The following is a 57,671-nucleotide window of genomic DNA, read 5'->3' on the forward strand; positions in this document are numbered from 1 at the left end:
ATACTAGCCCAAAGTGGAAGCTACGCTATGAGTCAGGCAAATGCTGTACAACAAAATATATTAAGACTACTACAGTAGCTTAAATTTACTCGCAATGCTTAGTCATTGCGAGGGTTTATTATTAAAAATTATTTATTTTCTAGTAATAATAAACATTATAATGATTAAATTTGTCGTAACTTAGCAATCTCATCACGCAGTGCGGCTGCCTTTTCAAACTCAAGATTTTTAGCAGCTTCCATCATCATAGTTCTTAGCTCCTTGATCATCTTAGCACGCTCATTAGCTGGCATCTTTTCAAGCTTTTTAGCCTTAGTGTAAAGCTCTATAGTATCATCCTCTTTTAAACTATCTTCGATATTGCGACTTGCACTTTTTGGTGTGATACCATTTGCTTTATTATATTCATCTTGGTATTTGCGGCGTGCAGAGGTAATATCAATAGCTTCACGCATTGAACTAGTAATTTTATTAGCAAATAAAATCACCTTGCCATTTACATTTCTAGCAGCTCGCCCCATTGTCTGGATTAAGCTAGTTTTAGAACGCAAGAATCCTTCCTTATCTGCATCCATTACTGCTACTAGACTCACCTCAGGAAGATCTAATCCCTCACGAAGTAAATTTATCCCAACTAAAATATCATAATCCCCACGCCTTAGGCCGCGTATCAGCTCATTTCGCTCCACAGCATCAATATCTGAGTGCATATATTTGATTTTTAATCCAAGCTCTAGATAGTATCTTGTTAACTCTTCGGCCATCTTTTTTGTTAAAGTAGTTATTAGCACTCTTTCGCCTCGTTCTATTACAGCTTTTGCTCTATCATAAAGAACTTCAACTTGATTATCACTACTAATTACCTCAATCTCAGGATCTAGCAGGCCAGTTGGACGTAAAATTTGCTCATATATATGATTGTTTGCTAGCTGAATTTCATACTCATTTGGCGTAGCAGAGACAAAGAGAAATTTCCCTTTTTTGGCTATAAACTCATCAAATTTCAGCGGTCTATTATCTAGTGCGCTAGGCAGTCTAAATCCATACTCTACTAAGATCTCTTTTCTACTTCTATCGCCTGCGTACATTCCACGAAATTGTGGCAAGCTAACATGGCTTTCATCAACTATAATTAGATAATCTTGTCCATTCATTTCAAAATAATCAAACATCGAGTATGGCGTTTCTCCTGCTTTTTGACCGGTAAGATATCTAGCATAGTTTTCTACGCCCTTTGTGCTTCCAGTAGTAGCTAGCATTTCTAGATCAAATTCAATCCGTTGCTTAAGTCGTTGATATTCAACCATTCGCCCCTGATTTTCATAAAATTTAAGTCTTTCATCTAGTTCAGCCTCAATCCCTTTAATCGCTTCTTTTAAGCGATTTTCTCCGACTACAAATTGACTTGTTGCGTATAGAATAAATTTATTTAAATTTTTAGTTTTTTTATTCTCTAGTGCGTTAAAGTGATAAATCTCTTCAATTTCATCACCAAAAAACTCTAGTCTAATAGCTTCATCGCAAAAATATGCCGGATAGATATCTACTACATCACCATTTACACGAAAATCAGCCCTATCAAAGTAGCTATCATTTCTTTTATAACCCATATCAACTAGCTTTAAAAGCAGCTCTTTTTGGCTAATTTGCATACCACGCTCTAAAGTAATAACCATACCTTTGTATTCGGCTGGATTACCTAGACCATAATTTGCTGATACGCTAGCTATCACGATAGTATCATCGTGTTCGAGTAAATTTGCTGTAGCTGATAGTCTTAGGCGCTCTAGTTCATCGTTTATAGCGCTATCTTTTTCTATAAATAAATCTTGTCTTGGGATATATGCCTCAGGCTGATAGTAGTCATAGTAACTTATAAAATACTCCACATGATTGTGTGGGAAAAAGCCTTTAAATTCACTATATAGCTGAGCGGCTAGGGATTTATTGTGTGTCATAATTAGTGTTGGGATATTTAACTGCTTTATTACATTTGCCATGGTAAATGTCTTGCCACTACCTGTTACGCCTAGTAATACGCTATACTTTGCACCATTTTTAAATGCGTTTACAATATTGTTAATGGCGTTTTGCTGGTCTTTGCTAGGTGAAAATTTGCTATTTAAATCGAATTTGTCCATATTATTGCCTTAATTTTTGGTGATTTTATCATTTTTTATTTAACCAAAATTTTAAATTTCTTACACTAAAATTGCTAAAAAATAGCTAAAATTTAGCCCATATTTACAAAAAATATGATAAAATTATTCACTTTAATCACCATAAAATAAGGATTTGTAATGTTAGAAAACGGAAAGGTTTTAAATAATCTAGCTTCAAAAGTAACTGAGCTGATGCTAAAATATGAAGAAGTATGCGAAGCTAATGAGGCTTTAAGAAATGAATTAATTAGCGTTAAAGCACAAAACGAAGCTAAATCAAATCAAATAATGAGACTTGAAGAGGAGCTAAAAAATCAAGACCTAGCTAGCGATGATTTATTAAAGCAAGTTGAGGCTGTGCTTGGTCGATGAGACAAATCTCTTTAAATATAGCTAGTAAAGATTTTAATATTACTCTTGATGATGAATTTGCTGACTATTTTGAGGAGGAGTTACGACACTATTTGGATGATAAAAATCTCCTTACTATCAAGGCTTTGCTTACTGCCTTTATTCAAAAGTGCTATGAAAATTATGAGCAAAAAAATGAGCTAAGCTCGATTCTTGGCAATATAGACAAAGCCCTAACTCATGATAAAAGCATTTAGCTTAATTGAATTAACATTTGTTATTATTATCCTTGGTGTTTTGTTAGCAATAGCAGTGCCAAGGCTATTTTTTAGTAAAGATGATGCAAATTTGCTCAAAATCAAAACCGATATAGCTACAATTCAAGCAAATATTCTCCACCAAAAAACCGCTCTTTTACTTAGTGCTAAAGTGCAAGAACCAGTTTTAAATTCGCAAATTTTAACTGAGTTAAATTTGCACAAGTGGAGTATTGATAATCAAAATTTAGTTTTTGATAATAGCGTGAGATTTAGCTATGATAGCAATGCTACTATAAATTGCCTAAGCCCACAAGAAATTTGCGATAAACTAAAACTATGAACTACTATGAGATTGCCATAATAGGTGCAAATTTAGCTCCGCTTACATATGAGAGTCAGTGCGTGCTAAATGAATTTGAAATAGTTACTATAAAGCTAAGAAATAAAACTCAAAATGGTTGTATAATAAAAGCAGTACCAAAGCCAGATTTTAAAACATTGCCAGTTATTGAGCGGTTAAATTTAACCTTTACACAGCTACAAATTACACTGGCTAAATTTATTAGTTATTACTATACCTGCGAAATTGGTGTTTCATTAGGATTATTTGAACCTTTTAGCCATTATGACAAATCAAAGTGTAGTTTTATCAAAGCGCCAAATTTAAGCCCTCTACAGCTTGAAGCTGCTAAATTTATTAAAAAAAATCCTATTAGTTTGCTTTTTGGCGATACAGGAAGCGGTAAAAGCGAGATATATATTAGCTTAATTCGTGAGTATTTAAACCTGGGTAAGCAAGCATTATTTTTAATGCCTGAAATTTCTCTTACACCACAGATGCAAGAGCGCTTAGAAGCATATTTTGGAGATAGCGTAGGTGTGTGGCACTCTAAAATCACACCTAAAAAAAAGCAAAATTTGCTAAGTGAGTTTAGTCAAGGCAAAATTCGTCTAATTGCAGGCGCACGCTCAGCACTATTTTTGCCTTTTAGTGATTTGGGGTTAATTGTAGTTGATGAAGAACATGATGAGAGTTATAAAAGCAACAACGACCCATACTATAATGCTAAAGATTTAGCTATTTATATTGCAAATAAAATGGGGATAAAATGCATTTTAGGAAGTGCTACACCAAGTCTAAATAGCTATGCTAAATTTCCGAATTTTAGGCTAAAAGGAAGATTTTACGCATCACAAAAAGAGTATATCTATGATCATAGCCCAACAGGATTAAATGAGTTAATTTTAGGTGAGATTTCACAAGCCTTGCAGGCTAAAAAACAGGTAATAATATTTCTACCAACTAGAGCGAATTTTAAATTTCTAATTTGTCAAAAGTGTGGCCAAAGTATGCAGTGCCCATACTGTTCTATTGCCCTAAGCTTACATAAAAAAAATAGGGCAATGAGATGTCATTACTGCGGATTTGCTTGTATGATTCCTAGTGTTTGCGCTCAGTGTAGTAGCGATATGCTAGAGTCTCGTAAAATTGGAACTAGTGAGTTAGTCGCCCAGATTAAAGAGTATTTTCCATTTGCATCTATAGCGAAATTTGACCGTGATGAGATTACTACACAAAAAAAACTAACAACTCTTCTTAAAAATTTTAATGAATATAAAATTGATATAATTGTCGGTACTCAGATGTTAAGCAAAGGGCATGATTATCATAATGTTAGCCTTGCTATCATTATGGGGCTTGATGAGCATTTAGATTATAGTGATTATCAAGCTAGAAGCAAGAGTCTGGCTCTAGCTATGCAAGTAGCGGGGCGTGCGGGGCGTGCCAACTATGGCAGGGTGATTATCCAAGGATTAAAGTGTGAGTTTTTTGCTGAATATATGGATGAATTTGATCGTTTTATTGCTGATGAAATGGCTGTACGAGAGGGGCTATATCCACCATTTATGAGGCTTTTGCGTATTAAAATTGAAGATAAAGATGAATCTAAGGCTGTGAGTAAAATGCAGCAAATTTTAGGCAAGCTAAAGAGTATGGCCGAGCTAGAGATAGTAGGGTATGGTAAGTGCATCATAGAGTTGATAGCATCTAAGCACCGCTATCAGATACTTTTACGATCTGCTACTCATACTCCGCTATTAAAGGCTAGTAAAATTGCTAGAGATTATGGCGCCTTACCTGATATCGATCCGGTGAATTTTAGTTAAATTTAGCTATTATTATAAAACAAAATTGAAAGGCATTGACATAAATTTGGATAAAACCAAGCCTAGAAATCTAGGCTTGAGTAATTATTCGTGTAATTGAGTATTTATAATCTCTTTTTTGCAAGTTTCCATATCAACTTGCATTATTTTAGCTCTAGAGATAAAACCTTCAACGGGATAAGATTTTATACAATAAGTTTTTTGATTTTCTGTATCGATTAAAATTGATCCTACGCTTGTAGTATCGGTTTTAATCTCTATTTCTCTATTTGCTGGAACTTGTGTATAAATATAGGCACCATTGCTCATTAATCCTTCTGTTATATCATTATCATCATCGCTTATTATGACATTATATCTCATACCGCCACGAAAAAACATAGCAGGCCTATATACATAAATTGAAGCATTGCCATCGGTAGGTTGTTCAAATTTATTAAAATAAGCTCCTCTGGCACCGCATCCAGTGAAAATAATTGCCATAATGAAAATAGTTAAAACTGTAAAGCTTTTATTTAAATACATTAAATTCTCCTTTTTCAAATTTAATATTTATCTGCTGTTGTAGATTTTTTTGAATTTCAGGAATACATACTTTTCTGAATTTTGTATAATTACCATAAGAAAATACTGATGCATGTTTATATGTATTACAAAATGAAGTTATATTAATCTCTTTGTTGTTATTAAAAAATTTCAAATCAGCTTTCATTTCTAATGTTAAATTATGTTCAATTGTTATATTTCCTGTTTTTATATTGGTAAAACTATACTTAACGCTAATAGGAGCATCATCTTTTATTATAACATTACTTGGGAGATACTTTTTCATATAAGTTTTATTACTATCAAATTTAGCGTAGATTATATGTTGGTCTTTGCTAGATTCAACTATTTCTGGCAAGATTTCAATTTTTGTTCCACACCCTGCTAAAGTCAAAAACACTCCAGCAAAAATGGAATATTTAAATACCTTAAACATTTTAATCCTTTTTGTAAATTTAGTAAGATGAATTATAAGATATTAAGTCTAAATTTTTAATAAAATTATGAAATAATATCTGAATTTTTATTTAAATACAAATCTGCTAATCTATCATTATGAAATACACAATGCAAGATAAAGCGCGAATACTACGCACAACTACTAGAACACTACAAAGATGGCGAACAACAAAGCCTGAGCTATATGCGATTATCGAGGCTGGATTTAAGCTATACGAGATGATTGAGAGTGAAGAAGAGATAACCAAGGATATCAAAAATATATTAAAAGAATCACTTAAAAATAGATAATTTAATTATATTTACTTTTAATGACAACTTAAAGGGCTTAAAGTGGATAAATACAGAATATCTCTAAGCTACTTTTTTACCCACTTAAGCCAAATATATAGCCAAAGACCAAAGCCAAACATAATGATAGAGAGAATTTGCCCCATACTCAGCCCAAATGCGACAAACCCAATACCAAAATCAGGCTCTCTATAAAATTCACAAATAAATCTCATAATAGGATAAAGCATAGCATAAAGGGCGATTAATTCACCGTTAAATCGTTTATAAATACGGTAAAAATATAAAATAACAAATATCACTAGCCCTTCAAGCGCGGCTTCATAAAGTTGGCTAGGATGACGCAATACGCCTGCACTTACTACACCCCAGCTCACATCAGTAGTACGACCAATTAACTCTTGATTTAAGAAATTTCCAACTCTACCAAAGATATAGCCTAATGGCACACTAATTGCTACAAGGTCAAGATATAAAAGGATATTTTGCTTAAATTTATAGCAAAACAGAAGAGTCGCAATAATAAATCCAACAACAGCACCATGGTAGCTCATTCCACGAATACCTACAAATTCGCCATTTATAAACGGATTAAAAATCTGCCATGGGTGAGTGAGATAGTATAGGGTATTTGGGTCATAAATGATGATATAGCCTAGCCTAGCACCTAAAATTACGCCGATTTCAACCCAGAAAAAGTAGCTATCTAAAAGCGAATTTGAGATTGGTAGTTTGTCTTTTTTAACAAAAAATTTAGCCATCCAAAGCGCTACTAGCAAGGCTAAAACATACATAATTCCATACCAGTGTATATTTAATCCAAATATGCTAAATGCCACTGGATTCATATTTAAATAGATTAAATTCCAGCTATTTAACGTCAATTTTTAACCCCAAATTTGTCTTAAGAGTTTTTATAAAATCCATTATAAATTCTCCCATAGCTTGATAATATGGAGTTTTGGCATTATAACGCAGAAATTTAGCAAATAACACCAAACTAGGCAGGAAAAAATCAACCAAATACATTCCAAGAATTGTATGAGTTTTTTCATTTGTATTATTTTTAAATATAACGCCAAGTAGAGCAAACATATTTGAAACATGGGTAGCACGTAAGTTAGTAAATGGCTTATCAAAGTTAAGCTGTTTATACAAATGCTCTATCTCTTCATCGCTAACTTGCCTAAAAAATTTTAGTGAGCACGCAACTTTAAAATTATCCAAATCTGCGGCAATCTCCTCAGCTTTGCAGTGCATTAAAGCTCTAGCTAGCAGGGCGTTACCCTTTTCATTTTCTAGATTTTGGGTTTTTATCATCCAAGTTGGCTGTAGTTTTTTGATTGCTTCATCAGTGATTGCATTAGCAAAATTACTAGCAAAAACCATACAAATCATAGAGTACGCATCGGCTACTTTCATAATTTTCCTTAAATTTTTTGCTGATTTTAGCTAAATTTTGCTTAAAACTCAGATAGGCTTTTAATGGCATCTACACCATATTTTTTTTGAATTTGCATTATGGCAGTGCTAATTTTGCTATTTTTTGGACTTTGAGTATCAAATAAAGATCGCTGTTGCTGCTTATCAAATCCAGCCGCACAAAGACTTAGATAGTTTATCTCATACTCTTTAAATTTATCTAAGTTTATAAATAGATCTTTAGTAATCTGTTCTAAAAATTTGTGAGTAAAGTTAGCACTAATAGTAGTGCTTATGCTTATTTGCTCTTGTCCTTTATAGCGAAGTTTTAGCTCGATCCTGCTTGGGGTTAAAGCAAGTGAGGCTACTTCAAAATATAGATGTCTACATAGAGTCATTAATCTTTTATTGATATCATCTCTATTTTTAATTGGGGCAAAGCTTCTAGCTATAGCTAGAGATTTTCGTGGCTGATTTTTAATAATTTTGTCTTGATGGATTAAATTTAAAGAGCTATAAAGATTTATGGCATATTTGCCAAGTTTGTCAAATATATGCTTGGCATTTAGAGCATCTTTAATAGTAGTAACTCCATATTTTTGTAAGCTTTTATAAAGAGATTTACCTACTCCTGGAAGCTTGGAAATTTGTAGATTTTCTATCTCTTGGGGACTATTTATTTGATATATTTTGTTAGGTTTTGCTAGATTGGTTGCGAGCTTAGCTAGTAGTTTATTTGGCGCAATTCCTATACTACAAGGTAAATTTAGTTTATTATTTATCTCAAATTTAAGCTTATTAGCAAATACTAAAGGATTAATATCATATTTTGTTCCAGCAAGATCTATAAAATACTCATCAATACTATACTTCTCAATTTCATCAGTATAATTAAGCAATAAATTATAAAGAGAATTTGATAATTTATGATATAGCTCAAAATCTGTTGGAACTATGATTAAATCAGGACAGAGTTTTTTAGCTAAGCTTGAGTGCATAGTGCAGTTAATTCCTATAGCACGAGCTTCATAAGTAGCGCTTAAAATTATGCCATACTCATGATAGTCGCCAAATATATCAAATTTACTTCCACTTGCTACGGCGGCTTTTTTACCAATTAGGCTTTTATCTATTGTTGCAGCTGCACTGATAAAAAATGCATCAAGATCTATGTGAATAAACATAGTCTAAATTCTAGCTAGTTTTAATCTTAAAGAGTTTAAAACTACGCTAATAGAGCTTAGACTCATAGCAAGTGCTGCCCACATCGGTGTAAGATGAATTCCAAAAGATGGCTCTAAAATTCCAGCAGCAATTGGAATACAAATAGTATTATATCCAAACGCCCAAGTTAAATTCTGTTTTATAGTAGTGTTGCTTTTTTTGGCTAGGTTTATGCTTTTTATAACTCCATTTAGGCTATTTTGCATTAAGATTATATCGGCGCTATTTTTGGCTAGATCGCTTCCAGAGTTCATCGCTATAGAGATATCAGCAGCCCTTAAAGCAGCAGCATCGTTGATCCCGTCTGCTATAAATGCGACTTTTCCTGATTTTTTTAAATCTTCTATTATCTCATATTTTTGATGTGGTAAAACCTCGCTATAAACCATATCAATACCAAGTTCTTTGGCTACTAGATTGCTGATTTTATGACTATCTCCGCTTAAAATTACTGGGGTTATATTTTGTGATTTTAGGCTCTTTATAACCTCTTTTGCCTCAGGCTTTATAGTATCGCTAATTGCGATATAACCGCTAAATTTGCCATTAATTGCTACTAAGATAACCCCATAGCCAATATCCATTTTTTGCTCTATTATGGCTTTTTGATTTTTGTCTATGGATATTAAATTTAAATTTAGTAATCTTTCATTGCCTATTAAAACATTATCGCTTTTAATCCCAAGCCCGCTAATATACTCAAATTTACTTTGAAATTTGACATTGATTAGCTCTTTGGCGTAGTTTGTAATCGCATTTGAAACTGGGTGCGAGTTTAGTGCTGAGATATTGGCTACTATGGATAAATCATTTTTATTAAGACTGGTTTCTATTACGCTTATATCTGCTGTTGTGATGGTTCCAGTTTTATCAAATACGGCAAATTTAATATCATTGAATTGCTCTAGGGCAACTGGATTTTTAATCAAAATTGAATGCTTCAAAGCCAGTGATATAGCACAAACTATAGCAATTGGCGTAGCAAGTCCTAAGGCACAAGGACATGAGATAATAAGCACGCAAATAGCACTTAAAATTCCATTAAATTCCATACCAAAACTAGCCCAGATACAAAATGTAGCCACAGAAGTAGCTATTACTAAGGGGATGAAAATATTTGCTACTTTATCAGCTATGCGTGAGATAGATAGCTTTTTACTAGCTGCGTTTTGAATAAGATTTAAAATTTGAGCCAGTAAGGTATCATTTGGACTTTTAGTAACTTTTATTAATATATGGCCATTGCAGTTTAGAGTACCGCTATATACCATCTGACCAGTGCTTTTATAAACTGGCATACTTTCGCCATTTATTGCACTTGTATCTATCTCAGCACCTCCATTTTCTATAATGCCATCACATGGAATTATAGAGCCAGTTTTGACTAAAACTATATCTCCGATTTTAAGACTACTAGCTAAAGTCTCTTTGGTACTCCCATCGCTAGAGATGATAAAAGCCTTGGTTGGGCTTAGGTTTATTAAAGATTTTAGGTAAGATGAAGCAGTGGCTTTGGCTTTATTTTCTAAATATTTGCCAAGCAAGACAAAGGTTATAATCATTGTCGCACCGCTAAAATATAGATAGTTTAGATTTGTTGGAATTTGATTATGAAAAATTGTGGCAAAAATAGAGTAGCAAAATGCGCAAAAAGTACCCAAAAATATTAGTACATTCATATCATAATTACGCTCTTTTAAGCTCTTTAATGCATGAGAGTAAAAACTAGATCCGCAATAAAATATCCCAATACAAGCCAAAGCAATCATAAATGGCATAGGTATAGGATTGGATTTACTCATCTCTGCCCACATAAGAGCTGCGCTAATTATAGAACAGATTATAAATTTATTTTGGTAATTTTTTAATTCTTGATTTTGAGCATTTTCAAGCTCATCTTGATTGTTTGCAATACCAAAACCAAGTTTAATAATTTTATTTTTTAATGCTTCTATATCAGCATTTTGATCATATTCAAATACAGCACAATGAGTGTTAAAATCTACATTTGCAGACTTTATTCCCGGGATTTTTAGTGCTGATTTTTTAATAGAATTTGCACAATTTACACAGCTCATTCCGCTGATTTTTAACTCAATCTTATTCAAGTAAATTCCTAAATTTCTTTAATAACTTCAAAGCCAAGCTCATTTAGCTCATCTATAAATTTAGCCTTAATCTCATCACTATTTATATCTATAGTAAGAATTTTTGGCTCACTTGTTAAATCAATGATAATAGTGCCAAATTCATCTTCAAGAGAATTCTTAATCAAATTTACACAACTTTGGCAATTGATATTTTTAACTTCAAATTTCACGATTTATCCTAAATTTAATTGAGATTTTAAAAATTATATAATTATATAGCTAATTAAAATTTAACGATTTTTTGATATAATTACCGCCTTAGAAAATCCAAAAGGACAAAAATGGGACGAGCATTTGAGTATAGAAGAGCTAGTAAAGAGGCTAGATGGGATAAGATGAGCAAGTTATTCCCAAAATTAGCCAAAGCAATCACAGTAGCGGCCAAAGAGGGCGGAAGCGATCCAGATATGAACCCAAAACTCCGCTCAGCCATAGCTACAGCCAAAGCTCAAAATATGCCAAAAGATAATATTGACGCAGCAATCAAAAGGGCAAGTGGCAAAGATAGTAGCGATATTAAAACGATATTTTATGATGGCAAGGCCGCTCATGGCGTTCAAATCATCGTAGAAGCAGCTACTGATAATGCCACTAGAACGGTGGCCAATGTAAAGGCTATATTTAACAAAAATGGTGGAGAGATTTTGCCTAGTGGTAGCCTTAGCTTTATGTTTAGTCGTAAGGCGGTATTTGAAGTAGAGTTACCAAGTGGTGATCTAGAAGAGTTAGAATTAGAGCTTATAGATTATGGTCTTGAGCTATTAGAACAAGGCGAAGATAGCTTGATGATATATGGTGATTATAAGAGCTTTGGCACACTTAGTGATGGGATTGAGAAGTGTAATCTAACACTTAAAAAAGGTAGCTTACAATACATTCCAAATTCCACAATTTCGCTCAATGATGAAGAGCTTAGCGAGATTGAAAAGCTTTTAGATAAGCTTGATGATGACGATGATATCCAAGCAGTATATACAAATATAGAATAAGGAGAATTAATGGAAGAGTTAAAAATATATGATATAGATGCCAATGAATTATCTAAATATAAATTCGCAGTTATCAAAACAGATAAAGGCGATATGATAGCCGAGCTATATCCAGATGAGACCCCACAAACCGTAGCTAACTTCGTAGAATTAGCTAAATCTGGATTTTATGATGGACTTAATTTTCATAGAGTTATACCAAATTTCGTTATCCAAGGTGGTTGCCCGTACGGTAATGGTGTTGGTGGCCCAGGCTGGAGAATCAAATGCGAATGTGTCGGTCAAAAACGCAAACACAATAGAGGTAGCCTAAGCATGGCGCATGCTGGCAGAGATACAGGCGGTAGCCAATTTTTCGTATGCCATAACCCACAACCACATCTTGATGGTGTCCATACTATATTTGGCGAGTTGATAGATGATGAGAGCAAGAGTGTTTTAGATGCGATTAGACAAGGGGATAAAATCACTACTATAGAGATTAAAGAGAGTTTATAAACTCAATTATATTTATTGCGTGAGTTTTCTCACGCGAAGTTAAAATTCTTTAAATAAATTATTAATATTTACCCATAAACTTAAGCAATATTTAACTACAATGTTTGTATTATAACAAAATCGCAATTTTACTATTTTTAAGGATTTTCATGAAATTCACTACCTTGTTTTATGCTATTTTTGGTGCGATTATTACTATAGTCGTTTTAAATTTAGTCGCTCTACTTGGAGTGATTGGTGTACAAGATGAGCTTATAGAGGCATCTGAGAGAAGATATCAGTCATATATACTAGCTGATGAACTTCGCCAAAGTTCTGATGATTTAACTAGATTAGCTCGTACTTATAGCGTTACAGGTGATAGTCACTATATTGACCAGTATAATACTATATTAGATATTAGAAATGGTAAAGTTCCAAGACCTATGAATTATGAAAGAATTTATTGGGATTTTGTAGCAGCAACAGGCCAAAAGCCTCGCCCAGATAGTAACGAGACAATTGCTTTGACTAAAAAAATGGAAGCGTTAGGCTTTAGTAGAGCCGAGCTAGATAAATTAAAAGAGTCTGAGGCTCGCTCAAATTACTTAGTAGATATCGAAACTAGAGCTATGAATGCGGTAATGGGTAAATTTATGGATAGTAATGGTCAATACACCATCATAGGTCAGCCAGATGTAGGCCTAGCAATTGATTTAACTCATTCTAAAGAATATCACATTGAAAAAGCTAAAATTATGGAGCCAATTGATGAGTTTTTTGCGATGCTTAAGAGCAGAACAGATCAAGAAGTGCAATCTAAAATCGATAAAACTACACTATATTTTGATGCTGTTTTAGGATTATTCATTATTAACATTATTGTGATTGTGCTTGGTTCTATTGTTCTTCGTAAAAAGATAGCTCAAATTGAGCCAGTTAGTGATGGGCTTAGAGGATTTTTTGCTTTCCTTGGACATGAAAAAGATGATTGCAAGACTATAGATATTAACTCAAAAGATGAATTTGGCGTAATAGCTAAAATGATTAATCAAAATATATCAAATTTACGCATTCAAATCGGCTCTGAGCGTAAATTTATTAATGAAACAGTAAAAACTCTAAAAGAGCTATCTCAAGGTAGTTTTAATGTGCGTTTAAATAGCAATTGCGATTCTCCACTAATGAAACAACTACAAGAGACGCTAAACAACATGGCCTTAGCACTTGAAAAAAATATAAATGAGATAGTTAAAATTATAGCCAAATACTCAGAGCATGACTATACTCAAAGAGCCTCAAATGAGAATTTAAAACACTATCTTCTTAAAATGGCTGATGGTGTAAATGAGTTAGGTGATGCTACTGTAGCGATGCTACGCCTATCACAAAAATCCAGCCAAACACTATATGAAGCATCACACAATATGAAAGATGGAATTGATAAATTAAATGAATCATCAAAACTTCAAGCAGCATCTTTACAAGAGAGTGCCGCAGCCGTAGAGGAGTTAAGCAGCTCAATGAATTCTATAAATGAAAGAGCAAATGAGGTTATAAAGCAAAGTGATGATATTAAAAATATTATTATTATCATTAAAGATATAGCTGAACAAACAAATTTACTTGCTCTAAATGCTGCTATAGAAGCTGCTCGTGCTGGTGAACATGGTAGAGGATTTTCAGTTGTGGCCGATGAAGTTAGAACATTAGCTGAAAAAACTGGCAAATCTCTAACTGAAATTGAAGCTAATGTAAATATTTTAACTCAAAGTATTACTGATATGAGTGCTAGCATTAACGAACAAACTGCAGCAATCAATCAAATAAACGAAGCTATGAGTGCTATAGAGAATGGTACAGAACGCAATTATGAAGAAACTACTAAAATAGCTAGTATCTCAAATAATGTTGAAGAGATGAGTGAAGAGATGCTTGCTAATATAAATAAAAATAAATTCTAAATACTAAATTTCGCCGATTATAAAAAAATTGGCGAAATTTTTTAAAATTATTCAAAAAAACCCTTGACAAATAAAATAAAATTAGCTATAATTCCAGCTCACAAGTTAAAGGTGCTGGTGTAGCTCAGCCGGTAGAGCAACTGCCTTGTAAGCAGTAGGTCGGCGGTTCGATTCCGTTCACCAGCTCCATTTATCTTTACAGTGTTTGACCAGATACATATAGCAATCATTATTTTAATTACTTAGGGTGAGATACTCAAGTGGCCAACGAGGGCAGACTGTAAATCTGCTGACTATGTCTTCCGTGGTTCGAATCCACGTCTCACCACCATTGCTATATGCGGGAGTAGCTCAGTTGGCTAGAGCATCAGCCTTCCAAGCTGAGGGTCGCGGGTTCGAGTCCCGTTTCCCGCTCCATTTAAATTTGACTGGGAGCTGTTTTTTTTGAATTTATATTCTATTCTGCAGTTAATCTTAGTCATTTTTTAGTTTTTCGGTGTTTGTATAATTTTAGTATAACTCTGTTTTGCCAAGCTGAAGTTTCCATATCTAGAAACGCTCATATGGCTCAGAGGTAGAGCACTTCCTTGGTAAGGAAGAGGTCGCGGGTTCAAGTCCCGCTATGAGCTCCATAAAAGTAGAAATAAGAAATACAAAAAATACAAACTTTAAGTATAAAAGTTGAATTTTATAACGGAGGATACAATGGCTAAAGAGAAGTTTTCAAGAAATAAGCCACACGTAAATATTGGTACTATCGGTCACGTTGACCATGGTAAAACTACACTAACAGCTGCTATTTCTGCTGTTTTATCAAGAAAAGGTCTTGCAGAGCTTAAAGATTACGATAATATCGATAATGCTCCAGAAGAAAAAGAGAGAGGTATTACAATTGCTACTTCTCATATTGAATATGAAACAACAAATCGCCACTATGCACACGTTGACTGTCCAGGTCACGCCGACTATGTTAAAAATATGATTACTGGTGCTGCTCAAATGGACGGCGCTATCCTAGTTGTTTCTGCAGCTGATGGCCCAATGCCACAAACTCGTGAACATATACTATTATCTCGCCAAGTTGGTGTTCCATATATCGTTGTTTTCATGAACAAAGCTGATATGGTTGATGATGCTGAACTTTTAGAGTTAGTTGAAATGGAAATTCGTGAACTTCTAAGTGAATATGATTTCCCAGGTGATGACACTCCAATTGTTAGCGGTTCTGCTCTTCAAGCGCTTGAAGAAGCTAAAGCTGGTATAGATGGTGAGTGGTCAGCTAAAATTATGGCTCTTATGGATGCAGTTGATAGCTATATTCCAACTCCAGTTCGTGCAACTGATAAAGATTTCTTAATGCCAATTGAAGATGTATTCTCAATTTCTGGTCGTGGTACAGTTGTTACAGGTAGAATTGAAAAAGGTGTTGTGAAAGTTGGTGATACTATTGAAATCGTTGGTATCCGTGATACTCAAACAACAACAGTTACTGGTGTTGAAATGTTTAGAAAAGAGATGGATCAAGGTGAAGCTGGCGATAACGTAGGCGTTCTATTACGTGGTACTAAAAAAGAAGATGTTGAAAGAGGTATGGTTCTATGTAAGCCAAAATCTATCACTCCACATACACAATTTGAAGGTGAAGTATATATCTTAACTAAAGAAGAAGGCGGTCGTCATACTCCATTCTTTAATAACTATAGACCACAATTTTATGTAAGAACAACAGATGTTACTGGTTCAATCACTCTACCAGAAGGTACAGAGATGGTTATGCCTGGCGATAACCTAAAAATAACTGTTGAACTTATTGCTCCAGTTGCGCTAGAAGAGGGTACAAGATTTGCTATCCGTGAGGGTGGTAGAACTGTTGGTTCTGGCGTTGTGTCTAAAATTATTAAGTAATTTAACTTATGGGTGCGAATTTAATTTGCACCCTTTTTAAGGAAAAAATATGGCAAGTGCAAATAGAGTTAAAATTGGTTTAAAGTGTTCTGAATGTAATGATATTAATTACACAACAACCAAAAATAGCAAGATAAAAACTGAAAAGTTAGAGCTTAAAAAATATTGTCCAAGATTAAAAAAACATACAGTTCATAAAGAAGTTAAGCTAAAATAAGCTAACTTCTTAGCTGTATTTATATAGGGCAATAGCTCCAACGGTAGAGCGCCGGATTCCAAATCCGATGGTTGGGGGTTCGAATCCCTCTTGCCCTGCCACAAAAGGTTAGATATGGAAAAGTTTATAAGTTATTTAAAATTATCACGTGCAGAAGTTGGCAAGGTTATATTTCCTACCAAAGAGCAGATTAGAAATGCTTTTATAACAGTTTTTGCTGTTGTGACTATAGTTTCTTTATTTTTGGCTTTGGTTGATTTAATTATGTCATTTTCTGTTTCTAAGCTTGTATAAGGACATATTATGGCACATAAGTGGTATGCTATTCAAACTTATGCAGGTAGTGAGATGAGTGTCAAAAGAGCCATTGAAAATCTAGTAAAAGATCATGGTATTGAAGAGAAACTTTTAGAAGTTATCGTTCCTACTGAAGATGTAATTGAGATTAAAAATGGAAAGCAAAAGATTAATGAAAGAAGCCTATATCCAGGTTATGCTTTCGCTTATTTGGATCTTGATACTGCGCTTTGGCACAAAATTCAGTCTCTTCCTAAGGTTGGCAGATTTATTGGTGAAGCAAAGAAACCTACACCTTTGAGTGATAAAGATATAAATCTTATTTTAGAAAAGGTTAGTAAAAGAGCAGCGCCTAAACCAAAAATTTCATTTGAAACTGGCGAAATTGTTCGTGTTACAGAAGGCCCATTTGCAAACTTTAACGCAACTGTAGAAGAGTATGATATGGTTCATGGTAAACTTCGCTTAAATGTATCAATATTTGGTAGAAGTACACCTGTTGAAATTATGTATTCACAAGTTGAAAAGATAGTCTAAGGAGATAGTTTATGGCTAAAAAAGTTGTAGGTGAAATTAAATTGCAAATTGCAGCTACAAAAGCAAATCCAAGTCCACCAGTTGGTCCTGCTCTAGGTCAAAAAGGTGTAAATATTATGGAATTTTGTAAAGCATTTAATGAAAGAACAAAAGATATGGCTGGTTATAATATTCCAGTTGTTATCACTGTTTATGCAGATAAAAGCTTTACATTTATCACAAAACAACCACCAGCAACTGATCTAATCAAAAAAGCTGCTGGCATCACTAAAGGTGCGGATAATCCGCTTAAAAATAAAGTTGGCAAGTTAACAAAAGCTCAAATTCTTGAGATTGTTGATAAAAAAATAGTTGATATGAATACAAAAGATAGAGAGCAAGCTGCTAAAATTATAGCTGGTTCAGCTCGTTCTATGGGTATAACTGTAGTAGATTAATCCTTACCACTAGGATTTAAAATTAGTGGTAGCACTTTAAAAATGCGGAGAAATTAATGTCAAAAAAAACTACAAAGAGATTTGCAGAACTACTTAAGAAAGTAGATTCAAATAAAATTTATAATTTAGATGAGGCTGTATCTACAGTTAAAACACTTGCTTCAGCAAAATTTGATGAAACAGTTGAAATAGCACTTAAATTAAATGTTGATCCTAGACATGCTGATCAAATGGTTCGTGGTTCGGTAGTTTTACCTGCTGGTACTGGTAAAACTGTAAGAGTAGCAGTAATTGCTAAAGATGCTAAGGCAGATGAAGCTAAAGCAGCTGGTGCTGATATAGTTGGTGCTGAGGATTTTGTTGATGAAATTGCTAAGGGAGTTATCAATTTTGATGTGCTTATTGCTACTCCAAATTTGATGGGCTTAGTTGGTAAAATTGGTCGTCTTTTAGGACCAAAAGGCTTAATGCCAAATCCTAAAACTGGTACAGTAACTATGGATGTTGCTCAGGCTGTTAAAAATGCTAAAGGTGGTCAAGTTAACTTCCGTGTTGATAAACAAGGAAATATTCATGCTGGTCTAGGTAAAGTTAGCTTTACAAAAGAGCAGCTAAATGATAATATCTCTGCCTTTATTAAGATGATAAATAAACATAAACCTGCAGCTGCAAAAGGTAAATATATTAAATCTGCAGCACTATCTTTAACAATGAGTCCATCTATATCTCTTGAAACTCAAGAGCTTATGGATCTTAAATAATTAATATTTTTATCTTAGATTGGAGATAGCCGAGGCGTAAGCTTAATTGAGCGTATTTTCGCTCTCTCTGCTTGAAATCACCGGTCGGAAAGGAGAATGAAAGTGACTAGAAACGAAAAAGCTGAAATTATTTCAAACCTTGAGGCTGAATTTAAAGCTAGCGAAGCTATAGTAGTATGTGACTATAGAGGTTTAAGTGTTAAAAAACTTGAGGCGTTAAGAATTGCTGCTAAAGAGCAAAATGTAAAAGTTCAAGTTATTAAAAACACTTTAGCAAAAATAGCTCTGAATAATTCTGCTAAAGATGGTATGGAGCTTAAAGATACAAATATCTTTGTATGGGGTGAAGACCAACTAGCAGTTACTAAAGTTGTAGCTAAATTTGAAGAAGCTAATAAAGATCTATTTAAAATCAAGACAGCTTATATTGATGGTGAAGTTGCTCCTGTATCTAAAGTTGTTGCATTGTCAAAAATGCCGTCTCGCGACGAACTTATTGCTATGCTACTACAAGTTTGGAATGCGCCAATTCAAAATTTCACTATTGGTTTAAATGCGCTTAAAGAGAAAAAAGAGCAATCTGCTTAATTTAAAAAATAAAATTTAGGAGAATTAAAATGGCAATAACTAAAGAAGATGTATTAGAGTTTATTTCAAATTTATCAGTTCTTGAACTAAGTGAATTAGTAAAAGAATTTGAAGAAAAATTTGGTGTAAGTGCTGCTCCTGTTATGGTAGCTGGTGCTGTAGCTGGCGGAGCTGCTGAAGCTGCTGAAGAAAAAACTGATTTTAACATTGTTCTAGTTGATAGTGGTGCTAAAAAAATAGAAGTAATTAAAGTTGTTCGTGCTTTAACTGGTCTTGGTCTTAAAGAGGCTAAAGATGCTGTTGAAGGTACTCCATCAGTTCTTAAAGAAGGTGCGAGCAAAGAAGAAGCTGAAGCAGCTAAAAAACAACTTGAAGAAGCTGGCGCTAAAGTCGAACTTAAATAATTTACAATTTTGTAGAAGCGAGATTTTCTCGCTTCCAACTCCATTGTCGTTTTTACGATGTTCTTTCAATTAACTATTCTATAGAGGTAGTAAAATGCTAAATAGCCTTTATTCTGGAAATCGTCTTAGGGTAGATTTTTCTAATGTTGCTAAAGAGATTGATGTTCCAAATTTATTACAATTACAAAAAAAGAGTTTTGATCATTTTTTAAATCTTGATAATTCACAAACTGAAAGCGGAATCGAAAAAGTATTTAAATCTATTTTTCCTATTCACGATCCGCAAAATAGACTTTCGCTTGAATATGTCAGTAGTGAAATAGGTAAGCCTAGATACACAATTAGAGAGTGTATGGAAAGAGGTTTGACATATTCTGTAAATTTAAAAATAAAAATTAGATTAATAGTTCATGATAGAGATGAAAAAACAGGTGAAAAAATTGGAGTAAAGGATATCAAAGAACAAGAGATATTTGTTCGTGAAATTCCTTTAATGACCGATAGAATTTCATTTATTATTAATGGTGTTGAAAGAGTTGTAGTCAATCAATTACATAGAAGTCCTGGTGTTATTTTTAAAGAAGAAGAGAGTCCTACGGTTGTAAATAAACTTATTTATACTGCTCAGATTATCCCAGATCGTGGATCTTGGTTATACTTTGAGTATGATACTAAAGATGTATTATATGTCCGTATTAATAAGCGTCGTAAGGTGCCAATTACCATTTTATTTAGGGCTTTAGGATATAAAAAACAAGATATCGTGAAGTTATTTTACCCTATGCAAACTCTAAAAATTCAAAATAATAAATTCTTAGTAGAGTTTAATCCAGATGATTTTACTGGTAGGGTTGATTATGATATTAAAGATGAAGATGGCAATATCTTACATCAAGCTGGTAAGAGATTAACTAGAAAAAAAGCTGATAAATTAATAGAAGATGGCGTTAAATTTATAGAATATCCGCTTGAAACATTGGTAAATAGATATCTCGCTAGTCCTGTTATCGATAAAGATAGTGGCGAGGTTTTATATGATACTCTTACACAACTCGATGAGAATAAGATAGCTAAAATCGCTAATGAGCAAGATAGTATAGAGATAGCAAATGATTTAGCAAATGGAGTCGATGATGCTATTATTAACTCATTTTTGCAAGATTATGAGACTCTTAAACTTCTTAAACAAACAGAAGGCGTAGAAGATGAAAATGATCTAGCTGCAATTAGAATTTATAAAGTTATGCGTCCAGGTGAGCCTGTAGTTAAAGAAGCTGCTCGAAGTTTTGTAAATGATCTATTCTTTAATCCAGAAAGATATGATCTAACCAAGGTTGGTCGTATGAAGATGAATCACAAGCTTGGATTAAATGCGCCTGATTATGTAACAGTATTAACTAATGAAGATATCATTAAAACTGCTAAATATCTAATTAAGGTAAAAAATGGTCAAGGTCATATAGATGATAGAGACCATTTAGGTAATCGCCGTATTCGTTCTATTGGTGAGCTTTTAGCTAATGAGCTTCATTTAGGTTTTGTAAAAATGCAAAAGGCTATTAGGGATAAATTTACAAGCCTAAGCAACAATATCGATGAGATTATGCCATATGATCTTGTAAATCCTAAGATGATTACCACTACTATTATGGAATTCTTTACCGGTGGTCAGCTAAGTCAGTTTATGGATCAAACTAATCCACTTAGTGAAGTTACTCATAAGCGTAGATTATCAGCACTTGGTGAAGGTGGTTTAGTTAAAGAAAGAGCTGGTTTTGAGGTTCGTGACGTTCATCCTACTCATTATGGTAGAATTTGTCCAGTTGAGACCCCAGAAGGTCAAAATATCGGTCTTATAAATACTCTTTCTACATATGCTAAAGTAAATGATTTAGGCTTTGTTGAATCTCCATATCGTAAAGTAGAAAATGGTAGAGTAACAAATGAAATTGTCTATCTTACAGCAACTCAAGAAGAGGGTCATATTATCGCTCCAGCATCTACAATCTTAGATGAGAATGGTATGATTAGCGAGGATTTAATAGAGGTTAGACAAGATGGTGAGATGATACTTGCCAAAAGAGATGATGTAACACTAATTGACCTTTGTAGCGGTATGGTTATGGGGGTAGCTGCTTCATTGATTCCATTTTTAGAGCATGATGATGCTAACCGTGCGCTTATGGGTTCAAATATGCAACGCCAAGCTGTGCCTCTTTTAAAATCAACTGCACCTATTGTAGGTACAGGTATGGAAGCTATTGTAGCACGTGATGCTTGGGAGGCTATTAAAGCAAGACGTGGCGGTGTAATAGAGAAAGTTGATAATAAAAATATATTTATTCTAGGCGAAGATGAAAATGGTCCATATATAGATCAATACACCATGGAAAAAAATATGCGTACCAACCAAAATACGACATTTAGCCAACACCCAATCGTAAAAAAGGGACAAAAAGTAGAAGCTGGTCAGATAATTGCCGATGGTTCTAGTATGGATCAAGGTGAGCTAGCAATTGGTAAAAATGCCTTAATTGCCTTTATGCCGTGGAATGGATATAACTATGAAGATGCTATTGTGATGAGCGAGAGAATGATTCGCACTGATGCCTTTACAAGCGTACATATCTATGAAAAAGAGATTGAGGCTAGAGAGCTTAAAGATGGTGTAGAAGAGATTACTAGAGATATTCCTAATATGAAAGAAGAAGAGATCGAACATCTTGATGAAAGTGGTATCGTAAGAATCGGAACTCATATTAAGCCTGGTATGATTTTAGTAGGTAAAGTATCTCCAAAAGGTGAAGTTAAGCCAACTCCAGAAGAAAGACTTCTAAGAGCAATCTTTGGCGAAAAGGCTGGCCATGTAGTAAATAAATCCCTATACGCTCCAGCAAGCATGGAAGGCGTGGTAATCGATGTTAAAATCTTTACTAAAAAAGGCTATGAAAAAGACTCAAGATCATTTAAAGCCTATGAAGATGAGAAAAATATCTTAGAAAAAGAGCATCACGATAGACTTTTAATGCTTGACCGAGAAGAGATGTTAAGAGTAACTGCTTTACTAGCTAATAACGAACTCCAAAGCGATTTAGAAGTTGGTAAAACTACATATGTAAAAGGTCAAAAGATACAAAAAGAGTATCTTGCCAATATAAATAGATTTACTCTAAATTCATATGTAAAAAGCTTTAGTAAAGATGTACAAAAAAGCTATGAAGATATGAAAGCTTACTTCCAAAATGAGAAGAAAAAATTAAAAGATGAGCATGATGCTAAGCTTGAAATTTTAGAAAAAGATGATATTTTGCCAAGCGGAGTAGTCAAACTTGTCAAAGTATATGTAGCTACTAAGCGTAAGCTAAAAGTTGGAGATAAAATGGCTGGTCGCCATGGTAATAAAGGTATTGTATCAAATATTGTTCCAGATGTAGATATGCCATATCTTCCAAATGGTAGATCAGTAGATATTGTTTTAAATCCACTAGGCGTTCCTAGTCGTATGAATATTGGTCAAATTTTAGAAAGCCACTTAGGTCTTGTAGGTATGAAGCTTGGTGAGCAAATTCAAGAGATTTTTGATAGAAAATCAAAAGAATGGATAATAGAATTAAGAGCTAAAATGATTGAAATAGCTGATGTATCAAGACTAATGGATGCCAAAGCAATATTAGAAAAAATCGATGATGAGAAGCTAATAGAATATGCAAGAGATTGGGCAAGCGGTGTAAGATTTGCTACTCCTATATTTGAAGGGGTTAAGGCTGAAGAATTTAGCAAATTGTTTGAGATGGCAAAGATCGATATGGATGGTAAAACTGAATTATACGATGGTAGAACCGGATCTAAGATGGCTGAGCGTGTAAATGTCGGTTGTATGTATATGCTAAAACTTCACCACCTAGTAGATGAAAAAGTCCATGCTAGAAGTACTGGTCCATATAGCTTAGTTACGCAGCAACCTGTCGGCGGTAAGGCTTTAAGCGGCGGTCAAAGATTTGGAGAGATGGAGGTTTGGGCTTTAGAAGCTTATGGTGCGGCTCATACACTTCGCGAGATGCTAACTGTAAAATCTGATGATGTTGAAGGAAGATGGTTAGCTTATAAAGCATTAACTAGAGGTGAAAATGTCCCAAGTACTGGTATTCCAGAGACATTTTTTGTTTTAACAAACGAGCTAAAATCTCTAGCACTAGATGTTGAGATTTACGATGAGGATAATGATAATGAGTGAGTTAAAACCTATAGAGATTAAAGAAGATGCAAGACCAAGGGATTTTGAAGCATTTAAATTAAGATTAGCAAGTCCTGAACGTATAAAAGCATGGAGTTATGGCGAAGTTAAAAAGCCTGAAACCATCAACTATAGAACTCTAAAACCAGAAAGAGATGGTCTATTTTGTGCTAAAATATTTGGGCCTATTAGGGATTATGAGTGCTTATGTGGCAAATATAAAAAGATGCGCTATAAGGGTATCAAATGTGAAAAATGTGGAGTTGAAGTTACAAGCTCTAAGGTTCGCCGTTCTAGAATGGCACATATCGAGCTAGTTACCCCAGTGGCGCATATTTGGTATGTAAATTCACTTCCTAGTCGTATCGGAACTCTTCTTGGTATTAAAATGAAAGACTTAGAGCGTGTATTATACTATGAAGCATATATAGTAGAAAATCCAGGTGAAGCATACTATGATAACGAAAATAGTAAAAAAGTTGAAATTTATGATGTCTTAAATGAAGAGCAATATATACTTTTAGAACAAAGATTTGCTGATAGTGGATTTAGTGCTAGAATGGGCGGTGAAGTAATCCGTGATATGCTTGAAAATTTAGATCTTGTTAGCATCTTAGAGCAGTTAAAAATAGAGATTGGAAGCACAAATAGCGAAGCTAAGAAAAAAAGTATTGTAAAAAGATTAAAAGTAGTTGAAAGTTTCTTAAATTCAGGCAATCGCCCAGAGTGGATGATGATTACAAATCTACCTGTACTTCCGCCTGATCTTCGCCCATTAGTAAGCCTAGATGGTGGTAAATTCGCAGTTAGCGATGTAAATGATCTATATAGAAGAGTTATCAATCGTAATGCAAGGCTAAAACGCCTTATGGAACTTGATGCTCCTGAGATTATTATCCGCAATGAAAAGAGAATGCTGCAAGAATCAGTTGATGCTCTATTTGATAATGGTAGACGCGCAAATGCTGTAAAAGGTGCGAATAAACGACCACTAAAATCTCTAAGCGAGATTATCAAAGGTAAGCAAGGACGCTTTAGACAAAATTTGCTTGGTAAAAGGGTGGATTTCTCTGGTCGTAGCGTTATCGTTGTTGGCCCTAGACTTAGAATGGATCAGTGCGGCTTACCTAAGAAGATGGCTTTAGAGCTATTTAAGCCACATCTTTTAGCTCGCTTGGAAGAAAAAGGCTATGCGACAAATGTTAAATTAGCTAAAAAGATGATAGAAGATAAGACAAATGAAGTTTGGGAGTGCCTTGAAGAGGTTGTTGCCGATCATCCAGTACTACTAAATAGGGCGCCAACTCTACATAAAATGTCTATCCAAGCATTTCACCCAGTATTAATAGAAGGTAAGGCTATTCAGCTTCATCCGCTTGTTTGTTCAGCTTTCAACGCTGACTTCGATGGTGACCAAATGGCTGTTCATGTCCCTTTATCTCAAGAGGCAATTGCTGAGTGTAAAATTTTAATGCTTAGTTCTATGAATATCTTGCTTCCAGCAAGTGGTAAGGCTGTGACAGTCCCTAGCCAAGATATGGTTCTTGGTATATATTATCTAAGCCTTGAAAAAGTAGATGTAATAGGCTCAAATAAAATTTTTGCTAGCGTTGATGAAGTTATGATAGCAGTTGAGACTCACTTCCTTGATCTACATGCTAAGATTAAGACAATGGTAGATGGTAGGACTGTATTTACAACTGCGGGAAGATTGATTATCAAATCAATTCTACCTGATTTGGGAGAGAATTCAGTTCCAGAAAGTATGTGGAATAAAGTAATGAAGAAAAAAGACATAGCAAATTTAGTTGATTATGTCTATAAAAACGGAGGCTTAGAATCCACAGCAGGATTTTTGGATAAGCTTAAAAATCTTGGGTTTAGATACGCTACTAAAGCTGGAGTTAGCATATCAATAGCTGATATAATAGTATCTGATAGCAAATATTCATATGTAGATGAAGCCAAAAAAAGAGTTCGCGAAATTCAAAATCAATACGGCTCAGGTTTGCTAACTGATTCAGAAAGATATAATAAAATTGTTGATATCTGGACAGATACAAATAACAAAGTAGCTAGCGATATGATGAAACTCATCAAAAATGATAAGAGCGGATTTAACTCCATTTATATGATGGCTGATAGCGGCGCTAGGGGTAGTGCGGCTCAAATTCGCCAACTTGCTGGTATGCGTGGTCTTATGGCTAAGCCTGATGGCTCTATTATTGAGACACCAATTACTTCAAATTTCCGTGAGGGGCTAAATGTTCTTGAGTACTTTATCTCAACACATGGCGCTAGAAAAGGTCTTGCTGATACTGCGCTTAAAACCGCAAATGCTGGATATCTAACAAGAAAATTAATTGATGTTGCTCAAAATGTTAAGATTACAATGGATGATTGTGGCACTCACGAAGGTGTTGAAATTACTGAAATCACTGAGAGTGGTGAGTTAATTGAGAGTTTAGAAGAGAGAGTTTTAGGTAGAGTATTAAGCGATGATGTTATCGATCCTATTACTAATGAAATTTTATACACAGAAGGCACATTAATCGATGAAGCTAAGGCTAGAGTAATTATCGAAGCTGGTATAAAATCAATTAGCATTAGAACACCAATTACATGTAAAGCACCAAAAGGTGTATGTGCGAAGTGTTATGGCATAAATCTAGGTGAGGGCAAACTAGTTAAACCAGGTGAAGCCGTAGGTATCATCTCAGCTCAATCAATCGGTGAGCCAGGAACTCAGCTAACGCTAAGAACTTTCCACATCGGTGGTACTGCCTCTACTGAACAACAAGATAGACAAATCGTAGCACAAAAAGAGGGCTTTATAAGATATTATAACCTAAAAACCTATGAAAACAATGGCAAATCTATAGTGATAAATAGACGCAACGCTGCTATATTGTTGGTTGAACCAAAGATTAAAGCCCCATTTGATGGTATTATCGATATTGAAGTTGCTCATGAAGATGTAAATATTATCGTAAAAGGCAAAAAAGACGAAGTTAAATATGTCTTAAGAAAGCACGACCTTGCTAAACCAAATGAGCTAGCTGGTGTAAGCGGTAAAATAGATGGTAAATTCTATATTCCTTACTCAAAAGGTGATGAAGTAAAAGAGAATGAAAGTATCGTAGAGATGATTAAAGATGGATGGAATATTCCAAATCGTATTCCATTTGCAAGTGAAGTTAAGGTAGCTGATGGCGATCCAGTAACTCAAGAGATTGTAGCTAGTGCGCATGGTGTGCTAAAATACTATATCTTAAAAGGTGATTATCTAGAGAGAATCAAAGATATCAAAAAAGGCGATATAGTAGCAGAAAAAGGTCTATTTGTCGTAGTAGCGGATGAAGAAGATAGAGAGGCTGTGCGTCATTATATCCCACGAAATAGTGTAATTGAATTTGATGATAGCTCTGATGTAGTAGCTACTGATATCTTAGCTAAACCACAGGTTGATTCTAAGCTAGTTATAGCTGAGTGGGATCCATACTCAAATCCAGTAATCGCTGAAGAAGCTGGTGTGGTAGCATATGAAGATATCGAGCCAGGATATAGTGTAACTGAGCAGTATGATGAAGCTACAGGTGAGAGCAGGCTAGTTATTAATGAATATCTACCAAGTGGAGTTAAACCTACAATTGTTATTACAACTGATAATGGCAAATTAATTCGCTATCAACTAGAGCCAAAAACTGCGATATTTGTCAAAGATGGTGCTACAGTTCAAAGAGCTGATACTATAGCTAAAACACCAAAAGCTGTAGCAAAATCAAAAGATATCACCGGAGGTCTTCCTAGGGTATCTGAATTATTTGAAGCTCGTCGTCCTAAAAATACAGCAATAATTGCTGAAATCGATGGCGTTATTAGATTTGAAAAGCCTTTACGCTCTAAAGAAAGAGTAGTAATAGTAGCCGAAGATGGCACAACGGCTGAGTATCTAATCGATAAATCAAGACAAATTCAAGTCCGTGATGGCGAGTTTGTTCATGCTGGTGAGAAATTAACTGATGGCTTAGTAAGTAGCCACGATGTGCTAAGAATTCTTGGAGAGAAGGCACTTCATGGATATCTAATTAGCGAAATTCAGCAAGTTTATCGCTCTCAAGGCGTTGCTATTAGTGATAAACATATTGAGATTATTGTATCCCAAATGTTAAGACAGATTAAAATTGTAGATAGCGGCGATACGAATTTCATCGTAGGCGATATGGTTAGCCGTCGTAAATTCCGTGAAGAAAATGAGAAAATCATTAGAATGGGTGGCGAGCCAGCGATCGCTGAGCCTGTGCTTTTAGGCGTTACTAGAGCAGCTATCGGTAGTGATAGCGTCATCTCTGCTGCATCATTCCAAGAGACTACAAAAGTTCTAACAGAAGCTAGTATAGCAGCTAAATTTGATTATCTTGAAGATCTAAAAGAAAATGTAATTTTAGGTCGTATGATTCCAGTTGGTACCGGACTTTATCAAGATAAAAAGGTTAAAATTAAATATAATAATTAATTAAATTAACCTAAAATTAACTCAAACAGTTTGTTTTTGCTGTTTGAGTTAAATATATCTAAATATTTTAAATCTAAATTTTCTTATAAGTTTGTTTGTTATATAATTACCAGTCCTAATATAAATAAATTTGGATTAATATGGGAAAAAATAATCTATTAAATTCAACTACCGGTCTAACAGTAGTGGGGGGGGGTAGCAGGGCTACTTCAAAGTTATTATGCGATAGCAATAACTCTATTATTCATAGATATTAGACCAAGACAAACATATTTAGCTTCTCATATTGCAAATTCAATTAATCTAACTACTAAAAGTCAAATTCTAAATTTTATATCCAATAATCATTATAATGAATATATTTTATGTTGCACCAGCTCTAATAATGCTAAAAAATTAGCTAATGAGATAAATTTATCAAATGTAAAATATTACGATGGAAATTTATTAAATGCTAAAGATAGCGGGGTTTCATTTGTTAGTAGTAGTGATAAATTTATCGTACATTTAAATCAAACTAGAGATAAAATTTTAGATATTTATTCTCGTTATAAAAGAGCATGGATTATAACATTTAGTGGCGGCAAGGATTCTACGTGTGTTTTACAACTCATATATGAGATGATGATAAAATTACCAAAAGATAGATTAAATCCCACATATGCAATATTATCTGATACAATGGTTGAAGCTCCAAATATAAAGGAGTATCTATATGAAATCGTAGAAATAATTAATAAAGATGCTAAGAATCGAAATTTGCCATTTGAAATAATTATTGCTAAGCCTAAAGCTAGTGATGAGTTTTGGATTAATCTTATTGGCAAGGGTTATCCAAGTCCAACTAGAACTTTTAGATGGTGTACTGAACGCCTAAAAATCAAGCCAATGAAAGATATAGTAAGGCAAATTACTGATAAACATGGTAGTGCAATAATGACTTTGGGTGTGCGAAAAAGCGAAAGTATAAATCGAAAAAGAAGTATTGAAAAGCGAAATCTAAGCGAAGATGGCTTAAGCAAACATGATGATTATCCAAATGTTTTGATATTTTCGCCTATAGTAGAGTGGGATACTGATATGGTTTGGAATTATCTAGCTATAAATAATCCAGCTCCTTGGAATAAAAGTCATAATAGATTATTTGAGCTTTATATGCAAGCTAGCGGGGATGAGTGTCAATTTATAATCGATAAAAATCAAAATAGTTGCGGCGGTAGTCGTTTTGGATGCTGGATATGTACTTTGGTAAATGAAGATAAATCTATGCAAGGTTTTATAAAAAACGGACAGATAGCTATGCAAGGACTTAATGACTTTAGAAATTTTATCAAAGATGCAAGAGATAATCATAATTTAAGAAGTGATTTTAAAAGAGATGGTAGATATCAAAGAGGACCATTTACAAGTATGGCTAGAAAAAAGATATTAAATTTACTTTTAAAAACCGAAATGGAGTTTAAAGCACAAGGTGGAAGTGAATTAATTAGCGATGAGCAATTATTGTTAATAGCAAAAGAGTGGAATAAAGAGTTTGATTCACAAAATTCATTAATTAAAATCGCAAAGGAGTATGGTAGGATGCAGAACGTAGATATTGATTTAGAAGATAGCAAGTTGCCAGATGAGGATTTAATAGATGCTATAGATACAAATTTGGCCAATATGACAAAATCAATAATTAAAGAGGCTACTAGTTTGCAAAATATGGGTGCTAGAGATAATGATTTATTAAATATTATCAAAAAACATTTAGATAATGCAACAGAAAAGCTAAAGGAAAATAGATGATTTTTTATAAAAAGATTACAATTTGCAATATGTTTGCATATTATGGAGAACAAACTATCGAATTTCAAAAGAATGATTTAAAGCCGTTATATTTAATCTATGGTAGAAATGGTTTTGGTAAAACCAGCTTTATCTCAAGCTTAAAGTTGTTATTTTTAGGTTCAGGATTATTAAATGATTCTAGTAAAGTTCCAGCACCTATTTTAAATGGTATAGAAAAAGGAAGAGGTAAATTTCATAGTAAACAATTACTACTTGGTACATCTGTAGATAATTTGGAGACTAAATGGGGTGGAGTGTTAAATAAAACGGCAGTAGAAGAGGGTAAAAATGAATTCTATGTAGAATTGGTATTGCAAAAAGATAATAAAGAGATAACTATCAAAAGGTATTGGAAAAGATTTCCAAATTTAGAGGAGAGATTAATAGTTAAATTTGATGGCAATGAATTTGAAGATTGTGAGGCTACTGATAAGTTAGAATCTATTTTTCCTACTAAGTTTATTGAGTTTTTTATATTTAATGGTGAAATGATTGGTGAGTTAGCTGAAGATATGGAAAGAGAGCTAAAAGAAAAGATACAAGATATGCTAAATATCACGATTTTAGATAAGTTAATTAAGCAGATTAAAACCACTAAAGAACAGTTGCAAAATGGACTTAAAGAATACTCAAACGAACAAGCTGAACTTTTCGCCAGCAGAGGCGCTCGATTGGCGTGCAATGAGCATATCAAATATTTAGACGATTAAATTAAAAATTTGAGTACAGATAAAGAGTGGATAGAAAATGAACTACGAAACAAGAATGATGTTAGAGATAATCATATCATAAGTAGCGGAAGAGAACAAGAGAGATATTTGAATTTAAAAAACACAGAAGAAGAGAATATTAATAGCTTTAAAGATTCTATTAAAAATTACGGTGGAGAGATTTTATTTTTAAAATTAGATGATTTTTTTTTCTGATTTGGAAAATTCACAGATTGGCTCAAATTTAGATCCAGAAATGTTAAAGGAGCTTTGTGCTTTTAGTGCTGAATATCTATTTAAAGAGTATCAAATCGACAGAGATACTTCATCTTTGGCGCTTAAGCTAAATGAGGCATTTAAGAAATTTACACAAAATAGCGATGAAAATAAAACTTATAGAGGAATTAGAAATTTAAATATACTAAAAACTCTTTATAATGGCCTAAATTCAGAGTTAAATTTGCTAAGCAATGCGATTGTAAAACATAAAAATTCCGAGCAAAAATTCAAAGAGTATAATGAGTTGCTTAATCAATATTTAGTAGATAATGAAGCTAAAAAAATAATTGATAAGGTTGCAGATGAGATAGAGAAACTCCAAGCCGAACTCTCTAAAAAAACTAAAGAGATTGAAGATAATAAAAATGAGCTAAGAGAAAAACAAGTATTGCAAAATAATCTTGAGATGAAAATTAAATATCTAGATGAAAAAATCGGCCAAGACCATAGAATTAGCGATCAATTTAAGATGGCACAAGAATTAGAGAGAATTATTTTACAATATAAAGATAAGAGAATTGAGAGAGTGGCAAGTTGTTTAAAAGATAAAGTTTATGAGAATTATCAAAAACTTCTTCCAGATGATAATGTTGCTAGCGTTGAAATTAAAGATTTTAATATATATCTAAAAGATATTAAAAATGAAATTATTCCAGTAGCAAATCAAAGTGCCGGCCAAAAACAAATAGCAGCAATTAGCATATTTTGGGCTTTATCAGAACTAAGCGATAGAAATTTGCCACTTATTATTGATACTCCATTAGCAAGAATCGATAATTTAAATAGAAAAAGTATTATCCAAAATTATTATTTTAATGCTTCAAATCAGGTTATAGTATTGCCTACAGATAGCGAATTTGGCGCTAATGAATATGAGATTGCCAAAGACAAAATAGCACAATTTTATAAAATAGAAAATGATACAAGTTGATGAAGAGGATATTTTAAAATATTGCAAGGAAAATAGCATCTATATTGAGATTATTGATAAAGAAGATTCTATTCGCCATATAGCCTATAAAATTCGGCTAAAAAATACTGATGATTATAAAAAGCTCTCAAAAGATATCGACTCTTTTCAAATGCGATTTGGCCTTGCTGGGCCAGCGTTATTTGATGAAGTGATTGGCGAAGCGATGACATTTTATATATATTTGCCAAAATTACAAAAAGATTGGCAAATATTAAATGGAGAGTCCTTTAAGGCTGATTTGATGAAATATAATCAAAAATTTGAGATTGGGGCATATTGCGGTAGAGATATGAAAAATGATCCGATATTTTTTGATTTGGAGCAGTGTCCGCATATTTTTATTGCTGGAACTACAGGAAGCGGTAAGTCGGTATTGATGAGAAATTTGATTATATCAATTGCAAAATTAAATTCAAATGTAGAATTTATACTAATAGACCCAAAAAATGGGGCGGAATTTGGAATTTATGAAAATAAAGTCAATATAAGCGTTATTTGCGGTAAAAAAGTTATTAAAAATAGCGATGAAGTATATGATTTAATGAAAAAGCTCGTAGATGAAATGGAGAGAAGATATAAGATATTAGATAGTAATAAAGTAGCAAAAAATAATCAACTAAAAGAGCCGTTGTCAAATGTTGTCGTAGTTATTGATGAGGTGGCAGATCTATTTGCTAGCAATAAAAATATAGAAGATTTAATAATTAGAATCGCACAAAAAGGCAGGGCTAGTGGAATTTTTTTAATACTAGCAACTCAAACTCCAAATTCTGAGATATTAAGCCAAAATTTAAGAGCTAATATTCCAACTAGAATCGCTCTAAAAACGATATCATCGCCTCAATCTAAGGTTATTATGGATGAAGTTGGCGCTCAAAATTTATTAGGAAAAGGCGATTTGTATATAAAAATTAATGGCGAGAAGAAAATTTTAGCATTTGCTCCATTTATAGATAATAGCGAAATACGGGATTTGGTATAAAAAGCAGATCTATACCAAATTTCATCTTAAATTAAGTAAAATTTGAGTAAAATAGGCATTTTTTAATAAATTTAGTTGAAAGGAAAAATTGTGCCAACCATTAATCAATTGGTCAGAAAAGAACGCAAAAAAGTGATCGTAAAATCGAAATCACCAGCGTTAAAAGAGTGTCCTCAAAGAAGAGGTGTTTGTACGAGAGTTTATACTACAACTCCTAAAAAACCAAACTCAGCTTTGAGAAAAGTTGCCAAAGTAAGGCTAACAAGTGGATTTGAAGTTATCAGCTATATAGGTGGTGAAGGTCACAATCTACAAGAGCACAGCATCGTACTAGTGCGTGGTGGTAGGGTAAAAGACTTACCAGGTGTTAAATATCATATTGTCCGTGGTGCGCTTGATACAGCTGGCGTGGCTAAAAGAACTGTTTCACGCTCTAAATATGGTGCTAAACGCCCAAAAGAAGCTAAAAAGTAATCTTTTAGGACGCAGACTAGCCCTTAGATATGGCTTAGTTTGAGTAAAATTTAAATTTGAAGGAAAGTTATGAGAAGAAGAAAAGCCCCAGTTAGGGAAGTAATGCCTGATCCAATTTATGGCAATAAAGTTATAACTAAATTTATTAATTCACTTATGTATGATGGCAAAAAAAGTGTAGCTACACAGATTATGTATGGCGCTTTAAAAGCTATTGATTCTAAAGGTGGAGAGTTAAAAGGTATCGAAGTATTTAACAGTGCTATCGATAATGTAAAACCTATTATGGAGGTTAAATCTCGCCGTGTAGGTGGTGCTACATATCAAGTGCCAGTAGAAGTCCGCCCAGCTCGCCAACAAGCCCTAGCAATCCGTTGGATTATCAGTTTTGCTCGCAAAAGAAGTGAGAGAACAATGATAGAAAAATTAGCCGCTGAGTTGCTAGATGCATCAAATTCAAAAGGTGCTTCATTTAAGAAAAAAGAAGATACCTATAAAATGGCAGAAGCTAATAAAGCATTTGCTCACTATCGTTGGTAATAAGGAGAGCTTATGTCAAGAAAAACTCCATTAAATATGGTTAGAAATATCGGTATCGCTGCGCATATCGATGCTGGTAAAACTACAACTAGTGAGAGAATTCTATTTTTTACAGGTATGAGCCATAAGATTGGTGAGGTCCATGATGGTGCTGCTACTATGGACTGGATGGAACAAGAAAAAGAGCGCGGTATTACGATTACTTCTGCTGCGACTACTTGTTTTTGGAAAAACCATCAAATCAACCTTATAGACACTCCGGGACACGTTGATTTTACTATTGAAGTTGAGCGTTCTATGCGTGTTCTAGATGGTGCTGTAGCTGTATTTTGTGCTGTTGGTGGGGTTCAACCTCAAAGTGAAACAGTATGGAGACAAGCTAATAAATACCGTGTTCCAAGAATGGTTTATGTAAATAAAATGGATAGAATCGGTGCTAACTTCTATAATGTTGAAGAGCAGATCAAAAACCGCTTAAAAGCAAATCCAGTGCCTATCCAAATTCCAATTGGCGCTGAAGATGAGTTTAAGGGTGTTGTAGATCTAATTACTATGAAAGCACTTGTTTGGGAAGATGATACAAAACCAACTGATTTTGTAGTCAAAGATATTCCAGCTGATCTTGTAGAAAAAGCTGAAGAGTATCGCAATAAAATGATTGAAGCTGTAGCTGAGACTGATGATGCTCTAATGGAAAAATTCTTTGGTGGCGAAGAGTTAACTATTGAAGAGATTAAAAAAGGTATCAAAGCTGGTTGTCTATCTATGAGTATTATTCCTATGGTTTGTGGTACTTCATTTAAAAATAAAGGTGTTCAACCACTTCTAGATGCAGTTGTTGATTACTTACCAGCTCCAGATGAAGTTGAAGCTATTAGAGGTGAGCTTGAAGATGGTACCGAAGTAGTTGTAGATAGTACAGATGATGGCGAATTTGCTGGTCTTGCATTTAAGATTATGACTGACCCATTTGTTGGACAACTTACATTCGTAAGGGTTTATAGAGGCCAACTTGAGAGTGGAAGTTATGCTTATAACTCAACAAAAGATAAAAAAGAGAGAATCGGCCGTCTATTAAAAATGCATTCAAATAAGCGTGAAGAGATTAAAGTTCTTTACGCTGGTGAGATTGGTGCTGTAGTTGGTCTTAAAGATACTTTAACAGGTGATACTTTAGCTAGTGAAAAAGATAAAGTTATCCTTGAGAGAATGGACTTCCCAGAGCCAGTTATTAGTGTCGCTGTTGAGCCAAAAACAAAAGCAGACCAAGAAAAAATGGGTATAGCTCTAGGCAAATTAGCTCAAGAAGATCCAAGCTTTAGAGTTAGCACTGATGAAGAAAGCGGCCAAACAATCATCGCTGGTATGGGTGAATTACACCTTGAAATTATTGTTGATAGGATGCTAAGAGAATTTAAGGTTGAAGCTGAAGTTGGTCAGCCTCAAGTTGCTTATCGTGAAACTATCAAAAAGACAGTTGAGCAAGAGTATAAATACGCTAAACAATCAGGTGGTCGTGGTCAATATGGTCATGTATTTTTACGCCTTGAGCCACTTGAACCAGGTAGCGGATTTGAATTTGTTAATGATATTAAAGGTGGGGTTGTACCAAAAGAGTATATCCCAGCTGTTGAAAAAGGTTGTAATGAAGCACTTCAAAGCGGTGTATTAGCAGGATATCCTGTTGAGGATGTTAAGGTTACGCTATTTGATGGTAGCTACCACGAGGTGGATTCATCTGAGATGGCATTTAAACTAGCTGCGTCTATGGGCTTTAAAGAGGGTGCGAAAAAAGCTGGTGCTGTAATTCTAGAACCTATGATGAAAGTCGAAGTAGAGACTCCAGAAGAGTATATGGGTGATGTAATTGGTGACTTAAATAGACGCCGTGGTCAAATTAGCTCAATGGATGAAAGAGGTGGTAATAAAATCGTTACTGCATTCTGTCCGCTTGCTGAAATGTTTGGTTATTCTACAGATTTAAGAAGTCAAACTCAAGGCCGTGCATCATACTCAATGGAATTTGATCACTATGAAGAAGTTCCTAAAAATGTATCTGATGAAATTATCAAAAAGAGAAATGGTTAATACATTTTGATTTTCTCCGCTTCGGCGGAGTTTGCTCCTCATAGCTCAGCAGGATAGAGTGCAGAATTCCTAATTCTGAGGCCATAGGTTCGAATCCTATTGGGGAGGCCATTTTGTAATTAAATAGGATTAATACTCTTTATTTACTTTTATCCAAGTTTCTTTCTTAGATTTTAAAAAAACATAGCTGTTAGAAACCAAATTTAACCTTTTAAGCTTAATCAGTAAGATTATCCTTTTGTAAAAATTAAATAAATTTTTCTTTTAATTATATTTTATTTATAATACCTAAATTGTAGCATTAAAAAATATTCTATTATACGCCAGATAACACAACAAATACAATTATTATAGGAATAAAATTTAAGCTGTTCTAGACAATAATAGATTAATTTTATTTAATAAATATTGTTAAATATTTTTAGTTTAAAATCTTATTTATATTAGTATTAAGCTATCTTGTAGTTGTGCATATGTATTAGTAATTCAAAAATTTAATTCTGCAACACAACCACTATTTTTAATAAAACTTTAATGTATATTTCACTATAATTGATAATAAATTTCATTATTGGAGATTTTAATGACTTTGGATCTTTTAGAAAATGGTCAAATGGCTAAAATTTTAAATTTTAATGTAACTGAGAGATTGCTTGAGAGGTTTTTTAGTTTAGGGCTATCTAAATTCAAAATTATTAAAAAGATAGAGAGTTCATTGGGGAGTTCGACTATCTTGATTGAGTGTAATAGAATGTGCTTGATGCTAAGATATGATGAGGCAAAGAGTATTGAGGTGGAGAGAATTTAGATGAAAAAGATTATTAAAATCGCACTTGTAGGTCAACCAAATGTAGGTAAAACTCTACTTATAAATTCACTTAGTGGATCGCATTTGAAGGTTGGGAATTTCCCCGGTGTGACAGTTGAAAAATCTGAAGCAAATTTTAAGTATAAAGATTATGATATTAAGATTATAGATCTTCCTGGAACTTACTCTATTAATGATTACTCGCTTGAAGAGAGGATAACTAAAGATTTTATCAATAAAAATGATTATGATATCATCATAAATGTGGTAGATTCTACAAATTTAGAGCGCAATTTGATCTTGACTACCCAAATTATGGAGAGAAATAAAAAGATGATTTTAGCTCTCAATATGAGCGATGAAGCATCAAAAGAGGGGATAAATATAGATGCTAAGAAATTTGAAAATCTCCTTGGAGTGCCTTGCGTATCAGTATCTGCTAGTTTAAAATCAAATTTAAATGAGTTGATAGAACGGATAATAGAAATTTACAAATCACCATATATCCCAAATAAGCGAATTTATAGTGATGCGATTGAAAAAGAGATAGATGATATTTCGCAATTTTTAGAATCTAAAAATGATACAAATATAAAAGAGTTAAAATTAAGCAATAAAGATATAGCGATAGCTTTGTTAAAGCAAGATAATCAAATTTATAAGTATTTACACGATAAGCCCATTTGGATAGAGCTATCAAAGGTGATCCAGACAGCTCACAATAACCTATATATCCACTACAAAACTCAATCTATAAGTGAGATATTTATGCAAGAGTGTAGTAATTTTGTCAATGGTGCGATCGCTGAGAGCGTGAAATATCATAAGCCTAAAGAGATTAATTATACTAGGATGATTGATAAAATTTTGATAAACAAATATATTGGGATTCCGATATTTTTGTTTTTTATGTGGTTGATATTTCAGCTTACATTTACTCTTGGTGCGGTGCCTATGGACTATATTGAAGCTGGATATGTGGCGTTGGGTGATATGGTTAAAGAGAGTGTGAGTAGTGAGCTTTTGGCATCGTTATTGGCTGATGGCATCATAGGTGGGGTTGGGTCTGTGATACTATTTTTGCCAAATATTATGATACTATTTTTTGGAATTGCGCTTTTGGAGACTACTGGATATATGTCTAGGGTTTCATTTTTGTTAGATGGATTTTTTCATAAATTTGGCTTGCATGGTAAAAGCTTTATCCCATTGGTGACTGGATTTGGGTGTTCTGTCCCAGCATTTATGGCTACAAGAACTCTCAAAAACGAAAAAGACCGCTTGCTTACTCTTTTCATAATTAATTTTATGAGTTGTGGTGCTAGGTTGCCTGTATATGTGCTATTTATAGGTGCTTTTGCCCCAAAAGCTCAAGCTGGAAATTGGCTATTTGGTATATATATTTTTGGTGCGATTTTAGGGCTTATAGCGGCTAAGGTTTTGCGTATGACGGCATTTAAAGGCCCTGATGAGCCTTTTGTTGTTGAGATGCCAAAATATAGAATGCCAAATTGGAAGCTCATTTGGTTTATGGTCTATAACAAAGCTAAAATGTATATCAAAAAGGCCGGTACCTTCATTCTAGCTGCAGCTGTGCTTATATGGTTTGCTAGTAGTTTTCCGTTTCAAGACTCTACTAAAGAGATTTATGAACAAAAAATAGAGATAGCCGCAACTGATGAAGACAAAGAGAGATTATCTAATGAATTAGAAAATATCTTAATAGAAAATAGCTATTTAGGAAAGGTGGGCAAATTTATTGAGCCATTTTTTGCTCCGTTGGAGTTTGATTGGAGATTGAGTGTTTCTATTGTTAGTGGTTTAGCAGCTAAGGAGGTTGCGATATCTACAATGGGTGTATTGTATTCGTTAGGTGGCGAAGTAGATGAAAATAACGATGGATTAATACAAAAAATTCAAGAAGCTATACCGATTGAGGTGGCTGTGGCGTATGTGCTATTTGTGATGTTATATAATCCTTGTTTGGCTGCTACAATTGTCTTTGGCAAAGAGGCTGGCGGATATAAATATATAGCTTATCTATTCATTTTTACTACATTTGCTGCTTATTTGGTTTCGTTTATAGGGTTACATATAGCAAAGCTCTTTTAGAGCTTTGCAAAGTATTGATTTAGCTTATTTTTTATAATTTTATATTTATATTTTATTGTACAAGTTTTGTTAAAATCATCCGCTTTTAAGGAGTTATAATGATAAAATATATAATTACAATGATATTGGCCGCACTTACATTAATGGCTAATCCAAAAGGCAATAGTATGGAAAATTTAACAGAGATATATCTAGGTGGTGGGTGTTTTTGGGGGACTCAGGGATATTTTGATCTTATTAATGGAGTGGTATATAGCGAAGTAGGTTATGCTAATGGCATAAGTGACCAAACTAGCTATAATCAGATTGCTCGTACAGATCACGCAGAAGTTGTTAGGCTTAAATTTGATGCTAATAGGGTTGATATTAATGAAATTTTAGAGCATTATTTTCGTATTATTGATCCATTTTCTATCAATAAACAAGGCAACGATATAGGTAGGCAGTATCGCACTGGTATATATTATAGTGATGATAAGCTAAAGAGTGTTATAGAGAATTTTATCAGTCGTAAACAGGCTAAATTTACTAAACCAATTGCAGTTGAGATAGAGCCACTTAAGAATTATATAAAAGCAGAAGAATATCACCAAAAATATTTAGATAAAAATCCAAATGGTTATTGCCATATTGATTTAAATTTGGCTAGCAAACCACTATATGATGAAAGCAAATTTACAATTCCAAGCCTATCTGAATTAAAAGAAAAGTTAAGCGATTTAGCATTTAAAGTAACACAAGAAAAGGCCACTGAGCGACCATATAATAGTCAGTATGATAAATTTGATGAGCGTGGTATATATGTAGATATTGTAAGTAAAAAACCGCTTTTTAGCTCTAGCGATAAATATGATGCTGGATGTGGGTGGCCTAGCTTTACAAAGCCAATTACAACTGATGCGGCTAGTTATCATAGGGATTTAAGTCATGGAATGGAACGAATAGAGGTCACATCAAGACAGAGCGGCAGCCATTTAGGTCATGTATTTGATGATGGGCCAATTGATAAAGGAGGGCTTAGATATTGTATTAATGGTGCTTCATTAGAGTTTATCCCATATGATCAGATGGATATTAGAGGATATACTGAATATAAAGTCTATGTAAAATAATTGTTATTTTGAAAGTATGTTTTATTAAATTTCTATCTAGGTTTTAAACTTAGCAAGAGATATAATTATTAATTATTTTTTGCTTGGTGGTAACTGTTAAAGAACCGCTAAGTTTATAAAGTAGTCTATAATGAAGTGCTTTTAAAAAATTAATTTAATATTTTATAGCCAATTTTATGCTTTACATATTTGTTTTAGTACTAGTTTGCATCTATGTATTACATAAAATATCTGTTATAAAGGTATAAGTATAGTTAAGCAATTAAAGAAAGTTAAAGAAATTTAGGGTATAATTAGCAATTTTAATCAAATTTAAAAGGTATATAGTGTTTGAACTTATTGGCGAATCGCTAAAATCAGCTGTAAATAAACTTAAATTTGTCGATGATGAAAAGGCATTAAAAAATGCGCTTGAGACGCTGAAAAAGTCGCTGTTAAAGGCTGATGTTTATCACAAGGTGACAAAAGAACTTGTAAGTCTTGTAGAAGCTGATATGAAAAAGGGCACTATAGGCCAAAAGCAGTTTTTAGATAGTATAAAAACTAATTTAACGAATATTTTAACCGCTCCAAATGATGGTAATAAAGGTAGCGGATTTGTGTTTGCTTCAAACCCTCCAACAGTTGTGTTAATGGCCGGCTTACAAGGTGGTGGTAAAACCACAACAACTATAAAATTAGCAAGCTACCTAAAAGCACGTAAAAAACGTGTTTTAGTAGCTGCAGCCGACTTGCAGCGTTTAGCAGCAGTAGAACAGCTTAGACAGCTTTGTAGCGCAAATGAGATCGAGCTTTTTAGTATCGATGGCGAAAATAATCCAGTAAATGTAGCTAAGGAAGCATTAAAAAAAGCAAAAGATGGTCTTTATGATGTACTTTTAGTTGATACCGCTGGTCGCTTGGCAATAGATGAAGCATTAATGAGTGAATTAAAAGAGGTAAAATCTGTATTAAATCCAGATGAAATTTTTTATGTTGCAGATGCGATGAGTGGGCAAGATGGCGTACGCACTGCTACTAGTTTTAATGAGGCTCTTGGCATTACTGGGGTGATTTTAAGTAAATTTGATGCCGATACAAAAGGCGGTGTAGCTATAGGTATAGCACATCAGGTAGGAATTCCGCTTAGATTTGTCGGTGTGGGTGAAAAAGTGGCCGATCTTGAGAGTTTTATCCCTGATAGAATCGTTGGCAGAATTTTAGGCGAGGGCGATTTGGCGACTTTAGCTGAGAAAGCTTCTACAATCATAGATGAAAAAGAGGCCAAAAAGCTCAATAAAAAGATTAAAAAAGGTGAGTTTAATTTTAATGATTTTATAGCTCAGCTTGAGAGTGTTAAAAAACTTGGAAGCATGAAAGGAATCTTAGGAATGATTCCTGGTATGAGTTCTATGGCAAATCAGTTAAAAGATATTGATTTAGATAATTCAGAGCAGATTAAACATATAAAAGCGATGATAAGCTCAATGACTCCAAAAGAAAGAGAGAATCCAGATCTATTAAATAATGCTAGAAAGCGTAGAATTGCTGCTGGTGCTGGACTTGACCAAATGACTGTAAATAGATTTTTAAAGCAGTTTAGTAGTGCTGCAAAGTTGGCTAAAAAATTCTCTAATAAAGATAGTATGAAAGGCTTTGCAAATATGTTGGCAAACGCTAACCGCCCTAAATAAGTTAGGGTTTATTTATGGCTATGAATTTAGCTATAACTAAGCCTTATAAAAAATATTTTAGGAGAAAAAGATGGCAACAGTAGTTAGATTAACAAGAATGGGACGTAAAAAAAGACCATTTTATCGTATCGTAGTAACTGATAGTAGAAAAAGACGTGATAGTGGTTGGATTGAAAGTATTGGTTATTACAATCCAATGGTAGAGCCAGAAGTGATTAAATTTGATGCCCAGAGACTTGCATATTGGAAAAGTGTTGGCGCTAAACTAAGCGATAGAGTCGCTCAAATTACAAAATAATGGTTGAAGATTTTTTAAAAGAGTATGCTAAACTTATAAGTGATTCACCTGATATTATCCGCACAGAGCGGATAAATTTAGGTGAAAACTTCGATGAGATTATTATCTATGCTAGTAGGGTCGATACTGGAAAATTAATCGGTAAAGATGGCAAAATGATAAATGCTATCAAAACCGTAGTTATAGGCTATAAAGCCAAAGATCCAACTTCATATAGAATTACGGTAAAAGCTATTGAAGAGTGATTTAGTAGAGGTTTGCATACTTGGTAAAACCGTAGGATTAAAGGGAGCTTTAAAGCTTCATAACCGTAGTGATTTCATGGAGCAGTATAAAAAAGGTGCTAAATTTTATGATAAGTTTGGTAATATTTTATCTATTAAGAGCTATGAACCTTCTAATTCGCTTGTAATATTTGATGGATTTGAGAGTATTGAAGCAGCAAAAGGGCTTGTAAATCGAGTTTTATACCGTACTGTAGAAGATACTAAAAAGAGTTGTAAGCTTAAAAAAGATGAGTATTTTTATTTTGATATCATAGATTCTATGGTTTATGAGGGCGAGATTTTGCTTGGTAAAATTGACGATATTTTAGAAGTTGGGGCTGGATTTTTATTTGATATTAAGACTAGCACAGAACTTATTAACAAAGGACTTGCAAAGCAGTTTTATATACCATATCAAGATAATTTTATTATTAAGATTGATATTAACAGCAAAAGAGTAGATGTAAAAAACTCTATGGATATATTGCTTAATTCTTAGCTTATGAAATTTAACTTTATAACCTTATTTCCAAATTTAGTTACGCCATATTTTAGCGATTCTATACTTGGCAGAGCTCAGACAAGTGGATTAATAGAGATCAATTGTATAAACCCACGAGATTTTACTCAAAATAAACATAAAAAAGTTGATGAGTATATGGTTGGTGGTGGGGCTGGGCTTTTGATGAGTGCACAACCACTTTGTGATGCGATTGATAGTATAGGGCAGACGCATGTAATTTATCTCACTCCAGCCGGTAAAAAATTTAATCAAAATGACGCTAAGAGACTTGCGAAGCTAGAAAATATTAGTTTTATTTGTGGTAGATACGAGGGTATAGATGAACGTGTTATCGAGAGTAGAGTAAATGAGGTTTTTTGCATAGGGGATTTTATTTTAACTGGTGGTGAGCTTGCTGCTATGAGTCTTTGTGATGCTATTAGCCGCAATATTGCCGGGGTTTTAGGTAATGTAAATTCATTAGATATTGAGAGTTTTGAAGATGGAATTTTAGAGGCTCCAAGCTTTACAAAGCCAAATATTTTTAATGGCTCACCTGTGCCTTCAGCTTTTTTAAAGGGTAATCATAGTATAATCAACGCTTTAAAAAATCATATGGCGCTTTGCAAAACTCGGTTTTTTCGCCCTGATTTGTATCAAACTCTTAAATCGCCAAACTTTAAGGAAAAAAGATGAGAAATAAATATATTGAAGCATTTGAAAATGCTCAAATCGCGACTAAGTCTGTGCCTGACTTTCGTGCTGGTGATACTTTGAGAATTGCTATCCACATCAAAGAAGGCGACAAAAGCAGAATTCAAAACTTTGAAGGCGTTTGTATAGCTCGCCGTGGTAGTGGTACTGGTGAGACTTTCATCATTCGCAAAATCGGTGCTAATAGCGTTGGTGTAGAGAGAATTTTCCCTATTTATAGCGATAGCTTAGAGAGTATTACAGTGCTACGTAGGGGTCGTGTAAGACGTTCTAAACTATTCTATCTACGTGATAGACGTGGTAAAGCTGCTAGAATTAAAGAGCTTAAAAAGTAATTTTTGTTGCAATTTCGCCCCTTTTTTTTTGGGGCTTCTTCTTTATCTCAATTTTTAATCATTATTTTGGACTTTCTGTGGAAAAAATTATTTTTAATTTTAATATTTTTGATGGTGTTAAGACTGCTATGCTTTGCGAGAGTGAATTTAGCAAGGAAATTCGCATAACTATGGCTAAAGATGCGGTTATGAAAGAGCATATGGCTCCAAATGCGATTATAGTTCAAGTGCTTCGTGGTGGTATTGAATTTGAAATGAGTGGCAAGATTTTGGTTATGAATGAATTTGATATGATTACATTGCCTGCATTTATACCTCATTCGTTAAAGGCATTAGAAAATTCTATAATAAGACTAAGTTTATCAAAATCAGATAGCCATACAAGAATATTTAAAGTAGCAAATAGTAAAAAGTAATTTTTAAATTTGCCTTAATATACTACTATCATTTAAATTTTTACAAAACTAGCTTTAATTACTTATGCTATAAATAATTAGAGTATAAATTTGAAGTTATCAAATTTATACTCTAACAAACTAAAAAATTATTCCTTCTCTATCTTGTTTTTCTAGGATATTATTTTGTTCTTTTGGTAGCGGAGAAGTAGTTGTATATAGTGCATCTACTCCGTTATAAACTCTACGATACACACCAGGAGGCATATCAAATTTGCGTTTAGTTTGTGGATATTCAGCGATAAAGTCTTGCATAAATTGTTTAAATACTGGTGCTGCTGTTCTAGAGCCACCCTCGACATAGCGCATCGGAGTGTTATTGTCATTTCCATACCATATTAATACTTGAATCTCAGGGCCAAAACCGCAAAACCATGCATCTACACTCTCATTTGTAGTTCCGGTTTTTCCTGCTAGTTCAATTCCATCAACTTTTGCTGAGCGACCAGTTCCATTATTTACAACATCTTGAAGCATTTTAATCATTAGATATGCTTGTTCTGGTTTGATAATCTCGCTGCTTTTTGGCTCAAATTTAAATATCTCACCATTTTTGTTCTCTACAAAATTAATTAGTCTAGTCTCATGTCTAGTACCAAGTCCTGGGAATATCGAGTATTGTTCGCTATAATCCATAAGACTAACCCCAAAGCTTCCAAGTGCAATTGATAGATTATTAGGAATATCTTTAAAACCAAAATTCTCTAAATCTTTTTGAACTACATCAAGGCCAATAGAATTTAAAAGATTTATTGTAGCAAGATTACGCGATTGTTTTAATGCATCATTTAAAGTGATTAAGCCTTTAAAATTGCCACTAAAGTTTTTAGGCTTCCAGTCTTGATCTTCTTTGTTATTTTTATTTACTCCTTCATAAATTCTAGATATATCAGCTATTTTGCTTTGCGGGGATAATCCTTGGTTTAAAGCAATTTGATATATAAATGGTTTAAAACTAGAACCAGGCTGGCGAGAGCTTTGTGTAGCACGGTTAAAGTTGCTTTTGGCATAATCTACACCGCCTACTAAAGCTAGTATATCTCCATTAGTAGGATTGGTGACGATCATTGCGCCATTTAATACTGTGGTATTTGCGTCTTTATTGCGTTTTAGGATTTCGTTATAGCCAAATTTAAGTGCATTTTGTGCTATCTCTTGTACTTTTAAATCAGCATTTAAAGTGATTTTATATCCACCATATCGTATATCAGGATATAGAGGGGCTAATTGCTTTATAGTCTCATCTACTAGATATGGAGCTTTGTTTTGGGTTAGGGTTTGATCATAGATTTTTGGCGTCTCTTTTATAGCGTCTTGATACTCTTTGGTTGTTATCCAACCTATATTGTGCATTCTTAGCAGTACATTATTTGCTCTTGAGAGAGATAGATCTAAATGTCTTGTAGGATCATAGCTGCTAGGTGCTTTTGGTAGGCCCACTAGCATAGATATCTCTTTTAAGCTTAGTTCATCAAGATTTTTTTTAAAATATCCAAGCGCAGCAGTCTTAATCCCATAATATCCGTGACCAAAATATACCTGGTTTAAATATCGCTCAATTATCTGTTCTTTAGTTAGAGTGTACTCAACTTCGTAAGAGATTATTAGCTCTTTTAGTTTACGAGTAAATTTTTTCTCACGTGTTAAGAGCATATTTTTGACTAGTTGTTGAGTTAGGGTTGAGGCTCCTTCAACTAAAGACATTGCTTGAATATCTTTAATTGCTGCTCTAAAAATTGCTTCATAATTTATCCCGCCATGTTCAAAAAATGCTGTATCTTCTATAGCAATGAGTGCTTCTATAATGCGTGGCGGAATTTCGCTAAATTTAGCGTATTGTCTATTTTCTTCATCAAAAATATAGGCTACTAAATCACCATTTTTATCATAAATATGAGTAGTTAATTTTGGATTGTAATCTACAATTTTAGATATATCAATCTTAATTTGAGAGTAAAAATATATAATTCCAGCCACGCTAGCTAATGCTAAAATTATAATTAGGTTGAAAATATATTTCATAAAAATGCCTTTAAATTTATAATATCTAGCCCCATGGCTGTGGGTTTGTTGCCGCTTTCTTGTTCTATATATATTTTATTAAATCCTTCTATCATCATCGCTCCAGCTTTATCTTTCCATAATCCACTAGCTATGTATTCATTTAAATGAGATGAATTAAATTTAGTAAATTTATAGCTTGCAATACTTAGCATATCAATAGAGATATTTGGGCTAATAAACTTCATAGCAGTATAGACGCTAGTCAAATTTCCGCTTTGCAACTCTAGCATATATCTAGCGTGCGCTTCATCTGTGGCCTTACCAAGAATTTTTCCGCAAGCTGTTACGCTACTATCAGCAAAAAGAACACGCTCATACTGGTTTTTAAATTTATCAAAAAATTGCTTGGCTTTGTTATTTACGATACTCATAGCATATTTTGCTGGTGGTAAATTTGTGTCAAATTCTTCATCATAATCTAGGCTAACTTGAATAAACTCAACACCATATTCACGCAAAATCATCGCTCTACTAGCTGAGCTAGATGCTAAAACTATCATAAAAATCCTCTAAAAGTAACACCAAGATAGATATTAATAAATGATAAAACGATATTTAAAGGGGTAAAATAATATATTATCAAAACTAAATTTTCATGACTCATAAGCATATCATCTTTTAAAAACGCCTCTTTGGCTTGACGAAATTTATACCAAATATATGCTAAATTTGCCCCAATAAATGCTAAAATTGCTAGCTTAGTTTTAACAATTGCTTCGACCATTGGATCGCCAATTGGAAATCGTTCTCCATAAGACATAAACATTCCGCCAAAGCCTAAAAATGCCACTATCGCTAAGGCGCTAAAAAGAAATTTATTAAATTCCTTTAAAATTAGCTTATAGCGATGTGGATTTTGCTCAATATCCTTAAAGCAGTAATGACCACAAACTACTACCGTAATTTGTAAAGCAATAAAAAGCGCTGCAACACTAATATGCATAAATGGCGCAATCTGGTCAAGTCTAGCAAATGAACTATTTAAAGCGTTCAAAGTTTACTCTTAATTAATTTGTTAGCTTCTTCTAAGGCATTTGATATTTTGTTTATATCTTTGCCTCCAGCAGTGGCAAAATCATCTCTTCCACCTCCGCCTCCGCCTACAATTGGGGCAATTGCTTTTACTAATTCTCCAGCTTTTATATTGCAATTTTTAGATCCAGCTGCTAGCATTACCTTGCCATCTTTGGCACTAGCTAAAAATATTACAACACTATCAAATTTATTTTTTATTTCATCAATTTTTGCCTTGATATCACCATTAAATTCATCAACAACTACATTAATGCCATTTATAAGCTTAGAGCTTAGCTCTACTGATGAAGTGGCATTTTTTATCTCATTTTGAAGAGATTTTATCTCATCTTTTAACTTAGCAATAGCAGCAATTGGACTAGCGCCTTTTAAACTAGCTTTAATCTCTTCAAGCTCGTTTCTTAGCTCATTTGCGTAGTTTAGTGCAGCACGAGAACAAACCGCCTCAATACGCCTAACTCCAGCACTTACACCGCTCTCTTTGGTAATAAAAAAACTACCTATTTCATTGATATTTTCAACATGAGTGCCACCACATAGCTCCTTAGAACAGCCCAAAGTTAAAACACGCACTTCATCGCCATATTTTTCACCAAAGAGTGCTATAGCTCCACTATTTTTAGCTGAGTTTATATCCATTATTTCTACTTTTGCTTTAGCGCCTGCTTGGATTTGGTCATTTACAAATTTTTCAATTTGGGCTAACTCATCACTACTTACAGGTTTTGGATGACTAAAGTCAAATCTTAATTTATCAGCCTCTACGCTACTTCCAGCTTGAGATATATGTGAGCCTAAAACGCTTCTAAGTGCTGCGTGAAGTAGGTGTGTGGCTGAGTGGTGACGACGGATTTCTAATCTATTTGGGCTTACTTTGCACTCTACTTCGTCACCTACGCTAATAGTAGAACTTACTTGAATTTGGCTTAAATTTAGTTCAAAATATTTTTTAGTATCTAAAACTTTGTTATCATTTATTTTGCCACTATCTCCACATTGTCCACCGCTTTGAGCATAAAATGGAGTTTTATCAAGCATTATATATCCGCTTTCGCCAGTGCTTAATTTATTGGTGATTTTAAATTCACTATTAAGCAGAGCTAGAACACGGCTAGTTGAGCTTAGGCTCTCATATCCGATAAATTCATTTTTGCCAAATTTTTCAAGTAGTTCTTTAAAATCCCCACTCTCCTTAGCCGCATCGCCACTCCCTTTCCAGCTAGCTTTTGCTCTTGCTTTTTGTTCACTCATTAAAGTATCAAATTTAGTAGCATCTACACTTAAGCCTTTTTCTCTTAACATATCTGCAGTTAGATCTAGCGGAAAACCATAAGTATCATAAAGCTTAAACGCTACTTCGCCACTAAAAATATCTTTAGTTTTAGCAAGTTCTTCACTAAATAGATCTAATCCAGCAGCAATAGTAGCTAAAAATCTCTCTTCTTCAAGCTTAATTAGCTCTTTTACATACTCCTTTTTATCGTTTAGATATTCATAGTGACCACCCATTAATTCTACTACTTTGTCTACAAGTCTATACATAAATGGCTCTTTTATGCCAAGAAGATATCCATGCCTTAGGGCTCGTCTTAGAATTCTTCTTAAGACATATCCACGACCTTCTTTATCAAAATTTACGCCTTGAGCTAGCAAAAATACAACCGATCTGATATGATCGCTAATAACTCTAAAGCTTGCACCACTTTCATATTCATAGGTTAAATTTGCAATCTTAGCTACTTCGTTGATAAGTGGCATAAATAGTGAACTATCATAGTTGCTAAATTTGCCCTCTTTAATAGCTGTAACTCTCTCAAGCCCCATTCCAGTATCGATGCTAGGTTTTGGTAGTGGCGTCATAGTTCCATCGCTACTTCTTTCAAACTGCATAAATACAAGATTCCAAATTTCTAAAAATCTATCACCATCGCCACCCATATAATCTTCATCACTATTAAAGTGTTCAGCGCCTTGGTCATAAAATATCTCGCTACATGGTCCACAAGGTCCAGTATCTCCCATTGCCCAGAAGTTATCCTTATCACCAAATTTATAAATTCTCTCTTTTTGGATATGTTTTTGCCAAATTTCATAAGCCTCATCATCGTTTTCATGTACAGTTACATATAATCTATCTTTTGGTAGTTTTAAAATTTCAGTTACAAACTCCCAAGCATAGGCAATCGCTTCAGTTTTAAAATATTCACCAAAGCTAAAATTTCCTAACATTTCAAAAAATGTATGATGTCTGGCTGTATAGCCTACATTATCTAAATCGTTGTGTTTGCCTCCAGCTCTAATACAAGTTTGACAACTAGTACGAATTGGTGGATTAGGGCGTGGTACATCCCCAGTAAATATACTCTTAAATGGAACCATTCCAGCGTTTGTAAAAAGCAAGGTTGCATCATCAGGAACCAAGGCTGAAGAAGCAACTACTTCGTGTCCTTTGCTTTTAAAAAACTCTAAATACTCTTTTCTAATATCCATAGATTCTATCCTATTTAAAAAAATGGCTAGATTGTATCATAAATTTACTAAATTTATTAAATTTAAGATAAATTTTATATCCAAATTTATCATTTTTAGGTTGTGAAATTTAAGCATTAACTAGCTATAATTTGCTCTTAATTCAACTAAGGGAGTGAATATGGCAAAAGATTCAAATGGTATAGAGTTAAACGCAGGCGATAGCGTTACAGTTATTAAAGATTTAAAAGTCAAAGGTGCAAGCAGTACTATTAAACGTGGCACAACAATTAAAAATATCAAGCTAACTAGCAAGGATGGTGAGGTAGAGTGCAAAATAAATGGCGTTGGGACAGTAGTTCTAAAATGCGAATTCCTTAAAAAAATCTAAATTTAATAAGAAAAGGCTTAGGTTTTTTCTTATATGGAGAATGCGATGGTTGAGATTTTAAGTGGAGTGATTGCAGTAATTGCTAGCGCAAGCTTTTGGTTGGGATTTATGCTATTTAAAAAGAGTGGTCAATTAAGTGCTTTAGGTCAAAGATTGAGTGATGTAAATGCAAATTTAAATATAAAAGAGCAAGAGTTAAATAGCGCAAAAGATGAAAATAAAGAGCTTCAAGAGAAAAATATACAAAATATACAAAAGATTACAGAATTAACAACAAAATTAGAAAATGCAAATGAGACAAATGCTCAACTAAAGGCTCGTCAAGATGAGTTAGATAATAAAACTAGGGAGTATTTTGATCTAAAAACTAAACAGATGAGCGAGAATTTGCTAAATTTAAGTAGCAAAGAGATGACTGAGAGTTCAGCTAAGATTTTAGAGAGTTTAATCGCTCCTTTAAAAGATGAGATAAGTAAATATCAAAAGTCAAATATAGAGATAAATAGCGCCTTTAAAGTAAATTTTGAAAATTTAAAAAGTGAAACAAAAGGGGTGATGACGCAAGCGCAAAATTTAGCCGATGCATTAAAGAGTAATAAAAAACTACTTGGTAACTGGGGAGAAATTCAGCTTGATAGTGTATTGCAAAGTAGTGGGTTGATTTTGGGTCAAAACTATGATAGGCAAGTAGCTTGCAAAGATGAAAATGGAAATCAAAAATATCTAGATGTGGTAGTTAAATTTGATGAAAGTAAGCATGCAATAATAGACGCTAAATGCTCATTGGTTAATTATAATGAATACCATAATGCTACAGATGATAGCACCAAGGAGGCTTATGCTAAAGCATTAGCAAAGGATATAAAAAATCATATTGATAATTTAAGTTCTAAAAATTACACATTTTTAGATAGTAAAAATTATGAGTATGTATTTATGTTTATTCCTAATGATAATATGCTGTTTGTAGGACTTGGTGCTGATAGTAGCTTATATGAATATGCCTATGAAAAAGGTGTATTTATAACTACTCCACTTACACTTCTTATGGCGCTAAAAACCGTCTATATATGTTGGCGTAATTTAAAAAGTGATGAAAATGCAATGAAAATCTTTGCTGAAGCTGGAAAAATATATGATAAATTTGATGTATTTATTAAAAATTATGAGAGATTAGAAAATCAAATAATTGCTATGAGTAAGGTTATTGAAGATGGTAAAATTACGCTTTATCAAGGGCGTGGAAATTTAATAAGTAAATTTGAAATGCTCAAAAAGCTTGGGGCAAAAACTTCAAAAACCTTACCATATACTCAAAGCTACGATGAGATAGATACGCAGTGAAAAAGATAGCAATCTTAGCTACTGGTGGAACAATCGCTGGTGCTAGTACTGGGCCGATAAATTCAGTATATGAGAGTGCCAAATTTGGTATTAATGAGATTTTAAGCGAATTTAATGAGTTAAAAAGTATAGCCGATATTAGTGCAGAGCAGATTTGTAATATCGGTTCTCAAGATATGAATGAAAAAATTTGGCTTAAACTCTCACATAGGGCAAATGAGTTATTGGCTAATGATAAAATAGATGCGTTAGTTATAACTCATGGAACTGATACGCTTGAAGAGAGTGGGTATTTTTTGACTTTAACCATAAAAAGCCAAAAACCAGTAGTAATAACTGCAGCTATGCGAAGTGCAAACTCCTTAAGTAGCGATGGAGCGATGAATTTATATAATGCTATAAGTGTTGCAGCTTGTAAAAATAGTGCTAATATGGGTGTGCTGGTGGTGATAAATGATGAGATTCACCTAGCTCGTGAGATTATAAAAACAAATACAACAGCATTAAATGCCTTTGCTTCACCAAATTGCGGTAAATGCGGAATTGCACATTATGGCAAGGTGGTATTTTATACCAAAAGTCTTAGACGCCATACGATGCAAAGCGAGTTTAGTGCTAAATTTTGTGAAGATCTATCAAGCTTACAAAATTTACCATGCGTAGAGATAGTCTATGATTACGCAGGGGCTAGCGGTGGGGCTGTCTATAGCGCTTTAAATTTAGGTGCAAAGGGTATAATCTGCGCAGCTCTTGGCAATGGCAACCTAAGTCCAAATATGCTTCATGCGCTGAAATTTGCAAATTCTAAAGGAGCGATAGTAGTAATCTCAAGCCGTACAAATAGTGGCATAATTAGTGGAGATGAGTTAGATTTTAATAAGTTAAATTTTATCCTTAGTGATTCGCTTAATGCACAAAAGGCTAGGGTGCTTTTAATGCTTTGTATTGCTAGCGGATTTGATCAAGAGACAATAAAAGAAAAATTTAATATTTATTAGAGTAAATTTGTAACATATAAACTGATAAATTTATAAATATTGTAATTTACTATTTTTATTTTGTTATCTTTAAGTTTTATTAATATATACTATGGAATTCAAAAATTGTCTTAGGAGTTAAGGATGAAAGAAAAACACTACGAGGTGGTGATAGTCGGTGGTGGTATCAGTGGTGGTGCGCTACTATATGAATTAGCAAGATATACAGATGTTAAAAATATTGCATTGGTAGAAAAGTACGGCGGTCTTGCTACGTTAAATTCAAAAGGAACAGCTAATTCGCAGACTGTACATTGTGGTGATATAGAGACAAACTATACATTTGAAAAAGCTCAAAAGGTAAGCAAAACTGCTAGAATGGTAGTAAAATACGGTTTGCAGCACGGCTATCAAGGTAAATATATGTTTGATGGTCAAAAAATGGCAATTGGCGTAGGCGATGTCGAGGTAGATTATATTAAAAATAGATATGAGGAATTTAAAGAGCTTTATCCATATTTAGAGTTTTATGATAAGGCTGAATTAGCTAAAATTGAGCCAAAAATTATTTTAAATAGTGATGGTACTCATAGAGCTGAAAATGTAGTTGGTATGGGTGTAAAAAGTGGAGAATATACTACAGTTGATTATGGTGCATTTACAACTACATTTATAGAAAATGCTAAAAAAGATAAAAGCGAATGCGATGTATATTTAAATTCAAGAGTAGATGAAATTTACCGCAATGGTGATAAATACTATATCCAAACCGCAAATGGCTTATCAATTAGTGCTGATTTTGTTGTAGTAAATGCAGGTGCTCATTCATTATATTTAGCACATAAAATGGGCTATGGTCTAGACTTTGGTTGCTTGCCAGTAGCTGGTAGCTTTTATTTAACTAAGCAAAAACTTCTAAATGGTAAAGTTTATATGGTGCAAAATCCAAAACTTCCATTTGCTGCGCTTCATGGTGACCCTGATATCTTAGCTGATGGTTGTACGAGATTTGGCCCTACGGCTTTGGCGCTACCTAAACTAGAGAGATATCATGAGAATTGGGGTAGCTTCCTTGACTTTTGTAAGACTTTAAATTTTGACACAGCTATTGCCGGTATCTTGTTTGATCTATTTAAAGATAGTGAAATTCGTAACTATGTCTTACGTAATTTCTTATTTGAAGTACCATATCTTAATAAAAAGCTATTTGTAAAAGATGCTAGAAAAATCGTCCCAAGCCTAACTACAAATGATATCTATTATGCTAAAGGTTTTGGCGGCGTTCGCCCACAAGTTTTAAATAAAACTGAGAAAAAGCTAATGCTAGGTGAGGCAAGCATTAATCCAAAAACTGGTATAATTTTTAATATGACACCAAGTCCAGGGGCTACTAGCTGTCTTGGCAATGCATTAAGGGATGTTCGTGAAGTTTGTGAATATCTAGGTAGGAACTTCAACGAAGCTAAGCTAAACGAAGAGCTATTTGACTAATATCAGGCGGAGAAATCCGCCTAAATTCTGCCAAAATTCTCATCATTTATCCTTAAATTTGGTATAATTACCAAAACTTAGGAGTAAATATGAAAAAAACAAAAATCGTAGCAACAATTGGCCCATCTAGTGATTCTATTGAGGTTATTAAATCTTTAATTATAGAGGGAGTAAATGTATTTAGACTAAACTTCTCACATGGAACGCATGAATATCATCAATCTACAATTACTAAGATAAAAGAGGCTTCAAATGCCTTAGGAATCAGGGTTGGAATACTTCAAGATATCTGCGGACCAAAAATTCGAATTGGTACATTAAATGAACCATTTGAGTTAAAAGCAGGTGATAGATTAAATGTATTAAAAGAGAGTATAATTGGCCGCAAAAATGGAGAAATTTATGAACTTAGCATAAATCAGCCTCAAATTTTATCCTTGTTAAAAGAGGGTGAATATATATATTTATATGATGGAATGATAAAGGCTAAGGTAGTAAAATGTCTGCCAGATATGATTGAAACTGTAATAGAAAATGATGGCATACTAAGTTCAAATAAAGGGGTAAATTTCCCAAATACTAAACTAAATATCGATGTTATTACTCAAAAAGATAGAGCTGATATGTTATTTGGAGCACAAAATGGAGTAGATTTTGTTGCTATTAGTTTTGTGCAAAATGCAAATGATATTATAAATGCTAAAGCTATATTAAAAGAGTTTGGCTCAAGTGCTAAGGTATTTGCAAAAATAGAGAAATTTGATGCAGTAGAAAATATTGATAGCATAATAGAAGCTAGTGATGGAATTATGGTTGCTCGTGGAGATCTTGGTATTGAGGTGCCATACTATAAAGTTCCAACCATTCAAAAGCTAATTATTAAAAAGGCTAATGCCGCAAACCGCCCAGTAATTACTGCTACACAAATGATGCTCTCAATGGCAAAGAGTCAAAGTGCAACAAGAGCTGAAATAAGCGATGTAGCAAACGCTGTATTAGATGGGACTGATGCTGTTATGCTAAGCGAGGAGAGCGCTGTAGGTATAAATCCGGTAGCAGTGGTTAAGTCTATGAGTGCAACAATAGTCCAAAGTGAGCTTATATATCCATATGGTAAATTTGATGAGTTTGAATTTGCTGATGAAACTGATATGGTAGCAAGTGCTAGTTCGCATTTGGCTCAAAGAATAGGTGCAAATGCTATTATTTCAATTACTAGTAGTGGTTCAAGCGCTATTAAGATGGCTCGTAATCGTCCAACTATGCCAATAATTGCTGTAACTCATGATGAGAGCGTGGCTAGAAGTTTGACTATTGTTTGGGGTGTAACTCCAAGTTTAGTTGTGCCACAAAATCAGTTAAATCTGCTTTTAGCCAACACCATAAAAGGATTAAAAGATGCAAATTTAATAAGCGATGAAGCCACCTATACGCTTACAGCAGGCTATCCAGCTGGCAAAATTGGTAGTACAAATTATATAAGAATTTTAAGAAAAGAGCAAATAAAATACTATCTAAATGAGGTAAAATAGTGGAAAGATTAAATTTAAAAATCGCTAATAGTGATATTGCTCTAATCTATGAACATAGTAGCGAATTGCCACTTGTTGGAATTAAGCTTGTCTTTAAGGTGGCTGGAAGTTGCAATGAAAAAAAACATGGCATAGCTACAATGGCTGCTGAATTGCTAAGTGAAGGTAGTAAAAGACTAGGTAGTAATGAGTTTAATAGGGCGCTTGATATGCGTGCGATTTTACTTAGTGCTAGCGCTGGATATGAGACTTTTGAAATTAGCTTAGAGTGTTTAAGTGAACATTTTGAATATGGTTTTGATATGCTGTTAGAATTACTAGCTCAGCCAAATTATGATAAAAATATCCTAAAAAAACTAAAAACCCAGACACTTGGTATAATTGCTTCAAATAACAGTGATTTTGATTATCAAGCAAGCAATGCATTAAAAGCAATTTTATATCCAAACTCACGCTTAGCTGCGCCTAGTATCGGCACACCTGAAAGTATCGCTCAAATTGAGCTTGGCGATATTAAAGAGTTTATAGAAAATAGTTTAAATTTAGAAAATATGTTTATAGTTTTAGGCGGTGATATAGCGCTTGAGAGAGTTAAATTTGATAGATTAGCTGATGTATTAAAAGTTGGAGAGGTTAGAGAGTTAAGTCCTGTAGAAGTTAGCATTGAACAAAGAGAAGAGATAATTTCTAGACCAAGCCAGCAGGCTTATATATATTTTGGCTCACCGCTTAAATTTGCTTTAGAAGATAGATATAAGCTGAGTGTAGCAATGTTTATTCTAGGTAGTAGTGGATTTGGATCTAGGCTTATGGAAGAGATTCGTGTAAAGCGAGGACTAGCATATAGCGTATATTGTTCGGCTAATTTAAATCTTAGCTATAATTCAATGAGTGGATATTTGCAGACTAAAAATGAGAATAAAGATAAAGCTATACATCTAATAAAAAGTCAGATTGCCAAATTTGTCAAAAAGGGCGTAACTCAAAAAGAGTTAAATGCAGCTAGAAATTTCTTGCTTGGTAGTGAGCCACTTAGAAAAGAGACGATGTTTAAGCGTCTTGCAATAGCTCAAAAAGAGTATTATCAAGGCTATGATTTGGGCGAATTTGATCTAAATTTAGAGCGTATTAAATCACTAAAGCAAAAGGAGCTAAACGAGTTTATAGCTAGCCTTGAAGAGCTTAATTGTCTTAGTATTGCGTGCTTGTATAGTTGTCTATATAGCGAGCCAAAATAGTGGAGTACAAGGAGTTAAAAGAGCTAGGTATCGCAAGTTTACTTGATCTAGCTTTGATTTTGCCTAAAAGCTTTGATGATTTGCGTGTTAAAAATGAGCCAAGTATCGGTGAAAATAGTGTAGAAATTGAGATTAAATCATCTATAACTCGTCCTACGATGCTTAGTATTTTGGCCTATTGTATCTCATGGGAGTGTGATGTTTCTATTGTGATATTTAATGCTAGGCCATGGCATTACGCCTCTTTTAAGCGTGGCAAAAGACTCTATATCCATGGTAAATCCGTATTATATAATGGGCTTTGGCAGTTTAGTAATCCTAAAATTATTACAAAAGTTGGCCAGATTATTCCACATTATAAAAGAGCATTAAAAGACAACCAAATTCAAAATTTAATCAAAAAATATATAAATTTAGAATCCTTAAAATCTCAAGGATTAAATGATGATGAGGCTAGGCAAATTTTAGCCTTACATGAACTTAGCGATGAGGCTTTAAATTCGGTTATGAATTTAAATAATAAACAGCTAGATACACTTAAATTTATTGAAATTTATAATTATCTAAAAAAGCTTAGTGCTAAAAAGGTGCTTTTTAAGGCCACTGCTATTAAGCC

General features: G+C 33.7%; 55 protein-coding genes, 6 tRNA genes and 1 pseudogene (1 of these 62 running past the window's edge). 50 read left to right on the forward strand and 12 right to left on the reverse strand.

Annotated features, from left to right (window positions below; translation table 11 throughout):
- A partial coding sequence (locus CIGNP91_RS08700; RefSeq protein ID WP_236847574.1) for a flagellin occupies positions 1 to 78 on the forward strand: 78 nt, incomplete at its 5' end.
- An 86-nt stretch (positions 79 to 164) separates the two neighbouring features.
- On the opposite strand, the gene uvrB is transcribed toward CIGNP91_RS08700, so the two are convergent.
- Positions 165 to 2,141, reverse strand: a complete 1,977-nt coding sequence (gene uvrB / locus CIGNP91_RS00005; RefSeq protein WP_086244803.1) for an excinuclease ABC subunit UvrB — start codon at positions 2,139 to 2,141, stop codon at positions 165 to 167.
- Between the two features lie 159 nt (positions 2,142 to 2,300).
- Between uvrB and CIGNP91_RS00010 the strand changes: the two genes are divergently transcribed.
- From CIGNP91_RS00010 to CIGNP91_RS00025, 4 genes are read left to right on the forward strand one after another with little or no spacing between them, the layout of a single operon-like run.
- Positions 2,301 to 2,534, forward strand: a complete 234-nt coding sequence (locus CIGNP91_RS00010) for a hypothetical protein (protein WP_086224010.1) — start codon at positions 2,301 to 2,303, stop codon at positions 2,532 to 2,534.
- A complete protein-coding gene (locus tag CIGNP91_RS00015) occupies positions 2,531 to 2,770 on the forward strand; it encodes a hypothetical protein (RefSeq protein ID WP_086224011.1) in 240 nt (79 codons plus the stop codon). Before CIGNP91_RS00010 ends, CIGNP91_RS00015 begins: the two co-directional genes overlap by 4 nt.
- Entirely contained in the window at positions 2,754 to 3,113 is a 360-nt protein-coding gene (locus CIGNP91_RS00020; protein ID WP_086224012.1) for a type II secretion system protein, read from the forward strand. The genes CIGNP91_RS00015 and CIGNP91_RS00020 overlap by 17 nt, the downstream gene beginning before the upstream one ends.
- Positions 3,110 to 4,942 (forward strand): primosomal protein N', encoded by a 1,833-nt coding sequence (locus tag CIGNP91_RS00025; RefSeq protein WP_086253035.1) that lies wholly within the window; start codon positions 3,110 to 3,112, stop codon positions 4,940 to 4,942. Before CIGNP91_RS00020 ends, CIGNP91_RS00025 begins: the two co-directional genes overlap by 4 nt.
- A gap of 84 nt (positions 4,943 to 5,026) precedes the next feature.
- Here the strand turns inward: CIGNP91_RS00025 and CIGNP91_RS00030 are convergent, their stop codons facing one another.
- Positions 5,027 to 5,467, reverse strand: coding sequence for a hypothetical protein (locus CIGNP91_RS00030; RefSeq protein ID WP_086253036.1), 441 nt, complete (start codon positions 5,465 to 5,467; stop codon positions 5,027 to 5,029).
- Entirely contained in the window at positions 5,454 to 5,924 is a 471-nt protein-coding gene (locus tag CIGNP91_RS00035; protein ID WP_086228797.1) for a hypothetical protein, read from the reverse strand. Before CIGNP91_RS00035 ends, CIGNP91_RS00030 begins: the two co-directional genes overlap by 14 nt.
- A 119-nt stretch (positions 5,925 to 6,043) precedes the next feature.
- Here CIGNP91_RS00035 and CIGNP91_RS00040 point away from each other — a divergent pair, with 119 nt between their 5' ends.
- A complete protein-coding gene (locus tag CIGNP91_RS00040; RefSeq protein WP_086228798.1) occupies positions 6,044 to 6,238 on the forward strand; it encodes a hypothetical protein in 195 nt (64 codons plus the stop codon).
- 68 nt (positions 6,239 to 6,306) lie between these two features.
- On the opposite strand, the gene lgt is transcribed toward CIGNP91_RS00040, so the two are convergent.
- The 5 genes from lgt to CIGNP91_RS00065 are packed head-to-tail and all read right to left on the reverse strand — an operon-like array spanning position 6,307 to position 11,204.
- Positions 6,307 to 7,086 (reverse strand): prolipoprotein diacylglyceryl transferase, encoded by a 780-nt coding sequence (gene lgt, locus CIGNP91_RS00045; RefSeq protein ID WP_086253220.1) that lies wholly within the window; start codon positions 7,084 to 7,086, stop codon positions 6,307 to 6,309.
- A 22-nt stretch (positions 7,087 to 7,108) separates the two neighbouring features.
- Positions 7,109 to 7,660, reverse strand: a complete 552-nt coding sequence (locus tag CIGNP91_RS00050; RefSeq protein WP_086224014.1) for a hypothetical protein — start codon at positions 7,658 to 7,660, stop codon at positions 7,109 to 7,111.
- A 41-nt stretch (positions 7,661 to 7,701) separates the two neighbouring features.
- Positions 7,702 to 8,844 (reverse strand): Y-family DNA polymerase, encoded by a 1,143-nt coding sequence (locus CIGNP91_RS00055; protein WP_086240154.1) that lies wholly within the window; start codon positions 8,842 to 8,844, stop codon positions 7,702 to 7,704.
- Between the two features lie 3 nt (positions 8,845 to 8,847).
- Positions 8,848 to 10,992, reverse strand: a complete 2,145-nt coding sequence (locus CIGNP91_RS00060; RefSeq protein ID WP_236848348.1) for a heavy metal translocating P-type ATPase — start codon at positions 10,990 to 10,992, stop codon at positions 8,848 to 8,850.
- Between the two features lie 8 nt (positions 10,993 to 11,000).
- Positions 11,001 to 11,204, reverse strand: coding sequence for a heavy metal transport/detoxification protein (locus CIGNP91_RS00065; protein WP_086226559.1), 204 nt, complete (start codon positions 11,202 to 11,204; stop codon positions 11,001 to 11,003).
- A 111-nt stretch (positions 11,205 to 11,315) separates the two neighbouring features.
- Here CIGNP91_RS00065 and CIGNP91_RS00070 point away from each other — a divergent pair, with 111 nt between their 5' ends.
- The 37 genes and pseudogenes from CIGNP91_RS00070 to CIGNP91_RS00250 all read left to right on the forward strand — a co-directional run bounded on the left by CIGNP91_RS00070 (position 11,316) and on the right by CIGNP91_RS00250 (position 44,475).
- Positions 11,316 to 12,023 carry a YebC/PmpR family DNA-binding transcriptional regulator gene (locus CIGNP91_RS00070; RefSeq protein ID WP_086229551.1) on the forward strand — a complete coding sequence of 236 codons (708 nt, stop codon included), beginning with the start codon at positions 11,316 to 11,318 and terminating at the stop codon, positions 12,021 to 12,023.
- A 9-nt stretch (positions 12,024 to 12,032) separates the two neighbouring features.
- Positions 12,033 to 12,521, forward strand: a complete 489-nt coding sequence (locus tag CIGNP91_RS00075) for a peptidylprolyl isomerase (RefSeq protein WP_086253037.1) — start codon at positions 12,033 to 12,035, stop codon at positions 12,519 to 12,521.
- A gap of 1,556 nt (positions 12,522 to 14,077) precedes the next feature.
- Positions 14,078 to 14,464: pseudogene (locus CIGNP91_RS08880) on the forward strand (methyl-accepting chemotaxis protein); the annotation flags it as partial.
- Positions 14,465 to 14,577: 113 nt separating this feature from the next.
- Positions 14,578 to 14,653 (forward strand) — tRNA-Thr (locus tag CIGNP91_RS00085).
- A gap of 57 nt (positions 14,654 to 14,710) precedes the next feature.
- Positions 14,711 to 14,795: transfer RNA gene (locus CIGNP91_RS00090), tRNA-Tyr, on the forward strand.
- Between the two features lie 9 nt (positions 14,796 to 14,804).
- A tRNA-Gly gene (locus tag CIGNP91_RS00095) sits at positions 14,805 to 14,881 on the forward strand.
- Between the two features lie 140 nt (positions 14,882 to 15,021).
- A tRNA-Thr gene (locus CIGNP91_RS00100) sits at positions 15,022 to 15,096 on the forward strand.
- A gap of 73 nt (positions 15,097 to 15,169) precedes the next feature.
- Positions 15,170 to 16,369: an elongation factor Tu gene (gene tuf, locus CIGNP91_RS00105; protein WP_086224020.1), complete on the forward strand. Its 1,200-nt coding sequence runs from the start codon at positions 15,170 to 15,172 to the stop codon at positions 16,367 to 16,369.
- Between the two features lie 49 nt (positions 16,370 to 16,418).
- A complete protein-coding gene (rpmG, locus tag CIGNP91_RS00110) occupies positions 16,419 to 16,586 on the forward strand; it encodes a 50S ribosomal protein L33 (RefSeq protein WP_086253039.1) in 168 nt (55 codons plus the stop codon).
- A gap of 25 nt (positions 16,587 to 16,611) precedes the next feature.
- Positions 16,612 to 16,687 (forward strand) — tRNA-Trp (locus tag CIGNP91_RS00115).
- Between the two features lie 13 nt (positions 16,688 to 16,700).
- The gene (gene secE / locus CIGNP91_RS00120; RefSeq protein WP_086224022.1) at positions 16,701 to 16,880 is read left to right on the forward strand and encodes a preprotein translocase subunit SecE; all 180 of its coding nucleotides are present in this window, start codon (positions 16,701 to 16,703) and stop codon (positions 16,878 to 16,880) included.
- A 6-nt stretch (positions 16,881 to 16,886) separates the two neighbouring features.
- Entirely contained in the window at positions 16,887 to 17,420 is a 534-nt protein-coding gene (gene nusG / locus CIGNP91_RS00125; protein WP_179186969.1) for a transcription termination/antitermination protein NusG, read from the forward strand.
- Positions 17,421 to 17,431: 11 nt separating this feature from the next.
- Positions 17,432 to 17,857: a 50S ribosomal protein L11 gene (gene rplK, locus CIGNP91_RS00130; protein ID WP_086224024.1), complete on the forward strand. Its 426-nt coding sequence runs from the start codon at positions 17,432 to 17,434 to the stop codon at positions 17,855 to 17,857.
- Between the two features lie 56 nt (positions 17,858 to 17,913).
- Complete coding sequence (rplA, locus tag CIGNP91_RS00135; RefSeq protein WP_086226553.1) at positions 17,914 to 18,618, forward strand: 50S ribosomal protein L1; 705 nt, start codon at positions 17,914 to 17,916, stop codon at positions 18,616 to 18,618.
- 102 nt (positions 18,619 to 18,720) lie between these two features.
- The gene (gene rplJ / locus CIGNP91_RS00140) at positions 18,721 to 19,206 is read left to right on the forward strand and encodes a 50S ribosomal protein L10 (RefSeq protein WP_086226552.1); all 486 of its coding nucleotides are present in this window, start codon (positions 18,721 to 18,723) and stop codon (positions 19,204 to 19,206) included.
- A 29-nt stretch (positions 19,207 to 19,235) separates the two neighbouring features.
- Positions 19,236 to 19,610, forward strand: a complete 375-nt coding sequence (gene rplL / locus CIGNP91_RS00145) for a 50S ribosomal protein L7/L12 (protein ID WP_086224027.1) — start codon at positions 19,236 to 19,238, stop codon at positions 19,608 to 19,610.
- A gap of 94 nt (positions 19,611 to 19,704) precedes the next feature.
- Positions 19,705 to 23,844, forward strand: a complete 4,140-nt coding sequence (gene rpoB, locus CIGNP91_RS00150) for a DNA-directed RNA polymerase subunit beta (RefSeq protein WP_086253040.1) — start codon at positions 19,705 to 19,707, stop codon at positions 23,842 to 23,844.
- Complete coding sequence (gene rpoC, locus CIGNP91_RS00155; RefSeq protein WP_086253041.1) at positions 23,837 to 28,360, forward strand: DNA-directed RNA polymerase subunit beta'; 4,524 nt, start codon at positions 23,837 to 23,839, stop codon at positions 28,358 to 28,360. Before rpoB ends, rpoC begins: the two co-directional genes overlap by 8 nt.
- Positions 28,361 to 28,657: 297 nt before the next feature.
- A complete protein-coding gene (gene dndC / locus CIGNP91_RS00160; RefSeq protein WP_442861875.1) occupies positions 28,658 to 30,151 on the forward strand; it encodes a DNA phosphorothioation system sulfurtransferase DndC in 1,494 nt (497 codons plus the stop codon).
- Positions 30,148 to 30,903, forward strand: a complete 756-nt coding sequence (locus CIGNP91_RS00165; RefSeq protein ID WP_086253043.1) for an AAA family ATPase — start codon at positions 30,148 to 30,150, stop codon at positions 30,901 to 30,903. The genes dndC and CIGNP91_RS00165 overlap by 4 nt, the downstream gene beginning before the upstream one ends.
- 9 nt (positions 30,904 to 30,912) lie before the next feature.
- A complete protein-coding gene (locus CIGNP91_RS00170) occupies positions 30,913 to 31,119 on the forward strand; it encodes a hypothetical protein (protein ID WP_086253044.1) in 207 nt (68 codons plus the stop codon).
- Positions 31,103 to 32,113, forward strand: coding sequence for a hypothetical protein (locus CIGNP91_RS00175; protein ID WP_086253045.1), 1,011 nt, complete (start codon positions 31,103 to 31,105; stop codon positions 32,111 to 32,113). Before CIGNP91_RS00170 ends, CIGNP91_RS00175 begins: the two co-directional genes overlap by 17 nt.
- A complete protein-coding gene (locus CIGNP91_RS00180) occupies positions 32,100 to 33,137 on the forward strand; it encodes an FtsK/SpoIIIE domain-containing protein (protein ID WP_086253046.1) in 1,038 nt (345 codons plus the stop codon). The genes CIGNP91_RS00175 and CIGNP91_RS00180 overlap by 14 nt, the downstream gene beginning before the upstream one ends.
- A gap of 90 nt (positions 33,138 to 33,227) precedes the next feature.
- Positions 33,228 to 33,611, forward strand: coding sequence for a 30S ribosomal protein S12 (gene rpsL, locus CIGNP91_RS00185; protein WP_063998572.1), 384 nt, complete (start codon positions 33,228 to 33,230; stop codon positions 33,609 to 33,611).
- A 69-nt stretch (positions 33,612 to 33,680) separates the two neighbouring features.
- Positions 33,681 to 34,151 (forward strand): 30S ribosomal protein S7, encoded by a 471-nt coding sequence (rpsG, locus tag CIGNP91_RS00190; protein WP_086224030.1) that lies wholly within the window; start codon positions 33,681 to 33,683, stop codon positions 34,149 to 34,151.
- Between the two features lie 12 nt (positions 34,152 to 34,163).
- Positions 34,164 to 36,239, forward strand: coding sequence for an elongation factor G (gene fusA, locus CIGNP91_RS00195; RefSeq protein ID WP_086253047.1), 2,076 nt, complete (start codon positions 34,164 to 34,166; stop codon positions 36,237 to 36,239).
- Positions 36,240 to 36,273: 34 nt separating this feature from the next.
- Positions 36,274 to 36,350: transfer RNA gene (locus CIGNP91_RS00200), tRNA-Arg, on the forward strand.
- Positions 36,351 to 36,822: 472 nt separating this feature from the next.
- Positions 36,823 to 37,047 carry a FeoA family protein gene (locus CIGNP91_RS00205; RefSeq protein ID WP_086227736.1) on the forward strand — a complete coding sequence of 75 codons (225 nt, stop codon included), beginning with the start codon at positions 36,823 to 36,825 and terminating at the stop codon, positions 37,045 to 37,047.
- Positions 37,048 to 39,159: a ferrous iron transport protein B gene (gene feoB / locus CIGNP91_RS00210; protein WP_086253048.1), complete on the forward strand. Its 2,112-nt coding sequence runs from the start codon at positions 37,048 to 37,050 to the stop codon at positions 39,157 to 39,159. It abuts the gene before it with no gap.
- Between the two features lie 98 nt (positions 39,160 to 39,257).
- Positions 39,258 to 40,271 carry a peptide-methionine (R)-S-oxide reductase MsrB gene (gene msrB / locus CIGNP91_RS00215; RefSeq protein WP_086253049.1) on the forward strand — a complete coding sequence of 338 codons (1,014 nt, stop codon included), beginning with the start codon at positions 39,258 to 39,260 and terminating at the stop codon, positions 40,269 to 40,271.
- 326 nt (positions 40,272 to 40,597) lie between these two features.
- Positions 40,598 to 41,944 carry a signal recognition particle protein gene (ffh, locus tag CIGNP91_RS00220; protein WP_086224035.1) on the forward strand — a complete coding sequence of 449 codons (1,347 nt, stop codon included), beginning with the start codon at positions 40,598 to 40,600 and terminating at the stop codon, positions 41,942 to 41,944.
- A gap of 70 nt (positions 41,945 to 42,014) precedes the next feature.
- Positions 42,015 to 42,242 (forward strand): 30S ribosomal protein S16, encoded by a 228-nt coding sequence (gene rpsP, locus CIGNP91_RS00225; RefSeq protein ID WP_063998335.1) that lies wholly within the window; start codon positions 42,015 to 42,017, stop codon positions 42,240 to 42,242.
- Entirely contained in the window at positions 42,242 to 42,487 is a 246-nt protein-coding gene (locus CIGNP91_RS00230) for a KH domain-containing protein (protein WP_086226545.1), read from the forward strand. The genes rpsP and CIGNP91_RS00230 overlap by 1 nt, the downstream gene beginning before the upstream one ends.
- Positions 42,477 to 43,007 carry a ribosome maturation factor RimM gene (gene rimM, locus CIGNP91_RS00235; protein ID WP_086253050.1) on the forward strand — a complete coding sequence of 177 codons (531 nt, stop codon included), beginning with the start codon at positions 42,477 to 42,479 and terminating at the stop codon, positions 43,005 to 43,007. The genes CIGNP91_RS00230 and rimM overlap by 11 nt, the downstream gene beginning before the upstream one ends.
- A 3-nt stretch (positions 43,008 to 43,010) precedes the next feature.
- Entirely contained in the window at positions 43,011 to 43,706 is a 696-nt protein-coding gene (trmD, locus tag CIGNP91_RS00240) for a tRNA (guanosine(37)-N1)-methyltransferase TrmD (RefSeq protein WP_086253051.1), read from the forward strand.
- Positions 43,703 to 44,059, forward strand: a complete 357-nt coding sequence (gene rplS / locus CIGNP91_RS00245; protein WP_086224039.1) for a 50S ribosomal protein L19 — start codon at positions 43,703 to 43,705, stop codon at positions 44,057 to 44,059. Before trmD ends, rplS begins: the two co-directional genes overlap by 4 nt.
- 128 nt (positions 44,060 to 44,187) lie before the next feature.
- Positions 44,188 to 44,475, forward strand: a complete 288-nt coding sequence (locus tag CIGNP91_RS00250; RefSeq protein ID WP_180383199.1) for a cupin domain-containing protein — start codon at positions 44,188 to 44,190, stop codon at positions 44,473 to 44,475.
- A gap of 120 nt (positions 44,476 to 44,595) precedes the next feature.
- Here CIGNP91_RS00250 and CIGNP91_RS00255 read toward each other — a convergent pair whose 3' ends face one another.
- From CIGNP91_RS00255 to alaS, 4 genes are read right to left on the reverse strand one after another with little or no spacing between them, the layout of a single operon-like run.
- Positions 44,596 to 46,536, reverse strand: coding sequence for a transglycosylase domain-containing protein (locus tag CIGNP91_RS00255; RefSeq protein ID WP_086253053.1), 1,941 nt, complete (start codon positions 46,534 to 46,536; stop codon positions 44,596 to 44,598).
- Positions 46,533 to 47,078: a septum formation inhibitor Maf gene (gene maf, locus CIGNP91_RS00260; protein ID WP_086253054.1), complete on the reverse strand. Its 546-nt coding sequence runs from the start codon at positions 47,076 to 47,078 to the stop codon at positions 46,533 to 46,535. The genes CIGNP91_RS00255 and maf overlap by 4 nt, the downstream gene beginning before the upstream one ends.
- A complete protein-coding gene (locus CIGNP91_RS00265) occupies positions 47,075 to 47,572 on the reverse strand; it encodes a hypothetical protein (RefSeq protein ID WP_086224043.1) in 498 nt (165 codons plus the stop codon). Before CIGNP91_RS00265 ends, maf begins: the two co-directional genes overlap by 4 nt.
- Complete coding sequence (gene alaS, locus CIGNP91_RS00270) at positions 47,569 to 50,103, reverse strand: alanine--tRNA ligase (protein ID WP_086253055.1); 2,535 nt, start codon at positions 50,101 to 50,103, stop codon at positions 47,569 to 47,571. The genes CIGNP91_RS00265 and alaS overlap by 4 nt, the downstream gene beginning before the upstream one ends.
- A 160-nt stretch (positions 50,104 to 50,263) precedes the next feature.
- Here alaS and CIGNP91_RS00275 point away from each other — a divergent pair, with 160 nt between their 5' ends.
- From CIGNP91_RS00275 to recG, 7 genes are all read left to right on the forward strand, one after another.
- The gene (locus CIGNP91_RS00275) at positions 50,264 to 50,473 is read left to right on the forward strand and encodes an alkylphosphonate utilization protein (protein ID WP_086232370.1); all 210 of its coding nucleotides are present in this window, start codon (positions 50,264 to 50,266) and stop codon (positions 50,471 to 50,473) included.
- 45 nt (positions 50,474 to 50,518) lie between these two features.
- The gene (gene rmuC, locus CIGNP91_RS00280; RefSeq protein ID WP_180383188.1) at positions 50,519 to 51,817 is read left to right on the forward strand and encodes a DNA recombination protein RmuC; all 1,299 of its coding nucleotides are present in this window, start codon (positions 50,519 to 50,521) and stop codon (positions 51,815 to 51,817) included.
- Positions 51,814 to 52,815 (forward strand): asparaginase, encoded by a 1,002-nt coding sequence (locus tag CIGNP91_RS00285; protein WP_086226535.1) that lies wholly within the window; start codon positions 51,814 to 51,816, stop codon positions 52,813 to 52,815. Before rmuC ends, CIGNP91_RS00285 begins: the two co-directional genes overlap by 4 nt.
- A gap of 123 nt (positions 52,816 to 52,938) precedes the next feature.
- The gene (locus tag CIGNP91_RS00290) at positions 52,939 to 54,285 is read left to right on the forward strand and encodes an FAD-dependent oxidoreductase (protein ID WP_086226534.1); all 1,347 of its coding nucleotides are present in this window, start codon (positions 52,939 to 52,941) and stop codon (positions 54,283 to 54,285) included.
- An 89-nt stretch (positions 54,286 to 54,374) separates the two neighbouring features.
- Positions 54,375 to 55,817, forward strand: a complete 1,443-nt coding sequence (gene pyk / locus CIGNP91_RS00295) for a pyruvate kinase (RefSeq protein WP_086240183.1) — start codon at positions 54,375 to 54,377, stop codon at positions 55,815 to 55,817.
- Positions 55,817 to 57,055: a M16 family metallopeptidase gene (locus tag CIGNP91_RS00300; RefSeq protein ID WP_086253057.1), complete on the forward strand. Its 1,239-nt coding sequence runs from the start codon at positions 55,817 to 55,819 to the stop codon at positions 57,053 to 57,055. The genes pyk and CIGNP91_RS00300 overlap by 1 nt, the downstream gene beginning before the upstream one ends.
- A protein-coding gene (recG, locus tag CIGNP91_RS00305) for an ATP-dependent DNA helicase RecG (RefSeq protein ID WP_236848349.1) crosses the window boundary here: on the forward strand, positions 57,055 to 57,671 show its 5' portion. 1,183 nt of this gene lie beyond the right edge of the window; the window shows 617 of its 1,800 coding nt (coding positions 1-617); its start codon is at positions 57,055 to 57,057; its stop codon lies beyond the right edge, outside the window. The genes CIGNP91_RS00300 and recG overlap by 1 nt, the downstream gene beginning before the upstream one ends.

The organism is Campylobacter sp. P091, from assembly GCF_002138935.1.
GTDB classification, from domain to species: domain Bacteria; phylum Campylobacterota; class Campylobacteria; order Campylobacterales; family Campylobacteraceae; genus Campylobacter; species Campylobacter devanensis.

Coding starts and splice junctions, on each gene's coding strand:
- CIGNP91_RS00275 (WP_086232370.1), top strand. CDS start 50,264: ATGGCAAAAGATTCAAATGGTATAGAGTTAAACGCAGGCGATAGCGTT.
- CIGNP91_RS00180 (WP_086253046.1), top strand. CDS start 32,100: ATGATACAAGTTGATGAAGAGGATATTTTAAAATATTGCAAGGAAAAT.
- fusA (WP_086253047.1), top strand. CDS start 34,164: ATGTCAAGAAAAACTCCATTAAATATGGTTAGAAATATCGGTATCGCT.
- CIGNP91_RS00030 (WP_086253036.1), bottom strand. CDS start 5,467: ATGTATTTAAATAAAAGCTTTACAGTTTTAACTATTTTCATTATGGCA.
- CIGNP91_RS00025 (WP_086253035.1), top strand. CDS start 3,110: ATGAACTACTATGAGATTGCCATAATAGGTGCAAATTTAGCTCCGCTT.
- maf (WP_086253054.1), bottom strand. CDS start 47,078: ATGATAGTTTTAGCATCTAGCTCAGCTAGTAGAGCGATGATTTTGCGT.
- feoB (WP_086253048.1), top strand. CDS start 37,048: ATGAAAAAGATTATTAAAATCGCACTTGTAGGTCAACCAAATGTAGGT.
- CIGNP91_RS00205 (WP_086227736.1), top strand. CDS start 36,823: ATGACTTTGGATCTTTTAGAAAATGGTCAAATGGCTAAAATTTTAAAT.
- CIGNP91_RS00055 (WP_086240154.1), bottom strand. CDS start 8,844: ATGTTTATTCACATAGATCTTGATGCATTTTTTATCAGTGCAGCTGCA.
- rpoB (WP_086253040.1), top strand. CDS start 19,705: ATGCTAAATAGCCTTTATTCTGGAAATCGTCTTAGGGTAGATTTTTCT.
- msrB (WP_086253049.1), top strand. CDS start 39,258: ATGATAAAATATATAATTACAATGATATTGGCCGCACTTACATTAATG.
- CIGNP91_RS00175 (WP_086253045.1), top strand. CDS start 31,103: ATGATTTTTTTTTCTGATTTGGAAAATTCACAGATTGGCTCAAATTTA.
- CIGNP91_RS00255 (WP_086253053.1), bottom strand. CDS start 46,536: ATGAAATATATTTTCAACCTAATTATAATTTTAGCATTAGCTAGCGTG.
- rplA (WP_086226553.1), top strand. CDS start 17,914: ATGTCAAAAAAAACTACAAAGAGATTTGCAGAACTACTTAAGAAAGTA.
- rpmG (WP_086253039.1), top strand. CDS start 16,419: ATGGCAAGTGCAAATAGAGTTAAAATTGGTTTAAAGTGTTCTGAATGT.
- rpoC (WP_086253041.1), top strand. CDS start 23,837: ATGAGTGAGTTAAAACCTATAGAGATTAAAGAAGATGCAAGACCAAGG.
- rplL (WP_086224027.1), top strand. CDS start 19,236: ATGGCAATAACTAAAGAAGATGTATTAGAGTTTATTTCAAATTTATCA.
- CIGNP91_RS00290 (WP_086226534.1), top strand. CDS start 52,939: ATGAAAGAAAAACACTACGAGGTGGTGATAGTCGGTGGTGGTATCAGT.
- rplK (WP_086224024.1), top strand. CDS start 17,432: ATGGCTAAAAAAGTTGTAGGTGAAATTAAATTGCAAATTGCAGCTACA.
- CIGNP91_RS00040 (WP_086228798.1), top strand. CDS start 6,044: ATGAAATACACAATGCAAGATAAAGCGCGAATACTACGCACAACTACT.
- CIGNP91_RS00075 (WP_086253037.1), top strand. CDS start 12,033: ATGGAAGAGTTAAAAATATATGATATAGATGCCAATGAATTATCTAAA.
- rpsG (WP_086224030.1), top strand. CDS start 33,681: ATGAGAAGAAGAAAAGCCCCAGTTAGGGAAGTAATGCCTGATCCAATT.
- uvrB (WP_086244803.1), bottom strand. CDS start 2,141: ATGGACAAATTCGATTTAAATAGCAAATTTTCACCTAGCAAAGACCAG.
- alaS (WP_086253055.1), bottom strand. CDS start 50,103: ATGGATATTAGAAAAGAGTATTTAGAGTTTTTTAAAAGCAAAGGACAC.
- rmuC (WP_180383188.1), top strand. CDS start 50,519: ATGGTTGAGATTTTAAGTGGAGTGATTGCAGTAATTGCTAGCGCAAGC.
- lgt (WP_086253220.1), bottom strand. CDS start 7,086: ATGAATCCAGTGGCATTTAGCATATTTGGATTAAATATACACTGGTAT.
- CIGNP91_RS00070 (WP_086229551.1), top strand. CDS start 11,316: ATGGGACGAGCATTTGAGTATAGAAGAGCTAGTAAAGAGGCTAGATGG.
- secE (WP_086224022.1), top strand. CDS start 16,701: ATGGAAAAGTTTATAAGTTATTTAAAATTATCACGTGCAGAAGTTGGC.
- CIGNP91_RS00050 (WP_086224014.1), bottom strand. CDS start 7,660: ATGAAAGTAGCCGATGCGTACTCTATGATTTGTATGGTTTTTGCTAGT.
- rplS (WP_086224039.1), top strand. CDS start 43,703: ATGAGAAATAAATATATTGAAGCATTTGAAAATGCTCAAATCGCGACT.
- CIGNP91_RS00035 (WP_086228797.1), bottom strand. CDS start 5,924: ATGTTTAAGGTATTTAAATATTCCATTTTTGCTGGAGTGTTTTTGACT.
- CIGNP91_RS00250 (WP_180383199.1), top strand. CDS start 44,188: ATGCTTTGCGAGAGTGAATTTAGCAAGGAAATTCGCATAACTATGGCT.
- pyk (WP_086240183.1), top strand. CDS start 54,375: ATGAAAAAAACAAAAATCGTAGCAACAATTGGCCCATCTAGTGATTCT.
- CIGNP91_RS00020 (WP_086224012.1), top strand. CDS start 2,754: ATGATAAAAGCATTTAGCTTAATTGAATTAACATTTGTTATTATTATC.
- rpsP (WP_063998335.1), top strand. CDS start 42,015: ATGGCAACAGTAGTTAGATTAACAAGAATGGGACGTAAAAAAAGACCA.
- trmD (WP_086253051.1), top strand. CDS start 43,011: ATGAAATTTAACTTTATAACCTTATTTCCAAATTTAGTTACGCCATAT.
- CIGNP91_RS00230 (WP_086226545.1), top strand. CDS start 42,242: ATGGTTGAAGATTTTTTAAAAGAGTATGCTAAACTTATAAGTGATTCA.
- tuf (WP_086224020.1), top strand. CDS start 15,170: ATGGCTAAAGAGAAGTTTTCAAGAAATAAGCCACACGTAAATATTGGT.
- CIGNP91_RS00010 (WP_086224010.1), top strand. CDS start 2,301: ATGTTAGAAAACGGAAAGGTTTTAAATAATCTAGCTTCAAAAGTAACT.
- CIGNP91_RS00015 (WP_086224011.1), top strand. CDS start 2,531: ATGAGACAAATCTCTTTAAATATAGCTAGTAAAGATTTTAATATTACT.
- CIGNP91_RS00165 (WP_086253043.1), top strand. CDS start 30,148: ATGATTTTTTATAAAAAGATTACAATTTGCAATATGTTTGCATATTAT.